The organism is Acinetobacter sp. YH12043, from assembly GCF_013419915.1.
In the GTDB taxonomy this organism is placed as follows: domain Bacteria; phylum Pseudomonadota; class Gammaproteobacteria; order Pseudomonadales; family Moraxellaceae; genus Acinetobacter.
In genome coordinates this window covers 57,672-115,342 of the sequence record NZ_VOZD01000004.1, presented here as the reverse complement: position 1 = coordinate 115,342, position 57,671 = coordinate 57,672, and the positions used below count along the sequence as shown (strand labels likewise).

At 43.8% G+C, this 57,671-nt stretch carries 56 protein-coding genes (2 of these 56 cut by a window edge); 16 read left to right on the top strand and 40 right to left on the bottom strand.

Annotated features, from left to right (window positions below; all coding sequences use genetic code 11):
- The 11 genes from glnE to mazG form a co-directional block, all read right to left on the bottom strand.
- Window positions 1-178 carry the beginning of a bifunctional [glutamate--ammonia ligase]-adenylyl-L-tyrosine phosphorylase/[glutamate--ammonia-ligase] adenylyltransferase gene (glnE, locus tag FTU01_RS03360; protein ID WP_180031545.1) on the bottom strand. It extends 2,573 nt beyond the left edge of the window, so only the first 178 of its 2,751 coding nucleotides appear in the window; the start codon lies at window positions 176-178; the stop codon falls past the left edge of the window.
- 86 nt (window positions 179-264) lie between these two features.
- On the bottom strand, window positions 265-1,533 hold the full coding sequence (locus FTU01_RS03355; RefSeq protein ID WP_180138128.1) for a HAMP domain-containing sensor histidine kinase: 1,269 nt from the start codon (window positions 1,531-1,533) through the stop codon (window positions 265-267).
- Window positions 1,534-2,186: 653 nt separating this feature from the next.
- Window positions 2,187-2,720: a ribosome biogenesis factor YjgA gene (yjgA, locus tag FTU01_RS03350; protein ID WP_005232100.1), complete on the bottom strand. Its 534-nt coding sequence runs from the start codon at window positions 2,718-2,720 to the stop codon at window positions 2,187-2,189.
- A gap of 2 nt (window positions 2,721-2,722) precedes the next feature.
- Window positions 2,723-2,992 (bottom strand): HPr family phosphocarrier protein, encoded by a 270-nt coding sequence (locus tag FTU01_RS03345; RefSeq protein WP_034169914.1) that lies wholly within the window; start codon window positions 2,990-2,992, stop codon window positions 2,723-2,725.
- Window positions 2,989-3,840 carry an RNase adapter RapZ gene (gene rapZ / locus FTU01_RS03340; protein WP_004782131.1) on the bottom strand — a complete coding sequence of 284 codons (852 nt, stop codon included), beginning with the start codon at window positions 3,838-3,840 and terminating at the stop codon, window positions 2,989-2,991. Before rapZ ends, FTU01_RS03345 begins: the two co-directional genes overlap by 4 nt.
- 18 nt (window positions 3,841-3,858) lie before the next feature.
- Entirely contained in the window at window positions 3,859-4,707 is an 849-nt protein-coding gene (panC, locus tag FTU01_RS03335) for a pantoate--beta-alanine ligase (RefSeq protein WP_005232104.1), read from the bottom strand.
- Window position 4,708: 1 nt separating this feature from the next.
- The gene (gene panB, locus FTU01_RS03330; RefSeq protein WP_004782128.1) at window positions 4,709-5,518 is read right to left on the bottom strand and encodes a 3-methyl-2-oxobutanoate hydroxymethyltransferase; all 810 of its coding nucleotides are present in this window, start codon (window positions 5,516-5,518) and stop codon (window positions 4,709-4,711) included.
- A gap of 52 nt (window positions 5,519-5,570) precedes the next feature.
- Window positions 5,571-6,056, bottom strand: a complete 486-nt coding sequence (gene folK, locus FTU01_RS03325) for a 2-amino-4-hydroxy-6-hydroxymethyldihydropteridine diphosphokinase (RefSeq protein WP_179992366.1) — start codon at window positions 6,054-6,056, stop codon at window positions 5,571-5,573.
- Entirely contained in the window at window positions 6,053-7,528 is a 1,476-nt protein-coding gene (gene pcnB, locus FTU01_RS03320) for a polynucleotide adenylyltransferase PcnB (protein WP_180138126.1), read from the bottom strand. The genes folK and pcnB overlap by 4 nt, the downstream gene beginning before the upstream one ends.
- 136 nt (window positions 7,529-7,664) lie before the next feature.
- On the bottom strand, window positions 7,665-8,093 hold the full coding sequence (locus FTU01_RS03315; RefSeq protein WP_180002355.1) for a ComEA family DNA-binding protein: 429 nt from the start codon (window positions 8,091-8,093) through the stop codon (window positions 7,665-7,667).
- Window positions 8,053-8,865 (bottom strand): nucleoside triphosphate pyrophosphohydrolase, encoded by an 813-nt coding sequence (gene mazG / locus FTU01_RS03310; protein ID WP_180002356.1) that lies wholly within the window; start codon window positions 8,863-8,865, stop codon window positions 8,053-8,055. The genes FTU01_RS03315 and mazG overlap by 41 nt, the downstream gene beginning before the upstream one ends.
- 89 nt (window positions 8,866-8,954) lie before the next feature.
- On the opposite strand from mazG, the gene FTU01_RS03305 reads away from it, so the two are divergent.
- Complete coding sequence (locus FTU01_RS03305) at window positions 8,955-9,725, top strand: SDR family oxidoreductase (protein WP_180033786.1); 771 nt, start codon at window positions 8,955-8,957, stop codon at window positions 9,723-9,725.
- A 25-nt stretch (window positions 9,726-9,750) separates the two neighbouring features.
- Here FTU01_RS03305 and FTU01_RS03300 read toward each other — a convergent pair whose 3' ends face one another.
- On the bottom strand, window positions 9,751-10,371 hold the full coding sequence (locus FTU01_RS03300) for a 4'-phosphopantetheinyl transferase superfamily protein (protein ID WP_180138169.1): 621 nt from the start codon (window positions 10,369-10,371) through the stop codon (window positions 9,751-9,753).
- A gap of 262 nt (window positions 10,372-10,633) precedes the next feature.
- Here FTU01_RS03300 and FTU01_RS03295 point away from each other — a divergent pair, with 262 nt between their 5' ends.
- Complete coding sequence (locus FTU01_RS03295) at window positions 10,634-11,203, top strand: hypothetical protein (RefSeq protein WP_180138125.1); 570 nt, start codon at window positions 10,634-10,636, stop codon at window positions 11,201-11,203.
- A gap of 56 nt (window positions 11,204-11,259) precedes the next feature.
- Here the strand turns inward: FTU01_RS03295 and der are convergent, their stop codons facing one another.
- The 15 genes from der to FTU01_RS03220 all read right to left on the bottom strand — a co-directional run bounded on the left by der (window position 11,260) and on the right by FTU01_RS03220 (window position 26,054).
- Entirely contained in the window at window positions 11,260-12,672 is a 1,413-nt protein-coding gene (gene der / locus FTU01_RS03290) for a ribosome biogenesis GTPase Der (RefSeq protein ID WP_166139054.1), read from the bottom strand.
- A gap of 176 nt (window positions 12,673-12,848) precedes the next feature.
- Complete coding sequence (bamB, locus tag FTU01_RS03285) at window positions 12,849-13,997, bottom strand: outer membrane protein assembly factor BamB (RefSeq protein WP_180138122.1); 1,149 nt, start codon at window positions 13,995-13,997, stop codon at window positions 12,849-12,851.
- Window positions 13,994-14,692, bottom strand: coding sequence for a tetratricopeptide repeat protein (locus tag FTU01_RS03280; protein ID WP_005232125.1), 699 nt, complete (start codon window positions 14,690-14,692; stop codon window positions 13,994-13,996). The genes bamB and FTU01_RS03280 overlap by 4 nt, the downstream gene beginning before the upstream one ends.
- Before the next feature lie 30 nt (window positions 14,693-14,722).
- Entirely contained in the window at window positions 14,723-16,018 is a 1,296-nt protein-coding gene (gene hisS / locus FTU01_RS03275) for a histidine--tRNA ligase (protein ID WP_180138120.1), read from the bottom strand.
- A gap of 3 nt (window positions 16,019-16,021) precedes the next feature.
- The gene (gene ispG / locus FTU01_RS03270; protein ID WP_004782104.1) at window positions 16,022-17,143 is read right to left on the bottom strand and encodes a flavodoxin-dependent (E)-4-hydroxy-3-methylbut-2-enyl-diphosphate synthase; all 1,122 of its coding nucleotides are present in this window, start codon (window positions 17,141-17,143) and stop codon (window positions 16,022-16,024) included.
- Window positions 17,144-17,166: 23 nt separating this feature from the next.
- Complete coding sequence (locus tag FTU01_RS03265) at window positions 17,167-17,952, bottom strand: helix-turn-helix domain-containing protein (protein ID WP_179992375.1); 786 nt, start codon at window positions 17,950-17,952, stop codon at window positions 17,167-17,169.
- On the bottom strand, window positions 17,943-18,716 hold the full coding sequence (pilW, locus tag FTU01_RS03260) for a type IV pilus biogenesis/stability protein PilW (RefSeq protein WP_373684723.1): 774 nt from the start codon (window positions 18,714-18,716) through the stop codon (window positions 17,943-17,945). The genes FTU01_RS03265 and pilW overlap by 10 nt, the downstream gene beginning before the upstream one ends.
- Window positions 18,717-18,757: 41 nt before the next feature.
- Window positions 18,758-19,993 (bottom strand): 23S rRNA (adenine(2503)-C(2))-methyltransferase RlmN, encoded by a 1,236-nt coding sequence (gene rlmN / locus FTU01_RS03255; RefSeq protein ID WP_180138116.1) that lies wholly within the window; start codon window positions 19,991-19,993, stop codon window positions 18,758-18,760.
- Window positions 19,994-20,114: 121 nt separating this feature from the next.
- The gene (gene ndk, locus FTU01_RS03250) at window positions 20,115-20,546 is read right to left on the bottom strand and encodes a nucleoside-diphosphate kinase (RefSeq protein ID WP_004782097.1); all 432 of its coding nucleotides are present in this window, start codon (window positions 20,544-20,546) and stop codon (window positions 20,115-20,117) included.
- Window positions 20,547-20,656: 110 nt separating this feature from the next.
- Window positions 20,657-20,857: a Fe-S cluster assembly protein IscX gene (iscX, locus tag FTU01_RS03245; protein WP_180031516.1), complete on the bottom strand. Its 201-nt coding sequence runs from the start codon at window positions 20,855-20,857 to the stop codon at window positions 20,657-20,659.
- An 88-nt stretch (window positions 20,858-20,945) separates the two neighbouring features.
- Window positions 20,946-21,497 (bottom strand): phosphatase PAP2 family protein, encoded by a 552-nt coding sequence (locus FTU01_RS03240; RefSeq protein WP_004782094.1) that lies wholly within the window; start codon window positions 21,495-21,497, stop codon window positions 20,946-20,948.
- 648 nt (window positions 21,498-22,145) lie between these two features.
- Window positions 22,146-22,436, bottom strand: a complete 291-nt coding sequence (locus tag FTU01_RS03235; RefSeq protein WP_180138114.1) for a hypothetical protein — start codon at window positions 22,434-22,436, stop codon at window positions 22,146-22,148.
- 279 nt (window positions 22,437-22,715) lie between these two features.
- Window positions 22,716-23,732 (bottom strand): ketol-acid reductoisomerase, encoded by a 1,017-nt coding sequence (gene ilvC / locus FTU01_RS03230; RefSeq protein WP_005232140.1) that lies wholly within the window; start codon window positions 23,730-23,732, stop codon window positions 22,716-22,718.
- Window positions 23,733-23,838: 106 nt separating this feature from the next.
- On the bottom strand, window positions 23,839-24,330 hold the full coding sequence (gene ilvN / locus FTU01_RS03225) for an acetolactate synthase small subunit (protein WP_004782091.1): 492 nt from the start codon (window positions 24,328-24,330) through the stop codon (window positions 23,839-23,841).
- Window positions 24,327-26,054 (bottom strand): acetolactate synthase 3 large subunit, encoded by a 1,728-nt coding sequence (locus FTU01_RS03220; protein ID WP_004782089.1) that lies wholly within the window; start codon window positions 26,052-26,054, stop codon window positions 24,327-24,329. Before FTU01_RS03220 ends, ilvN begins: the two co-directional genes overlap by 4 nt.
- A 681-nt stretch (window positions 26,055-26,735) precedes the next feature.
- Here FTU01_RS03220 and FTU01_RS03215 point away from each other — a divergent pair.
- The 4 genes from FTU01_RS03215 (at window position 26,736) to holA (ending at window position 31,664) form a co-directional block, all read left to right on the top strand.
- On the top strand, window positions 26,736-27,086 hold the full coding sequence (locus FTU01_RS03215) for a DUF4124 domain-containing protein (protein ID WP_034703208.1): 351 nt from the start codon (window positions 26,736-26,738) through the stop codon (window positions 27,084-27,086).
- A gap of 122 nt (window positions 27,087-27,208) precedes the next feature.
- Window positions 27,209-29,845: a leucine--tRNA ligase gene (gene leuS / locus FTU01_RS03210; protein WP_180138112.1), complete on the top strand. Its 2,637-nt coding sequence runs from the start codon at window positions 27,209-27,211 to the stop codon at window positions 29,843-29,845.
- Between the two features lie 277 nt (window positions 29,846-30,122).
- Window positions 30,123-30,656 (top strand): LPS assembly lipoprotein LptE, encoded by a 534-nt coding sequence (gene lptE, locus FTU01_RS03205; RefSeq protein WP_166136360.1) that lies wholly within the window; start codon window positions 30,123-30,125, stop codon window positions 30,654-30,656.
- A 9-nt stretch (window positions 30,657-30,665) separates the two neighbouring features.
- Window positions 30,666-31,664, top strand: a complete 999-nt coding sequence (gene holA / locus FTU01_RS03200) for a DNA polymerase III subunit delta (RefSeq protein WP_180138110.1) — start codon at window positions 30,666-30,668, stop codon at window positions 31,662-31,664.
- Here the strand turns inward: holA and FTU01_RS03195 are convergent.
- Entirely contained in the window at window positions 31,661-32,110 is a 450-nt protein-coding gene (locus tag FTU01_RS03195) for a bacteriohemerythrin (RefSeq protein WP_166136355.1), read from the bottom strand. The genes holA and FTU01_RS03195 overlap by 4 nt on opposite strands.
- Before the next feature lie 599 nt (window positions 32,111-32,709).
- On the opposite strand from FTU01_RS03195, the gene FTU01_RS03190 reads away from it, so the two are divergent.
- The 3 genes from FTU01_RS03190 to FTU01_RS03180 are packed head-to-tail and all read left to right on the top strand — an operon-like array spanning window position 32,710 to window position 37,485.
- Complete coding sequence (locus FTU01_RS03190; RefSeq protein ID WP_180031508.1) at window positions 32,710-34,083, top strand: MacA family efflux pump subunit; 1,374 nt, start codon at window positions 32,710-32,712, stop codon at window positions 34,081-34,083.
- Window positions 34,084-34,085: 2 nt separating this feature from the next.
- Window positions 34,086-36,062 carry a MacB family efflux pump subunit gene (locus tag FTU01_RS03185; protein ID WP_180138108.1) on the top strand — a complete coding sequence of 659 codons (1,977 nt, stop codon included), beginning with the start codon at window positions 34,086-34,088 and terminating at the stop codon, window positions 36,060-36,062.
- 10 nt (window positions 36,063-36,072) lie between these two features.
- On the top strand, window positions 36,073-37,485 hold the full coding sequence (locus tag FTU01_RS03180; RefSeq protein ID WP_180010868.1) for an efflux transporter outer membrane subunit: 1,413 nt from the start codon (window positions 36,073-36,075) through the stop codon (window positions 37,483-37,485).
- Between the two features lie 56 nt (window positions 37,486-37,541).
- Here FTU01_RS03180 and FTU01_RS03175 read toward each other — a convergent pair whose 3' ends face one another.
- Window positions 37,542-39,356, bottom strand: a complete 1,815-nt coding sequence (locus FTU01_RS03175; RefSeq protein ID WP_180010870.1) for a tetratricopeptide repeat protein — start codon at window positions 39,354-39,356, stop codon at window positions 37,542-37,544.
- Between the two features lie 102 nt (window positions 39,357-39,458).
- Window positions 39,459-40,229 (bottom strand): ThiF family adenylyltransferase, encoded by a 771-nt coding sequence (locus tag FTU01_RS03170; protein WP_180010872.1) that lies wholly within the window; start codon window positions 40,227-40,229, stop codon window positions 39,459-39,461.
- 198 nt (window positions 40,230-40,427) lie between these two features.
- Between FTU01_RS03170 and FTU01_RS03165 the strand changes: the two genes are divergently transcribed.
- Window positions 40,428-40,676, top strand: a complete 249-nt coding sequence (locus FTU01_RS03165; RefSeq protein WP_159124233.1) for a hypothetical protein — start codon at window positions 40,428-40,430, stop codon at window positions 40,674-40,676.
- 35 nt (window positions 40,677-40,711) lie between these two features.
- Here the strand turns inward: FTU01_RS03165 and orn are convergent, their stop codons facing one another.
- The gene (gene orn / locus FTU01_RS03160) at window positions 40,712-41,266 is read right to left on the bottom strand and encodes an oligoribonuclease (protein WP_004782074.1); all 555 of its coding nucleotides are present in this window, start codon (window positions 41,264-41,266) and stop codon (window positions 40,712-40,714) included.
- Window positions 41,267-41,390: 124 nt separating this feature from the next.
- Between orn and rsgA the strand changes: the two genes are divergently transcribed.
- The 4 genes from rsgA (at window position 41,391) to secB (ending at window position 43,720) form a co-directional block, all read left to right on the top strand.
- A complete protein-coding gene (rsgA, locus tag FTU01_RS03155) occupies window positions 41,391-42,449 on the top strand; it encodes a small ribosomal subunit biogenesis GTPase RsgA (protein ID WP_180057723.1) in 1,059 nt (352 codons plus the stop codon).
- 93 nt (window positions 42,450-42,542) lie between these two features.
- On the top strand, window positions 42,543-42,950 hold the full coding sequence (locus tag FTU01_RS03150) for a rhodanese-like domain-containing protein (RefSeq protein WP_005232169.1): 408 nt from the start codon (window positions 42,543-42,545) through the stop codon (window positions 42,948-42,950).
- A 21-nt stretch (window positions 42,951-42,971) separates the two neighbouring features.
- Window positions 42,972-43,226 carry a glutaredoxin 3 gene (gene grxC, locus FTU01_RS03145; RefSeq protein WP_004782071.1) on the top strand — a complete coding sequence of 85 codons (255 nt, stop codon included), beginning with the start codon at window positions 42,972-42,974 and terminating at the stop codon, window positions 43,224-43,226.
- A 35-nt stretch (window positions 43,227-43,261) separates the two neighbouring features.
- The gene (gene secB, locus FTU01_RS03140) at window positions 43,262-43,720 is read left to right on the top strand and encodes a protein-export chaperone SecB (protein WP_004782070.1); all 459 of its coding nucleotides are present in this window, start codon (window positions 43,262-43,264) and stop codon (window positions 43,718-43,720) included.
- A gap of 51 nt (window positions 43,721-43,771) precedes the next feature.
- Here secB and FTU01_RS03135 read toward each other — a convergent pair whose 3' ends face one another.
- The 8 genes from FTU01_RS03135 to FTU01_RS03100 form a co-directional block, all read right to left on the bottom strand.
- The gene (locus tag FTU01_RS03135; protein WP_180138106.1) at window positions 43,772-44,170 is read right to left on the bottom strand and encodes a cytochrome b562; all 399 of its coding nucleotides are present in this window, start codon (window positions 44,168-44,170) and stop codon (window positions 43,772-43,774) included.
- A gap of 186 nt (window positions 44,171-44,356) precedes the next feature.
- Window positions 44,357-45,163, bottom strand: coding sequence for an enoyl-ACP reductase (locus FTU01_RS03130; protein WP_180138104.1), 807 nt, complete (start codon window positions 45,161-45,163; stop codon window positions 44,357-44,359).
- A gap of 128 nt (window positions 45,164-45,291) precedes the next feature.
- On the bottom strand, window positions 45,292-46,113 hold the full coding sequence (locus FTU01_RS03125; RefSeq protein WP_180017238.1) for a TatD family hydrolase: 822 nt from the start codon (window positions 46,111-46,113) through the stop codon (window positions 45,292-45,294).
- The gene (locus tag FTU01_RS03120; RefSeq protein WP_180138102.1) at window positions 46,110-47,072 is read right to left on the bottom strand and encodes an RsiV family protein; all 963 of its coding nucleotides are present in this window, start codon (window positions 47,070-47,072) and stop codon (window positions 46,110-46,112) included. The genes FTU01_RS03125 and FTU01_RS03120 overlap by 4 nt, the downstream gene beginning before the upstream one ends.
- A gap of 49 nt (window positions 47,073-47,121) precedes the next feature.
- Window positions 47,122-47,949 carry a hypothetical protein gene (locus FTU01_RS03115; protein ID WP_180031500.1) on the bottom strand — a complete coding sequence of 276 codons (828 nt, stop codon included), beginning with the start codon at window positions 47,947-47,949 and terminating at the stop codon, window positions 47,122-47,124.
- A 95-nt stretch (window positions 47,950-48,044) separates the two neighbouring features.
- Window positions 48,045-49,637 carry a peptide chain release factor 3 gene (locus tag FTU01_RS03110; RefSeq protein WP_180010879.1) on the bottom strand — a complete coding sequence of 531 codons (1,593 nt, stop codon included), beginning with the start codon at window positions 49,635-49,637 and terminating at the stop codon, window positions 48,045-48,047.
- Between the two features lie 287 nt (window positions 49,638-49,924).
- On the bottom strand, window positions 49,925-51,982 hold the full coding sequence (locus FTU01_RS03105; RefSeq protein ID WP_004782008.1) for an EAL domain-containing protein: 2,058 nt from the start codon (window positions 51,980-51,982) through the stop codon (window positions 49,925-49,927).
- Between the two features lie 426 nt (window positions 51,983-52,408).
- Window positions 52,409-54,598 carry a carboxy terminal-processing peptidase gene (locus FTU01_RS03100; RefSeq protein WP_166136328.1) on the bottom strand — a complete coding sequence of 730 codons (2,190 nt, stop codon included), beginning with the start codon at window positions 54,596-54,598 and terminating at the stop codon, window positions 52,409-52,411.
- Window positions 54,599-54,797: 199 nt separating this feature from the next.
- On the opposite strand from FTU01_RS03100, the gene nagZ reads away from it, so the two are divergent.
- Complete coding sequence (nagZ, locus tag FTU01_RS03095) at window positions 54,798-55,820, top strand: beta-N-acetylhexosaminidase (protein WP_180032094.1); 1,023 nt, start codon at window positions 54,798-54,800, stop codon at window positions 55,818-55,820.
- 123 nt (window positions 55,821-55,943) lie between these two features.
- The gene (locus FTU01_RS03090) at window positions 55,944-56,807 is read left to right on the top strand and encodes a class I SAM-dependent methyltransferase (protein ID WP_180138100.1); all 864 of its coding nucleotides are present in this window, start codon (window positions 55,944-55,946) and stop codon (window positions 56,805-56,807) included.
- 30 nt (window positions 56,808-56,837) lie between these two features.
- Here the strand turns inward: FTU01_RS03090 and FTU01_RS03085 are convergent, their stop codons facing one another.
- Window positions 56,838-57,671, bottom strand: the 3' portion of a protein-coding gene (locus tag FTU01_RS03085) for an alpha/beta fold hydrolase (RefSeq protein ID WP_166136318.1). It continues 504 nt past the right edge of the window; 834 of the gene's 1,338 nt are visible here — the last part of the coding sequence; its start codon lies off the right edge, out of view; it ends in the stop codon at window positions 56,838-56,840.

Below are 57,671 nucleotides of genomic sequence, written 5' to 3'. Positions count from 1 at the left end.
TTTCATCGCTGATATTTAATAGATTGGAATAGATTAAGTCTTGAATCTGTTCAGTGCCGAGTGATCCCTGAAACTGATCAATTGCATAATCCTGATTCAATAGATCTTGATGATTGGCCAATACCTGTTCTGCATACTGACTGGCTCTTAAGGTTTTCTGCAATTGTACCGCATCCATCACTCGGTGATTCCCTCAAAACTTTTATTTAGTTATAGCAGGAGTTCAGGCCGAGTGGGAACGGTTTTAATAGAAATTTATGATTTTCAGGACTTTTCAGTATGCAGGTCTTCAAGTACCAATGCCTGATGATCATTGGTCACTTTAGGTAAATGCACAGTAAAGGTGGTTCCAGCGCCTTCTTTAGAATCTACGACAATCTGTCCATGGTTCAGGTCTACAAAACGCTTACACAGTACCAGACCCAGACCTGCGCCTTTCTCATTGTCTGTGCCTTTTAAGCTCACTGTGAGATTAGGTCTAAACAGATTTTCCATTTGCTCTTCAGTCATACCGAGACCAGTATCCTGAACAGTAATCTTGACTTGCTCACCTTCCATTTCAGCAGCCAGAATCACCTGGCCACCCTGATCAACTGGAGTAAATTTCAGCGCATTCGATACCAGGTTCTGCAAGACCGAAGTAATCATATTGATATCAGCATGCACCTTAATATCTTCAGGAACCTGGTCAATCAGCTCAATATTCTTTTTCAACGCCAGACTTTTCAGTACATCACAGACAATTTTAGTAGACTGTTTTAATTCATAGTTAATCGGATGATAAACGAAACGTCCACCCTCGGCCATCGCCCAGGTCAACAGACTTTCTAACAAGTTATACGTCGATTGAGCCGTATCATATAAATAATCAGAAATACTCTGGATACTGGATTCATCCAGAGTGTCACGTTCCTGTGCCAGCACTTCCGAGAAGCCTAACAGACCATGGAAAGGTGCACGCAGGTCATGAGCAATAATTTGGAAGAATTTGATTTTACTGAAGTTTTGTGCACATTGCTGTTCGTATAACTCTTTCAGCTGTGTATGTTCCTCATTCAGTTTAACTCGTTTTACTAAAGATTCAGCAAATTGCTGGACGATAATAATAGCTTCCTGATCAAATACTTCAGTCTGATCGTCAAAGAAAACCACCTGCCCCAAAGACTGTCCTTGGGCTGATTTCAAATTGAATGCTACGAGCCGCTGATGGACTACGCCAAGGCTGTTCACATGATCTGATAGTTCTACATATGCAGGATGATTTTGATCGATCACATCCATTTCTTGTAGATATTTAGGGATGTCCACATTCTGTGGTACGTGCAAACCGCGAAAACCGAGCGGACAGCTGTACCAGATATAGGGTTCCATATGGAATCCGATGATACAGGTCTTAACGCCGAGTACTTTACGGGCGACCTTACAGAAGGTGTCTAATAAATTGTCAGAGGTATAGACACCTAAAATGAGAGATATACGGCACGAGCTTAACTGCTCCGTATTCTGACCGATCTCTAGCAGTTTTAGTTCCATGTCTGCCTCTCTGGATGTTATGGAATATAGAATAAAAATTACAACCGACTAAATTAATACAATCAATAACAAAGATTCTATATTTAATCAACGTTAAAATCTCATTTATCGACCAAAGGATTTGTTAACTTATTTCTCTAAAGATACATTGATAGCTTCAATACCTTGATATTTAAATATTAAGAATTACTTGAGAAAATATTCCTCTTATAAAAAATTACATATAATTATTTGAAATTCCTGAATTCATTTCAAATTGTTTCAATATCATCTGAGTTCTGAAATCTGAGGAAGATAAAAACAGCTCATTTTTCTTCTGATCTTTAGGTAAATAAAAGCTTTTGAATTTTCAAATATATAGAAAATACTTATTGTCACCTTCTGAAAAAATAGATCGCCAATAATATTAATTTGCCCTAAATTTATTTCTATTTTTTAAATATTCTTAATAATCATAAAATATTGAGTGATTTAAATAGTTTATTTATGCACTAAAACCAATTTTTTACGTAATCAAAAATATTAAAAGTTTACATTTTTTTACAGTTAACAATGACTTATAGGAACATTCTTGAATTTCCATGGAAAATAAAAATTAATTAGAGTGAATAAAAAAGCGACAAAATGTCGCTTTTCTTTAATTCAGTTTACAATCAGTTATCTGAAATCAGGGCAACTTGCTGCACATAGTTAAACAGCTTTTGCTTTGAGGCTGCCACTTCTTCTTCCGGTGCCTGATTTTTTAGATCACGATGCACACGTAAATAATGCTGACGTAAGGTATGACGCTCTGTCGCATTATAGGTTTTGGTAAATTCATTAATTGCAGGATCACCATCTTTCACGATACGGTCAACCCAACGCTGCAATTGTGCTGTCTTTTTCAAACCCTGTTTCGGAGTCAGATAAGACAGAATCACGGTTTCATTTTCATTACGAAGTAATTTACCAATACGTGAAAATTGACGACGGCGTGCTTCATGTGAACTGATTTGCTGGACATCCAGCAAAGCTTCAATCAGACGTTCTTCAACGGGTAAATTTTTAATTTGTTTCGCACTCAGTTCTGCTAACTGTGCGCCTAAAGCAGCCATACGCTGAACTGCTTTTTTCTGTTCGGTTTTACTTGCGCGTCCCTCTAAAGATTCAAAGTCTTCTTCAGTTAAACTGCTCGGTCGACGTGCCACGATTAATCTGCCTCATAAAATTTTGCCGCAAACAGTGCCTGAATTTCAGATAAGGCCTTTTCCTCATCTGCACCTTCAATCACTAAGCGTAAAGTTGTTCCTTTGCCCGCACCAAGCATCAGCAAGGACATAATATTTTTGGCATCAACCAATTTGTCCGACTTGCCAATCTGGATACTGGAACGAAATTTGGTGGTAACTTCAATGAGTTTACCTGATGCACGCGCATGTAAACCTAGTTTATTAATTACGTCAACAGTCGTATCAATCATGACCAGTGCTTCATTTCTCGGTGGAGGACTTGAATAGACCATTTTGCCTCAAGCGCTTTTTTTAGTCTATCCACAATATAAACAGAACGATGCTGGCCGCCAGTACAACCAATCGAGATGGTCATATAATGACGATGACCCTCAGCAAAGGTCGGCAGCCATTTGTCTAAAAAATGATAAATATCCTGGAACATGTCTTCGACCTGATCACTTTTTTCCAGGAATTCCTGTACCGGCTGATCCAGGCCTGAATATTTACGCAGTTCCAGTTCCCAATGCGGATTCGGCAAATGACGGACGTCGAAAACATAGTCAGCATCTAAAGGAATGCCATGCTTATAGCCAAAAGATTGCAGAATCACAATCAGGTTATCAGTCTGCCCTAGCTTGTACAATAAGGTATGTTTCAGATCATGTACGCTTTTATCAGTGGTATCGATATGCACTGTAGAACGCAGCTGGATCGGCATCAGCAGGACTTTTTCTTCCTGAATACACTGATGCAGACTCTTGAAACGGGCAGCCAAAGGATGCGGACGGCGTGACGCACTAAAACGGGCAATCAGCTCCTGATCCTGCGTAGTCAGATAGATGACATCTACCGTACCATGCTGTTGCAACTGTTCAAACACATGGTCGAATTCCTGCAAATCTGCACGGGTACTACGAACATCCACCCCAAGCGCTAACTGTTCCAGATTATTTTCACAATCCAGCTTTGCCACAATTTCAGGAAGTAAGGCCAAAGGCAGATTATCAATACAGTAATAACCCAAGTCTTCAAGTACCTGCAATGCAGAAGATTTACCTGAGCCAGATTGTCCTGTCACAATTAAAATGCGCTTCATGCCTTACGATCCTTTTACTTATCCAGCTGCGTATTTGATCTGCAGATTATCAATCAGACGAGTTTTTCCTAATTTTGCCGCGATTAAAATCACGACATCCTGATTAAACTCATCAATTTTTTGCAATTCCGGTGTACGGGCTTCTACATAGTCCACTACCAGACCTGCATCTGTCAAAGTTTGACGGATACCTGCCAGTGCTTCCTCCAAAGTTTTACCTGCATGTAACTGCTGCTCAGCAGTTTTCAGACTCTGGAAAATGACTGGTGCTGTTGCACGTTCCTGCTCGCTTAGATAGCCATTACGCGAACTAAGTGCCAGACCATCTTCAGCACGAGCAATCGGCACACCAATCACTTCCAGTGGAATATTCAGGTCTTGAACAAACTGACGAATCACAGCCAGTTGCTGATAATCTTTCTGACCAAAGAAAGCATAGTTAGGCTGAACAATATTAAATAATTTGGTCACCACGACCGCTACACCATCAAAATGACCTGGACGCTGTAAGCCACATAGATCATTGGTGATACCAGATACACTGATATTGGTCAGACGTGGCTTGTTACCATACATCTGCTCTACAGTTGGGGCAAAGACAATGTCACAACCCACATCTGCCAGTAACTGCTGATCCTGCTCTAAAGTACGTGGATAATTATCAAAATCCTCATTAGGTCCGAACTGGATCGGATTAACGAAAATACTCACAACAACGACATCACACAGTTTACGCGCCTCACGCACCAGATTCAGATGCCCCTGATGCAGGTTGCCCATGGTCGGGACAAAACCAATAATTTTACGCGCAGAACGTGCAGGATTGAGCGAAGCAGATAATCCTTGGATGGTTGTTTCTGTTTTCATGTTACAACTCGACTTGGAATGTTTGTTCAGGTGCTGGGAATGAACCATCTAAAACAGCCGCATGATAGGCTTTAAATGCATCCAGAATTGCAGTCGCACCAGACTGTTCTTTCATAAAGTTACGTACAAATTTCGCGGTATGGCCAAAGGTTAGACCAAGCATGTCTTGAACGACCAATACCTGGCCATCAGTGGCTGCCCCTGCTCCAATACCAATCACTGGAATATGTGGGAAAAGTTCAGTAATTTCCTGACCCAATTGTGCAGGCACGCATTCCAGCAACAGCACTGCTGCACCGGCTTCAACCACTGCCTTACAGTCAGCAATCAGTTGATCGGCCGCTTCACGGGTACGGGCCTGTAGCTTATAGCCACCAAAGACATGCACCGACTGCGGTGTGAGACCCAAGTGAACACAGACTGGGATCCCGTTACGGGTTAGAACCTGAACGGTTTCCGCCAACCAGGCACCACCTTCCATCTTGACCATTTGTGCACCGGCCTGCATCACCGTTTTTGAGCTTTGTAATGCATCATTCAGAGTGGCATAACTCATAAATGGCAGATCAGTCATAATCAGTGCATGCTGATTGCCACGGCGTACCGCTGCGGTATGGTAAGCCATATCTTCTACAGTCACAGGCAAGGTTGAATCACGACCTTGAATCGACATACCCAAAGAGTCGCCTATCAGAATACTGTCAACTTCAGCAATTTCCATGGCTTTGGCCATACTGGCGTCATAGCAAGTCAGGCAAGAAAATTTGCGTCCTTCCGCTTTATATCGTCTTAAATCACTGAGACTGATCATGAAGATGTTCCTCTATTATTGAAGTTCTCTCGAACATGCCAATAATTAAAAATTAAATATTTGCCCAATTCGTGCGGTCAAAAACCGTTAAGGTTGATTGCTTGACGATGTCCAGGTCTTTTAATGTGTTTCCATTCAGCTGCAAGTTGGCATCAATATCCAGTAATGGCACCAATACAAAGTCACGTTCCAGCACGCCCACATGCGGTACGGTTAACCGTTCATTTTGAATCTGTTCATCACCATAAATAAGCAGATCCAGATCCAAGGTACGTTCACCCCAATGACGTAGACGCACACGCCCAGCCTCCTGTTCAAAGGCTTGCAGACGATCCAGCAGATCCAGCGGTGCCAGATCCGTAATTAACTGTACGACAGCATTAAAATAATTCGGCTGATCTTGTGGCCCCATGGGTGGGCTTTGGTACAAGTGTGAGGTTTTTACCTGCCCCAAACTTGCCAGCTTTTGCACGGCTTCAGCCAGAATCTGGCGTGAATCGCCCAGGTTACTTCCTAAACCGATATAGGTCACTGTCATTGTGTAGGCCCAAAAATAACCTGGCTTAAATCACGCTGCACCCGTTTACGCTTGGTAATTGGATGGTCTGCACCAATGTCACCGCTGGCACTGGCCGCCACATGAGAAATCGGTTTGCTACGCTCATTCTCAAATTTGGCTTTACGCGCACGACGGCTACGTGGTTCCGGCTCATTCACCAGAGGTTCAATCTCGGTTGCTACATCTTGTGCAGCCAGGCGCTGTTCCAGATGTTCTTCCTGAGAAGCCTTACGACGGCTCTTGGCACGCTGACGATTATATTGAGCAATGGCACGCTCTTTTTCATCGCTGCCCATTTGCTGATAGGCTTCCCACCAGCTTCCCATACCTTGTGCAGTTTCATCGCCTGATTTTTCACGCAGCAACAAAAAGTCAAAGCCGGCACGGAAACGTGCATGACCTGATAATGCTTCAATCTGTTGCGGTTTTGGATTGAGCAAGCGGGTTTGCATTTCCCAGACTTCACGAATGAAAGTTTCCGCAAAGCGTGGAATCACAGTACGGGTAGCCTGACGTTTCAGTACATCCAGTCCTGCTTGCGCACGTGCTTCCGCAGGCACTACCCCTTTAGACAGATAAAAATCACAGCGCTCCAGGAACGGTTGCCACAACAATACCGCATAGAAGAAAGCCGGGTTGATGGTCTTACCAATTGAAATACGCTGATCGGTATTTTTTGCTGCCAGTTCAATAAATGCAGTAATGTTTGGCTTGATATCGGCAAACAGCTGACGCCAGATGCCAAAATCGATCAGCATTGGCAACACACGATTCAAATGTCCTATAGTAAACAGCTTTTGCGATTCATCATAGAGACGGTGTGGAGACACATCACGTAGAAGCTGGGTCATTTCCGGAGTGAAAATATCCAGAATGGCTTTATCAATACTGAAATTGAGTTTGGCTGCAAAACGTAAAGTTCGCAGCATCCGGACCGGATCTTCCTCAAATCTTAGAGTCGGATCACCCAGTAAACGCAGCGTTTTGTGTTTAATATCATCTACTGCATTGCAAAAATCCAGCACGATACCTTTGCGTGGCTGGTAATACATGGCATTGATCGAAAAATCTCGACGAGCAAAATCCTGCTCAATGGTGCCCCAGTTATTATCGCGCAGGATCATCCCTGCTGCAGAGGTCACCGCTTTTTTAGGAGGCGCACGGAAAGTTGCCACTTCAACCAGTTCACGGCCCGAATAGACATGCGCCAGCTCGAAACGTCGTCCGATAATCCGACAACGCCGTCCGAACACTTCTTTAACCTGAGCTGGTGTAGCATTGGTCACTGCATCGAAATCTTTGGGATTTAAACCCAGCATCAGATCCCGGACACCACCACCTACGATATAAGCTTCATAGCCTGCCTTGGTTAAGGCATCAATCACATCGAGAATATAAGAAGGTAATTGAGCGGTTGATAAACCACATTTTGACGCGCGCAAAGTTTGCAAAAGACGCTGTCTCCTACGTCTGAACGTAAAATTCTAAGATGACGCTAATCATATCGCTTACACCGCTAAAGGGCAATTTGATTATGTCATTCTCATGGTTCAGATGGATGGCTTATTTACAATAAATTCAGCAGGGTTACAAAGCCAGTTTATCCTTGTTTTTGGCAAATAAGGCCGGCCCGATGCCTTTGATCTGTTGAATATCTTCAATTGTTTTAAATTTACCGTTTTTCTGCCGGTATTCAATGATCGCTTCCGCTTTCTTCTGCCCGATGCCATTTAACTGCTGTAACTGCTCAATACTGGCCTGATTCAGACTGATTTTATCAGCAGCTGAAGAGGCGGATAATGCAGGTTTAGCCAGATAATGATTGTTTTCAGAAACGGGGGTAGCAGCAGCAATTTTCTTCTTCAGGCGTGCATCATGCTGCTGCTGACGTACTTTCCATTCTGCATAATCGGTTGCAGTTGCATGTACTGTTCCAATTGAAGTATAGGCCAGCCAAATGCCTAGCAGGACAGTATTAATCCATGCTGGACCTATGCGATGTTGTACTTTGTTCATGAGCGGCTCTTTGTTTTAATTCTAATTTGGCCTGTTCCCAGAGCTGATCCAATTCAGCCAATGACAGGCTTTCCAGATTGAGTTGCTGTTGTTCTGCCCGATCTTCCATCAGGGCAAAGCGAGTCCGGAATTTATGGATCGTGCCCAATAATGCCATCTCGCTTGAGACACCAAGTTTACGACCAACATTCACCAGTGAAAATAAGCAGTCTCCAAATTCTTCGAGTATTTCATCGGAATTTTGTCCAGCAACGGCTTCTTTGAGTTCAGCCAGTTCTTCTTCCAGCTTGCCATAGGCACCCGCGACATCTGGAAAGTCAAAGCCGATTTTGGCGACATTTTTCTGGATCTCATCCGCCTGTTGCAGTGCAGGTGCATGCTTGGTCTCATCCAAACGTGAACGTGGCTTACCCTGTTTTTCTTTCTGCTTGATTTCTTTCCAGAGTACCGAGACATCTTCAGGACTCAGCTGTGCAAACTGTTCAGCCTGAAATACATGCGGATGACGACGAATCAGCTTATCCGTAATCGCCTGAACTACATCGTGAAAATCAAAAGCGCCCTGCTCGCTATACATTTGTGACTGAAATACGACCTGTAACAGCAAATCACCCAGTTCATCCCGCACCTCATCAGCTTGGCCAGAGCGCACTGCTGCTTCAACTTCATAGGCTTCCTCAATCGCATATTTGGTTAAAGATTCGGGAGTCTGTTGCTGATCCCATGGACATTTTTCACGTAACTCACGCATGACTTGGAGTAATTGTTCCACCGTAAAACCTCTTCTTTACCAAATAGCCGCATTATTTTGCCTGTCTCTTGCTATGCTCAAGAAAAAAAGACAATAAGGAGATCAAGCACATGCACAGTATATTGATTAGTGGTGCAGCACAAGGAATTGGTGCCGCGACAGCCAGGCTATTTTACCAGCAAGGTTATAAAGTCGGAATTTATGATATTAATCTTGAACAGGCAGAACAATTGGCCCAGCAACTCGGTGAACATGCCAAAGCTGGCTTTCTGGATGTAACCGATTATGCATCATGGGAAACTACTCTATCTGAATTCGCATCTTGGGCCGGTGAAATCAATATTCTGGTAAATAATGCCGGGATTTTATATTCCGGTCCTTTTGAAGAAACGAATATTACTAATCACCATCGCACCCTTGACGTGAATATTAAAGGCGTCCTGAATGGCTGTCATGCTGCTTTACCCTACTTAAAGCAGGCTTCCTTTGCCCGGGTCATTAACCTGTCTTCAGCATCGGCGATTTATGGCCAAGCGGATCTGGCTTCCTATGCAACCAGCAAATTTGCGGTTCGTGGTTTGACTGAAGGACTAGATATCGAATGGCAAAAATATGGCATTCGGGTATTTGATGTGATGCCGCTTTTTGTTAGCACTGCAATGGTGAAAGATATGCAGGCCGAAAGTATCAAAAAAATGGGCGTGCATCTAAAAGCTGAGGATGTAGCGCAGGATATTTTCAAACTGGCACAGCTAAAAGATTCAATTTGGCAAGTGACCCATCATCCAGTCGGATTCAAGAGTAAGTTTTTATTTCACTTATCTCGAATGAGTCCACAGTTCGTTAACCGGCTGAGTAATTTAATGATTGCCAAACAATAAGAAATATTTTGGGCTTACTCTACTTTTAAACAGCTTGATGAATCTGAATCGTTGGAAATCTTAGGCCTTTACAGGAATGCTCGCTTTGCCAGGCCACAGTGAGCATGCAACCCGCTAAGATATAGTTTTGATAGGCATAAATTCCAATTTCTGGATGTTCACAACGTCCTCCATCCTGATGTGGATGAATCTGGGTATTCAGCTCATTCAGGTTTATCCGGATTCCAAGGCCTGACGCTTTTAGGACCGCCTCTTTGGTGGTCCAGACTTTAAACCAGTATTCAGGATCGTAATCTAATGCCTGCCACTGTTTCAGCTCTTCAGGATGAAAAGCGTGTTGGGCTAGGGCTTCAAAACGTACATTTCGATTAAGTTCTTCGATATCGATCCCCAAATTCTGAATACTTTTGCTTGTTGCTAATGCATAGAAGTTTTGGCTATGGGTATGATTAAAACCAAAGTCTGGATGGGCTGGAAAATAAGGCTTGCCGTATTCGGTTGTAGTAAAGTCCTGCTGGTCAATAACACAACCTAAATGTGCAGCTAGCAACTGATTACGATAGTTATAAATTAATTGTTTACGCTGCTGAATATAGGTTTTCCGATCTAAGTCTTGTAAATGTCTAAGTCGTGGTGCCAGCGCGATCCAATCAATATGAATAATAGACTTCAAAAATAGTCGCCCTTATAAAAAATGTTACTTTTAAGGCCTTCAGTATAAATCAACCTGATTGCCTCTCTGACAAACTATAGGTAATATCTTAAAATATATTTTAATAAAACTTAAATAAAACAATAAAATATACTGTAAATCAAAATAAATAATTGAGCTTTCAAGCTATTTTTAATCGAATAAAAAATAGTTACAATCCAACTACAATTTTATACATAGAAAAACAGAGGGTCATATGTTTAAGCGAATCATACTCAGTACGACAATTGCTGCACTATCATTTTCAACACAAGCTGGCTCTTGGCTAGAAGCTGCTACTGCAGTTATGGGAGCTAGAAACGGCGCAATCATGGATCAGGCTGAAGCAAATATGGAGCGTAGCCGCGCACAGGCGAATGCTGCTGTTGCACGTGCAGACCGTGCTTATGCTTCTAATTATAATAATGCTTCAAATCAAAATAACGGTGTCTACTCAACAACATACTTAAAAGGATTAGATTGTACGGATTTGGCAGTAGAAGCGCGCAGTTTTGAACGTACCTTAGAAGCAAGTCAAAATGCACTCAACCAGGCGAATGCTCAAGCCAATAATCCTGTTTCTAAATTAGCAGGTATTGCAAGTGGTGCGCTATCTGCTTTTGCAGGTCAATCACAAACAGTTGCGCGCGCAACTGAAATTACCAATGCTTTTACTGGCAATAATAATCAAAATAATATTGCCGCGTCTCAAGCCGATGCTGACGTAGCTTTAGCTAATCTTGAAAATATCCGTATTTATCAAAAAGCAAAAAAATGCTCAATCTAAAAAATGAATAAATAAAAAAGCCTGCTTTCGCAGGCTTTTTTATTTAACTATGGCAATTAACCACGTTTAAATTTTTTCTCGGCTTTCTTGAATTTCTGTACATAACGACGGCGACGCGCAGCAGTACGTTCATCCAGCTGTGACTTGCGACCTTCAAATGGGTTTTCTGAGGTTTTAAATTCAATTTTTACTGGTGTACCTTCAAGCTTGTACACTTTACGGAATACATTTTCCAAGTAACGGCGATAATCTGCAGGTGTCTTATCTACCTTATTACCATGAACCACGATAGTCGGTGGATTCTGTCCGCCCATATGCGCATAACGCATCTTGATGCGACGACCTTGTACAGTAGGTGGTTGGTGCGCTTCAGTGGCATCATTTAGAATCTGGGTTAGCTTCGCTGGTGATACTTTCAGATGTGAAGAATCATAAGCACGGTGAATCGATGGATACATCTCACCGACCCCTGTACCATGTAGCGCAGAAATCAGGTGGATTTTCGCCCAAGGAATAAAGTCAAAACGACGCTCTACATCGAGCTTACATTGTTTACGATCATATTCGGACATGTTGTCCCATTTATTGATCGCAATCACCATGGCACGGCCAGCTTCCAGTGCATAACCGATCAGGTGTAAGTCCTGCTCTACAATCCCTTCACGCGCATCAACAACAACAACTACTACGTGCGCATCTTTCATCGCCTGTAAGGTTTTCACAATTGAGAATTTCTCAATCATTTCATCAACCTTACCTTTACGGCGTACCCCAGCGGTATCAATCAGGGTGTATTGACGACCATCACGCTCAAAAGGAATATAGATTGAGTCACGCGTCGTTCCTGGCTGGTCAAACGCTACAACACGCTCTTCACCCAATAGACGGTTTACTAGTGTCGATTTACCTACGTTTGGACGACCAATAATTGCAAGACGTAGACCAGTATTCTTGTCATGTTCTTCTGGACTTTCATCTTCAGGCACATCTTCAAGTACTTCTTCCAGCATTTGCTGTACGCCACGGCCGTGGCTAGCAGCCACTTGCATAGGCTCGCCCATACCGAGTTTATAAAACTCGACCAGAGCAGCTTCAGCATGTACGCCATCAACTTTGTTAGCTACAAGGAAAACTTTCTTGCCCAAAGTACGCAGTTCACGAGCGATCTGTTCATCAGATGCCAGTAGTCCGGCACGTGCATCGACCACAAAAATGATCATGTCGGCTTCATGGATCGCAGTTTTAGACTGCTCAGCCATGTAGGAGTCAATACCGCCTTCATTTTCACCGATACCACCAGTATCCACGACAATGAAAGATTTGTTTTGATAGATCGCATCACCATATTTACGGTCGCGTGTCAGACCAGCAAAGTCTGCCACCAATGCGTCACGGCTCTTGGTTATCTGGTTAAACAGAGTTGATTTTCCGACGTTCGGACGACCAATGAGCGCAATTACGGGTTTCATAGATTAACCTTTATTCAATATCAGGCTGTCTAAAAATGGCCTGAACATCAGAAAGTTTTGGAAGAAAAAGGGAATAGGATTAAAGCCTAAAATAAATAAAAACACGGGGCATTGAACATTCAATCACCCCGCGTAAAAAATACGGTTGGCTTATTTTAGCATAAGCCAAACAAAAATTAACGATTCTGCCAGATGCTTAATGCACCCTTGCGTGTAGAAACATAGAGCTGGTTGTCAATTACACGTAAATGACGCACTTCACCAGAAGTTTTAGCACGGCCAATAATCTGCCCTGTTGATGGATTCAGCAGGTGCAATACTCCGTCCAGATCACCTACGACAAGCTCAGTTCCGAGCATTACCGGATTGCTCAGCTGACGATTCAACAACTGATCATTTTCCCATAAAGGCTGACCAGTGGTAATTTCATAAGCACTGATTTTACCATCAGTTTGGGCAACGAAGACGCCATTGCCCACCACTTCCGGACGCTGGATACTGCTGGCATCTTCGCTCCAGATCACCTGTTGTGAAGCCAGATCAAATACAGTCACCTGACCTTGATAGCTGGTGGTCACAATAAACTGACCTGCTACGACAGGATCACCGTCAATATCGATCAAACGCTGAATGTCCGAACGACCATCCGAGATTGCAACACGGCGCTGCAATTTAGGCACACCACTTAAGGCATCGATTGCATAAATATAAGCATTTGAAGTCGCAATCAATACATTACGCACATCTAAAGGCACCGGAGCCGCCATGCCACGCAGGCTAAACTGGACATTCGGTAAATCATAGGTCCAGACCTGAGCGCCTGAAGCTACTTCGTGGGCATATACAGTACCGTCATTGGTAACAGTAATTACGCGACCTGCATGAATCAGTGAAGGCGCCAAGATGGCACCAGTCAATTGTGCAGTCCAGCGTTGTTCGCCAGTCTGCTGATCCAGTGCAATCAATTGGCCTTTGTTACTGCCAACCACCACGATCCCATCAGCGGCTTCAACGCCAGAGCTTAAAGTATCTTTGCTGACTTTTTTCTGCCACAGGCGCTGCTTGCCACTAAAAGCAGTGACTTCACCCTTAGGGTCGATCGCAAATACGACTCCGTTATCCGCATCCAGACGTAAACGTAGCGGATCAGCCTTCTCTGTTGAAGAAACACTGGTCGAAAATACAGGAACAAGTGTTTTAGTCTGACTGATTTTTGGAAGTGGATTCGGTTTTACTTCTGGTACTTTATTGGTCTTACCCGCACAGCCAGCGAGTGCAAGAGTTAAAACAGTTAAAGCACAGGTGATTTTATATGTTCTGTTCATTCAGCTTCTTCCACTTGTGTTTCTATAATTGGGCGTTCGATTTCCGGGTCATCGACCAACACGCCTACGCTTTCGAGCTTAATTTGTAAAATTTGACGTTCTTCTTTACGTTCAATCAAAGCATCCCATGCACTTTGATATACTTTTTTGGCATTTTCAATATCATTTTTGGCAACATAGATATCGCCACGTGCTTCATCGGCGGTTGCTTTAAATGCAGGTTCAGTCACTGCATCCAAAGTTTTCAGGGCTGCATCATATTTTTTCTGTGCTAATTGTGCATAAGCCAGACGCAATTTAACGACCTGAACCAGGCCTTTATCATCAACTTTAGAGTTTTCAACTTTTTGTAATGCTTTCTCAGCAGCAGCGTAATCCTGCTTGTCATAAGCCAGTTTCGCCATGACCAACTGGGTTTGAATCGCTTGAGCTGAATCTGGCGCTTCTTTGACAATCTTGTCTGCAGTTTCAGATAGCTTGGCAAAAGCATCACCATCTGCAGCCTGTGCTTCATCCATCAGTTGCTGAACCTTGGCAGTCTGCATTTGCGATTCCGCCAGGTTTTTCTTCTGCCAATATTCCCATCCGAAAAAGGCAATCAGCGCAACCAGAATCCCGATAATGATCGAAGAACCATACTTCTTCGTGAAGGATTTTAAACTTTCAAGTTGTTCATCATCAGTCATTGCGCTCATGCGATTACCTTTTTCCTAATGTTTTATCGATTATTTTGAAGAAATTTTAGTACTGAAAAATGCGACAAAGTCTGCAAATGGCACAGTAGATTGCTCTGCAGTCGCCAGCTCTTTCACCGTAAAGCTTTGTGCTTCAAGTTCACGCTCACCGATAATGGCCGCATATAAAGCACCGGCTTGATCGGCTTTTTTCATTTGCGACTTCATTGAACCTTGTGAGCCGACTTTCAGACGAATATTACTGCCTGCAGCTTCCAATTGATCACGAATCTGTTCGGCCAATACCAGTGCTTTACCTTGAGAAGCAGGATCGGCAACCAGGAATACTTCGCAATCACGTACTGGCGTATTATCTTCAACCTGTTCCAGTAGAAGCAATAAACGCTCCATCCCCATCGCGAAACCAACCGCAGGCACAGATTGATCTGCCCTGCCTTTCAATTGACCGACCAAGCCGTCATAACGACCACCGGCACACACAGTACCTTGCGAACCTAAATGAGTCGTAGTCCATTCAAATACGGTTTTGTTGTAGTAGTCCAGACCACGTACCAGTTTCTGATTGATGACAAAGCTGATACCGGCATCTGACAAATACTGTTGTAACTGGTTAAAGTGCGCCAGTGTTTCTTCACCCATAAAGTCGTGAAGTTTTGGTGCATTTTCTAGGATACTTTGAGTTTTGGCATCTTTGGAATCCAGAATACGCAGCGGATTAGTCGTCAGACGGCGCTGAGAATCTTCATCCAGATCCGCTTTATGCGCTTGCAGGAACTCTACCAGTGCCGCACGATACGCCGCACGTTCATCAGACTCGCCCAATGTATTCAGTTCGAGTTGAACTTTGTCAGCCACGCCCATACGTTTCCAAAGACGTGCTGTCATCAGAATCAATTCTGCATCTTGATCAGGCGTTGCCACACCAAATGTTTCCACGCCAAACTGGTGGAACTGACGATAACGGCCTTTTTGCGGTTTTTCATAACGGAACATCGGTCCGATATACCAGACTTTCGGGGTCGCACCACGAAGCAGGTTATGTTCCAGCATCGCACGTACACAGCCCGCTGTTCCTTCAGGACGTAAAGTCAGAGACTCAGGCGGATTACCTTTGTCTAGGAAGGTGTACATTTCTTTTTCAACGATATCTGTGGCATCACCAATCGAACGTTTAAACAGATTAGTCTGTTCAACTATCGGCAAACGGATCTGTTGATAGCCATAGGCATCCATCAGACCTGACAGATGCTGTTCAAGACGTCTCCAAGCTGGGGTTTGCGTTGGGAGAATGTCATTAAAACCTTTGATTGCGACGATTGAACTCATGATCTACTCAGAAAAACTTGTGCGAATAATTTCTTTTGATTTGGCTTCTTCAAGCTCGGAAACACGTTGACGAACCATTGATTCGATTTCATCAACCAGTTGATTGGTATCGATTAAATGGCTCTTTTCACCATTACGATACACCAGTGAGCGCGGACTTGCACCTACTACACCAATATCGGCTTCTTTGGCTTCACCCGGACCATTCACTTTACAGCCAATCACAGACACATCCATCGGAACACGGACATCTTCCAGACGTTCTTCCAGGGTCTGCATCACTTTAATCACGTTAAATTCCTGACGTGAACAGCTTGGGCAGGCAATAAAGTTAATTCCGTTAGAACGAAGACCCAGCGATTTCAGGATATCAAAACCAATCTTGATTTCTTCTTCAGGCTCGGCTGCCAGAGAAATACGCATGGTATCGCCAATGCCTTCCATCAGCAGACCGCCCAAAGCAATCGCTGATTTTACTGAACCGGTACGATACACACCCGCTTCCGTCACACCCAAGTGCAATGGATTATCAATCTGTTTAGACAGCAGACGATAGGCATCCATCGTCAAAAACACGTTTGATGCTTTGACCGATACTTTAAATTCATGGAAATTCAGACGATCCAGAATGTCGATATGACGCATCGCAGATTCCAGCAATGCTTCACCTGTTGGCTCGCCATATTTCTTTTGAATATCTTTTTCCAGTGAACCGGCATTCACGCCAATACGCATGGAAATGTCGTTATGACGTGCAGCCGCCACGACTTCACGAATCTTGGCTTCTGAACCGATATTACCCGGGTTAATACGCAAACAGTCTGCACCCAGATCAGCAACAGCCAGCGCAATCTTATAGTCGAAGTGAATATCTGCAACCAGTGGTACGTCGACTTGCTTACGGATTTCACCAAATGCAGCCGCTGCCTCCATACTTGGGACAGAGACACGCATGATATCCGCACCTGCATCTACACAACGCTGAATTTGTGCAACAGTTGCTGCGACATCGCAGGTTTCAGTATTGGTCATTGACTGAACAGTGATCGGTGCATCACCACCGACATAGACAGAACCGACACGGATTTTACGTGTTGGACGGCGCTGAATTGGATTTACGATCATGATTTCGCCCTATCTGCTCACCATTAACGTGATAAACGGAAATCTGCTTTTCCGTTAACCGTATAAGGTGACAATGCAATACTTTCATTATTTAAACTGAGTGATACTGCTGTCGCATCATCCAGTCGGATCTGGAATGGCGCTTCACCGCTCAGCTCTATAGTAGACGCTTGACGGCCAGTGGCCAGCACGTTACCGCCTGCATCTACAATATGCACAGAGGTTGGACGGCTAAAATCAAGCTTAAGCTGATCACCGGACATGGCAGCACCGGCATCCAGATTCAAAATCTCAACATCAGAAGAAGTGTCAGCAACTTCAGCATTATTTGAACTGCTTTCTGACCAGTTCTGGATCATGGCGACCAGTGCACCCAAGATCAGTACTACAACCAGTGCAATCAGGCCACGCTTTAACCATTTGCGGTTACGATCACGCTTTGAACCTGGCAATTTACCCATGATCTTGATTGGAGAATCTTTCAGAGCATGCGTTGCAACCATACCGGTATCATTGGCATAAATTTCATCAAAACGCTGAATCAGGCTAGAAGCATCGACACCGAGATATTTGGCATAGGTGCGGTAATAACCCTTAATAAAAGTCGCTTCAGGCAAGGATTTATAATCATCCTTTTCCAAGGCATTCAGGGTTTTTACCGGAATATTGAGTTCTTTGGCAACGTCTTCAAGCTCACGTTGCTGATTAATACGAATCTTGCGTAAGTACTCGCCTGGACGCTGAACATTTCCTAACGCGTTTGGAGCTACGCTCGAATTATTCGAATCTGAATTAGGATTTACTTCCATACGGCCTCAGTACTGTACTGTAATTGCAAATAACGTTGGTATTCCGAGCTTTCAGGGAACAATGCACGTAATTGATTCACCAATACCTGCATGCCTAACTGATCGCCACTGGCACGCGCAGTGCGAATGCCAATCCAGAGCGCACGGGCACTCTGGTTTTTCTGCCCCACACCACGTACAAACTGTTCATACATTTGAGTCGCGGCCGGGAACTGCTGGTTCAGATAAAAAATTTCTGCCAACTCTAACATTGATATATACGAAGCGCGATTAGCCTGTAGTGCCTGTTTGAATGATTTTTCAGCATTCACCAGATCACCCTGTTTCAGGTAAATCCGTCCCATATTCTCAAGGGCACGAAAACGCTGGTCATAACCTAAGGTTGCGCCGGCAATTTCGAACTGCTCGATCGCATCTTTATAGCGCTCAAGCTGATATAAATAGGTGCCGTAGTTATTTCGTGCCTGGGCATTTTTTGGATCTGCCGAAATTGCACGCTTGAAATAACCTTCAGCTTTTTCAAGATTGGGTTTGCTGCCTTCCTGCTGAAGCAGCACCCCCATCATCATATTGGCTTGCGAATCACGCGGATTAGTTTCCAGTGCCTGATCCAGCGCACGTTTGGCTGAATCCAGATCACCGTTTTTAAGATATTCAACCGCCAACTGAGTACGAACCTTGGTGGCTTTTTCCGGATCCTTCTGACCCAGATCTGGCGTTTGACACGCAGTTAAAACCAAAGACCCACATACTACTGAAACCAAAGCAAGTTTAGATGTCAGACTACTCAATTGGCGACCTCTTGTTATCCTTGTGAGCGCATAATCTCATTGGACTGCGCAATTTTCTTTTTCCACTGTTCCGCACGACGGGTACGGTCAGCAACTTGTCCTACCAGTTGTCCACACGCAGCGTCGATATCATCACCACGTGTCTGACGAATCGTACACACAAAACCGGCATCAGACAAAGTTTTTTGGAAAGAAATAATCCGGTTACGGCTTGAACGGCCATATGGCGCATGCGGGAACGGGTTAAATGGAATCAGGTTAATCTTGCTTGGCAGATCTTTAAGCAGCTTGATCATCTGCTGGGCATGTTCAGGTTTGTCATTTACGCCATCCAGCATTACATATTCGATAGTCACATGCTTACGCGCACTTTCATTACCATCTTTAGTGATGTAGCGCTGACAAGCGGCAATAAGCTGCTCTAGCGGATATTTTTTGTTGATTGGCACCAGTTCATTACGCAGCTCGTCATTGGTTGCGTGTAATGAAATCGCCAAAGCCACATCAATATCTTGCGCCAACTGGTCAATTTTCGGCACGACACCTGAAGTTGAAAGCGTTACGCGGCGTTTAGACATGCCATAAGCAAAATCATCCAGCATGATACGCATTGAGTTCAATACGGCATCATAGTTCAGCAATGGCTCGCCCATGCCCATCATCACCACGTTAGTCACTGAACGCTCGCGCTCAGCCACAGGCACTTCTTCCATATAGGAATAGTTGGCCATCCACAACTGACCAATAATTTCAGCTTGAGTCAGGTCACGCTGGAAACCTTGCTTACCGGTGGAACAGAATGAACAGTCCAGGGCACAGCCCACTTGTGAAGAAATACACAGGGTCTTACGTGAGCCGGTTTTGTCTTCTGCCGGAATCAGGACAGTTTCAACCAGAGAGCCATCACCATCACCGACACGGAACACCCATTTACGGGTACCGTCTTTGGAATAGTTTTTATGCACTACTTCTGGCGCTTTAATTTCACAAATCTTTTCCAGTTTTTCACGCAGCCTGCCCGAGATATTGGTCATCTCGGCAAAATCAGTCACGAAATACTGATGAATCCATTTCATCACCTGACCGGCACGGAACTTCTTCTCGCCCATATCTTCGAAGAATTTTTCCATTTGCGGACGTGACATGCCTAGTAAGTTCACTTTTTCCACAGAATTTTGCTGTGCAGGAGTGGACGGAGATTGTTGCTGTGCATCAGAAACTGCTGATGTAGCGACCACTTCAGTACTCATGTGTATACCTAAACCATGTCTAAAGATGAAAGGAGAAGCTCAATATCTGAGCAAAGAATTATTCAGAGAATAAAAAAACCAGATAAGTATAATAACACTTATCTGGTTTGAATACTGCGTATTAACGAGTACGTGGAGCAATCTCAGTTTGCGCGAAGAAGTAGTTAATTTCGCGGTCAGCAGATGCTACAGAGTCAGAACCGTGAGCAGCGTTTTCGTCGATGCTTACAGCGAAGTCTGCACGGATTGTACCAGGAGCAGCTTCTTTAGGGTTAGTCGCGCCAAGGATGTCACGGTGAGCAAGAACAGCGTTTTCGCCTTCAAGAACTGAAACAACAACTGGACCAGAAGTCATGAATGCAACTAGGTCACCGAAGAAACCACGTTCTTTGTGCTCAGCGTAGAAACCTTCAGCTTCAGCTTGAGTCAGGTGTTTCATTTTAGTCGCAACGATTTTAAGACCTGCTTTTTCGAAACGAGCAAAGATGTCACCGATGTGGTTTTTAGCAACTGCGTCTGGTTTTACGATAGATAATGTACGTTCAATAGCCATGATTGGCTCCTTAAGTCAATTGTTGAAATGAAAATTTGCCGCATTATACCGAATAATGGACTTTTTTCTGCCTTTAAACTGTAAAAAAATTGCTTTTTTCAAACTGGCAATTAACGTGCTTCGTCAATCCATGCCATTTGAATGGCTTCCAGAAGCCCTTCGGTTGATTTGGTTGGATCGTCTTCAAAATCAGGAAGTGCACATACCCAGGCATGCAGGTCGGTAAAGCGAACCCATTGCGGATCCACATCTGGATACGCTTCATATAATTCAATCGCGATATCGAGGGTATCTGTCCAACGTAAACCCATGTCTATTCCTAAGCCTATTTACTGTGATGTAGTACTTTAGCAAATCTGCAAAATTCTGCGAGTCTTTGCCGGATCATCTCGTGATTTTTTACAACATGATATTAAAAAAAGGTGCCGTAAATACAATCATGGTGGCCACCAGCGCACCCAATATGGCTCCTACCGCCACATCACTCGGATAATGCAAGCCTAAAACCATTCGAGAGATCGCCACTAAAATGGCAAACGGCAGCATCAAAAACAATAAGAAAGGTACGATATAACCCAGTACAATGGTCACCATCACTGCATGCAAGGTATGTCCCGAAGGAAAACTAAAATGATCCAGCGGATGCTCACAGAGCCGAATCACCTGATGCACCTGATAAGGACGTGGCCGTACTGTTTTGGTTTTTAATAGTTTATAAATCAGGGTTCCGACCATACTGCCAAACACCAGATAAACAATCTGTAAGGTATACATCAGGCCCTGAATCAGCCAGACGGCAATGAGCATCAAATACCAGAATACGCCATTGCCCAACCGGCTAATGATTTTGAAAAAAGCTGCAATGCGTTCTGAATGTGAAAAATGATTAAGATAAATACAGCCTTTTAAATCAATTTCTAAAAATTTTAGTTTTGCATTCTGAAATTTCATTGTAGAGCTCTTATTGTTTTATGCCCTGTATTTCAGGTTTGGTACGACTGAAAAATAGAGCTTGTTCAAATTGACGCATAAGATAATCGCCATTCACCTTTTTAGTTTGTTAATGTCCGCATCCTTCTGTAATCGTTATAAACCGCCTAATTCAGACACCTAACAGATGAATTCTTGCCACTATCCCACCCTACTCAGCCAACCTATCCGATCATGTTGCACCTGTAAATAGTACATCCATGATCATTAGCGATCACTGCTCTACCGCTGGCCATCGCCTCCTGCACTATATTTTTAACCTTTCAATCCGACCTATCCCTGAACTGTTAATAGATGATTTATGTGTACTGATATTTATTGAAATAAGTTTGGATCACCACATTCAATTCATTCTTTAGGAATAATTATCTAGCCTTTAACAAAACCTGAGAAGGATCGATTGTGCTTCGAGTATAATGCAGTTATAACACCCAAGACTTTGGTGAAAATGTATCTGTGAGCCGCTTCTTGCCTTGCTCTTACTCAAAATTTAGCTATTCCCAAGCATTCAAAAGTTAATGAGATATAACTATCTATACTTTTAAGTATGGGGCTCGGGTGTGACTGTTTTATGAATTGATTTATGGGAGCTTAGCATTTCTTACATTATCAAACTTGCTGATGCTTTATGTCTGCTCCATCTACCTTTTCAATTTCTTTACTATACTTATGCTCAACTAATAACCGATTAAATACCTGATCCATGCCAATGAATTCAACTTGTAAAATAGTTGCCATTTTTGAATATGATTTATTTTTTTGAGATAACATTTTATCTTCAAACCCCCAGTCAACCAACAAAGCTGCTCTAAGCAATAAAATTAAAATTAAAATTAAAATTAAAATTAAAATTAAAATTAAAATTAAAATTAAAATTAAAATTAAGACAGCTAACCACAAACTTAATGAAAGCCAACTACCCCACAATACATCACGATAAATAATTGTTTGGATTTGCTGCCATGAAGTTTTGGTATTTTTTAATTCGAATGCATATTGCTCAAACTCTTGATCACCTGCTCCTACTTCAGTCCAAACATAGATATGATTTTCTATATTAAAAATTCAGTTCGATCTTTCATCTTATCTTTTCATATTTATTTAAATTATTATTCGACTATATAAAAAAACCCACTCTAGTGAGTGGGTTTTCGCATTCAAATCAAATGATCCAAGAAATTAGTTTTTCTCTTTATCAACGATTTTGTTTGCTTGGATCCAAGGCATCATTGCACGCAATTTAGCACCAGTTTGTTCGATACCGTGTGCAGCGTTTTGACGACGACGAGCAGTCATAGATGGATAGTTCAATGCACCTTCTTGGATGAACATCTTCGCATATTCACCAGATTGGATACGTTTAAGCGCATTACGCATTGCTTCACGAGACTGTTCGTTAATTACTTCAACGCCAGTTACGTATTCGCCGTATTCAGCATTATTAGATACTGAGTAGTTCATGTCAGCGATACCGCCTTCGAACATCAAGTCAACGATCAGTTTAAGTTCGTGTAAACATTCGAAGTAAGCCATTTCAGGCGCATAACCAGCTTCAACCAGAGTTTCGAAGCCCATTTTAACCAGTTCAACAGCACCACCACAAAGAACCGCTTGCTCACCGAATAAGTCAGTTTCAGTTTCTTCACGGAAAGAAGTTTCGATGATACCTGTACGGCCGCCACCTACACCTGAAGCGTAAGAAAGAGCTACGTTACGTGCATTACCAGAAGCATCTTGGTGGATCGCGATTAAGTCAGGAACACCTGAACCACGTTGGTATTCAGAACGTACAGTGTGACCAGGAGCTTTAGGCGCAACCATGATTACGTCTAGGTCTTTACGTGGAACAACTTGGTTGTAAAGAACAGAGAAACCGTGAGCAAATGCTAGAGTCGCGCCTTCTTTGATGTTTGGCTCGATCACGTCGCGGTAAAGTTGAGCTTGGAACTCATCTGGAGTCAAGATCATGACTACGTCAGCTTGAGCTACAGCAGCAGGAACTTCAGCAACTTTAAGACCAGCGTTTTCAGCTTTTTTCCAAGAAGTAGAATTCGCGCGTAGACCAACAGTTACGTCAACGCCAGAATCTTTAAGGTTAAGCGCGTGTGCGTGACCTTGTGAACCATAACCAATGATTGCTACTTTCTTAGATTGGATAATAGATAAGTCGCAGTCTTTATCGTAAAAAATTTGCATTGCTGTCTCCGCTTAAATGCTTGTGTGTCCGTTTCATCAGGCAATGATCCTTGATCACATTGCCTGAAGCCCCCTTCTTATTAGAATGAGGAAATAATTAAAAAATTTAGATGGTTAGTACTTTTTCGCCGCGTGCAATACCCGACACGCCTGAACGCACCACTTCCAAAATCGTGTTTTCTGCTAATGCGTCAATAAAACCGTCGATTTTTTCAGTCGTACCTGCGATTTGAATCGTGTAAGTTGTTGGCGTTACGTCAACCACCTGGCCACGGAAAATATCGGTCGTACGTTTGATTTCATCACGGGTTGCGCCTAAAGCTTTCACTTTGATCAGCATCAATTCACGTTCAATGTGTGCACCTTCAGACAGATCCACCACTTTAACCACTTCTACCAGCTTGTTCAGCTGTTTGGTGATCTGTTCGATCTTGTGATCATCACCATACGTGGTCAAAGTCAGACGTGAAAGTGTTGGGTCTTCAGTTGGCGCAACGTTCAATGTTTCAATGTTGTAGCCGCGTTGTGAGAACAAACCTACCAAGCGAGAAAGCGCGCCTGCTTCGTTTTCTACGAGTACAGAGATAATATGTCTCATTTCGTGCGCTCCCCTTTTGCTAACCACATATCCTGCATCGATTGACCCGCAACTAGCATTGGATATACGTGTTCTGTACGGTCAACCATTACGTTAATAAATACGCACTTATCATTGATTGCCATCGCTTCTTCAAGCTTAGATTCAAGCTCGTCTGCGTGGTCAATCTGAATACCTACATGACCATAAGCTTCCATCAATTTTGCAAAGTCAGGTAAAGACTCTACATAAGAGCTAGAGTGACGGCCTTCGTAGTTCATGTCCTGCCACTGTTTCACCATACCCAAGGCACGGTTGTTCAGGCACAAAATTTTTACGTTCAAGCCATACTGCTTACAGGTAGAAAGTTCCTGGATACACATCTGAATTGATGCTTCACCGGTGATACACACTACTTGCTGATCCGGGAATGCAAGTTTCGCCGCCATTGCATATGGCAGACCTACACCCATCGTACCTAGACCACCAGAGTTAATCCATTGACGAGGACGTTTGTAGCGATAGTGCAACGCGCCGAACATCTGGTGCTGACCAACGTCAGAGGTGATGATCGCTTCACCATTGGTGACTTTGTCTAGAGCACGAACCACTTGCTGTGGCTTCATAGAACCATCAGTCGGTACATCAAACTTCAAGCCATGAACCTGACGCCATTCATCAATCTGTTTCCACCATGCCGCAATCGCTTCAGGATTTGGCTTGGACACATTCATTTGCTTCAACTGGTTCAGCATTTCGTTCAGTACAGGTTCTACTGCACCCACGATTGGAATGTGCGCCATGATGGTTTTAGAAATGGTCGCCGGATCGATGTCAATGTGAATGACTTTGGCATTCGGACAGAATTTCGCCGGGTTATTGGTTACACGGTCATCGAAACGTGCGCCTACACACAGAATCACGTCTGCATTGTGCATGGTCATGTTGGCTTCGTAAGTTCCGTGCATACCCAACATGCCGATGAATTGTGGATCATCGCCTGGGAATGCGCCAAGGCCCATCAGGGTATTGGTAACCGGGTAACCCAATAGATGTGCAAGCTCAGTTAATTGTGCTGAAGCATTGCCCTGAACCACGCCGCCGCCTGAGTAAATGACTGGGCGTTTCGCATGAATCAGTTCATCAATCGCTTTACGGATTTGACCTGAGTGACCACGATATGGTGGTTGATACGAACGCATCTTCACTTTTTCAGGATATTCGTAAGCAAATTTCTCTGCCGGGTTGGTTGCATCTTTAGGAATATCAACTACGACTGGACCTGGACGGCCAGATGACGCGATATAGAATGCTTTTTTGATAATTGAAGGAATTTCGCTGGCATGGCGAACCTGGAAGCTGTGCTTCACGATTGGGCGAGAAATACCGACCATATCAGTTTCTTGGAACGCATCCTCACCGATCAAATGGCTTGCAACCTGACCAGACAGGATCACCATTGGAATGGAATCCATATAAGCCGTTGCAATTGGAGTAACGGTATTGGTCGCGCCTGGGCCAGAAGTGACCAGCACAACACCAGTTTTACCTGTTACGCGTGAGTAAGCATCCGCCATGTGGCCGGCAGCTTGTTCGTGACGTACGAGGTAATGATTAATTTTGTCTTGTTGAAATAGCGCATCATAAATATGCAGTACTGCGCCGCCTGGATATCCAAAAACATGTTCAACGCCTTCATCCGCTAATGCGCGAACGAGCATTTCACCACCAGATAAAAGTTCCAACGTGATTCACCCTATATTATTCACTGCACAAATGGGAGGCATTTGCAGTGTTCATTCATTAACTGTCTGCACTGTTATAGCACACAAATTTCATAGTTTTCAAAGCAATAGGAATAAAAATCCGATCTACCTGCTGTTCGAGCAATACAAGATCTAAAACATGTTGGGGTAAACATATTTTGTTCGCTTTGTTCAATTTTTCGGCTAGAAAAATTGCCCATTGCATGACATGACACTTATTCGAAGGGTGATCGATCTAAGGCATATAAAACTATTGCTGCATTCTTGTGTTTTCAGCCTTTAAAGTCAAGTTTAAAAAACAGGCTATTATTGTTTATACGTCTAAAATTTGCTGCTTTTACAGGCAATTTCGACTTTAACTCTGGTTTTTAGCTTTAAAATTCTAATTTAAATTAATAAATTTCATATACTTAAAACTTTAATTTTATAAATTTTTAATATGTCTTATATAAAAAAATTGAATGAATTTTTAAGAAATTCAATGCAACTATTTATAAATAAATTTCTTTTTATATAAAATTACTCTTTTTAGGTATCAGCTCAAAACATTAAGATCACTACTGATCACAAAATTAATTGAATTAAAAATCATCTTATGGCAAAAAATTCTCTACAATAACAACCCTATTTAACCGCTTGAAATTTTCAGGACTTTTACTCATGAAAAGATCTTTCCTGACCGCATTAAGTTTTGCCACTACGTTTGTTTTAGGTGTAGCAAGCAGCTCTGCTTTAGCGATTGAATATTATAAATGGGTCGATGCCAAAGGCGTGACTCACTACACTAAAACCCCGCCTCCTAAAAATGCCAAGCACAAAAGCAAAGTAGAAACCTATGGCTGGACCAATTCCGCGCCTACTCCAGCAAGAACAACCGAAAATGAGAACCGGACCGAAACGGGTAACTCAAACTCATCTGCACCTGTGCCTGTCGTTTCTGAAAATGAGCAGCAACAGCGTGAAGCCAATGAAGCTTTACAACGTGGTCAGTCTGAGCGTGTAGCCTTCTAATCATACTCGTCTGCCAATTTAGATTTTTCCTGCAGAATACCATCCGCAAAATTCACTTTTAGGTGCATTTTGCGCTATGCTGTGCCTTATATTTTTTTTAACCGTTCTCTTGTATTACGTATATGACTACTCACATTGACTCAGAATATCAAGCCAGTGCGATTGAACCTCAAGTCCAGCAGGACTGGGAATCTCGCAAAGCCTTTAAAGTTGCCGACACTGTAGAAGGTCCACGTCGTTATATCCTCTCGATGTTCCCTTACCCAAGTGGCAAACTGCATATGGGTCATGTGCGTAACTATACCATTGGTGACGTGATCAGCCGCTTTCACCGTTTAAAAGGTGAAACTGTATTACAACCCATGGGTTGGGATGCTTTCGGTCTTCCTGCGGAAAACGCTGCAATTGCACACCAGGTCGCTCCTGCAAAATGGACTTTCGAAAATATTGATTACATGCGTAATCAGTTGAAGAAACTTGGCCTGTCTGTAGATTGGGATCGTGAATTCGCAACCTGCACACCAGAATACTATCGCTGGGAACAATGGCTATTCGTTCAGCTTTATAAAAAAGGCCTGATCTACCGTAAACTTTCTACAGTCAACTGGGACCCAGTAGACCAAACAGTTCTTGCCAATGAACAGGTTGAAAATGGTCGCGGCTGGCGTTCAGGTGCATTGGTTGAGAAACGTGATATTCCAATGTACTACTTCCGCATCACTGATTATGCGCAAGAATTACTGGACGATCTTGAAACATTAAAAGACGGCTGGCCACAACAAGTCCTGACCATGCAACGCAACTGGATTGGTCGCTCACAAGGTATGGAAATCACCTTCCCTTCAGCGAATCCAGACGTGTATGCAGACGGTTTAACTGTATTTACCACGCGTGCCGACACATTGATGGGTGTGACCTATGTTGCTGTGGCAGCAGAACATCCAATGGCGCTAAAAGCAGCTGCCCTCCAATCAGAAGCAGGCAATCCTGAACTTCAAGCATTCATCGAAGAATGCCGTATGGGTTCTGTGGCAGAAGCGGATCTTGCGACTGCCGAGAAGAAAGGCATGGCAACAGGCCTTTCTGTAAAACACCCTGTCACAGGTGAAGAAGTTCCAGTCTGGATCGCAAACTACGTACTGATGTCTTACGGTTCAGGTGCGGTGATGGCAGTGCCTTCACACGATGAACGTGACTTCGAATTTGCCAACAAATATGGCTTAACCATCAAGCAAGTCATTGATGCCAAAGGTGCAGAAGATACAGACTTTGACGCAACTCAATGGCAAGAATGGTACGGCTCTAAAGACGGTAAACTGGTTAATTCAGGCGAATTTGACGGTTTAGACTTTCAAGGCGCATTTGATGCATTCTTGGCGAAACTTGAACCACAAGGTCTTGCGAATGTAAAAGTTCAATTCCGTCTACGTGACTGGGGTGTATCTCGTCAGCGTTATTGGGGTTGTCCAATTCCAATGATCAACTGTGACAAATGTGGTCAAGTGCCGGTACCTGAAGATCAACTTCCTGTGGTACTTCCGACTGACGTTGTTCCAGACGGTTCAGGTAACCCACTGAACAAGATGCCTGAATTCTACGAAACCACTTGTCCTTGCTGTGGTGGCGATGCACGTCGTGAAACAGATACGCTCGACACCTTCGTAGAATCATCTTGGTACTATGCACGTTATGCATCTCCAGACTTTACTGATGGCATGGTAAAACCTGAAGCAGGTCAAACTTGGCTTCCTGTAAACCAATACATCGGTGGTGTTGAACACGCGATTCTGCACTTGCTCTATGCACGTTTCTTCCACAAATTGATGCGTGACGAAGGCGTGGTACAAGGTAACGAGCCGTTCACTAACTTGCTCACTCAAGGTATGGTGCTTGCGGATACTTATTACCGCGAATCTGAATCAGGCAAGAAAACCTGGTTCAACCCTGCCGACATCGAACTTGAGCGTGATGAGAAAGGTCGCATCACTTCTGCGAAATACAAAGGTGATGGTCAAGATGTCATCGTTGGCGGTCAGGAAAAAATGTCGAAATCGAAAAACAACGGTATCGACCCGCAAGCGATTATTGACCAATACGGCGCAGATACTGCACGTGTGTTCATGATGTTTGCTGCACCACCTGATCAATCACTTGAATGGTCTGATGCCGGTGTTGAAGGCGCAAACCGCTTCCTGAAACGTGTATGGCGTTTGGCAACCGGTTTCCTTGAAAAAGGTAATACCGCGACTGAGTTTAATAAAGCGAAACTCTCTACAGCTGCGCAAGATTTACGCCGTAAGACTCACGAAACCATCCAGAAAGTGGGTGATGATATCGAACGTCGTCATGCATTCAACACTGCCATTGCAGCGATGATGGAACTGTTAAATGCGAACAACAAATTTGAAGCGAAAGATGATAATGACGTTGCTGTAGCTCGTGAATCGACCACTACGCTTCTTACATTGCTTGCTCCATTTGCACCGCACTTAAGCCAGACTTTATTGGCTCAGTTTGGAATCGAGTTAACTCAAGCACAGTTCCCACAAGTGGATGAATCTGCATTGACTCGTAATACCCAAACGATTGTGGTTCAAGTGAACGGTAAGCTTCGTGGCAAACTTGAAGTGTCTGTGGATGCATCGAAAGATGACATTCTTGCTCAAGCCAAAGCATTGCCAGAAGTTCAGCAATTCTTGACTGGTCCAACCAAGAAAGAAATTGTGGTGCCGAATAAGTTAGTGAACTTGGTGGTTTAATTTCCTTGAAGCCTCCTTGAGCAAGATATAAAGCACTGCTTTATATTGAAGCGCAAGAAAGGGAGGTTTGGAGGGATTTAATCTCCCCTAACCCCTCTTTAATAAAGAGGGGAATTCCCGTCCATATATAAAAAATGGGTTCTCCTCCCTTTTTTAAAGGGAGGTAGGGAGGGATTAAAAAACAATTCCAAACAAAGCCCGTTGCCAGCCAACGGGCTTTGACTTTACAATCCGGTTCAGGATTTCAAATATTTCCCCAAGGGAAAAGAGGATACTCATGCATTTAGGCAAACGTTTAGCAGCAATTGTTTTAACTTGTGGTCTAAGTGCAGGCCTCGTCGGCTGTGGCTTTCATTTAAAAGGAACCAATCCGAGTTCCGCACCTGTAGCTTACTCAGTCATGAGTCTGGCCCTCCCTGACAATACTGAAGATCTTCAGGAAAAACTGGCTGTTTACCTGGGTGCTGCTGGAGTACAGCTGAGTAATGCACCTGATGCTTATGTCTTACGTGTCCTAGATTACACCCCTCGCCGTTTAGAATTGAATGGCAAACTGGTGGAAACCTTATTGCGTCTGAATGTGACTTTCCGAATCGAAGATGCACAAGGCAATCCGGTGACTGAACCACGTACTGTGGTAGCAACTCGTACCTATCAATATGATATTGAAACCGTCAACACTGATGACCAGGAACAAAAATATTTAAACCAAGTCATTATTGATGACATTGCACAGCAAATTGCGCGTCAAATTTCATCGAATCGTTTGCCATTGGCAAAACCAGAAACTTCGACTCAACCAGCCCAATAAGACGACCCAATGAAACTTGACTACCTCCAGGCATTAAAACGTGTCAATGAAGCTCGCGGTGCCTGGGTGTTACATGGTCAGGAGCCTTTGCTGGAACAGAATCTGGTAGATGCCTTTCGTAGCAGCTGGCAAAGCCGTGAAGTTGAACGCCAGCGTTATGATATTAGCTCTGCCTCTGACTGGAAAAATGTCTTCAATGCTTTAAACAGCCTGTCATTATTTTCTAGCCAACTGGCAATTGAAGTGCATGGCAATATCAAACCGGATGCCAGCGGTCTCAAACTGTTAAAAAGCTATCTGCAGCAGGACAGTGATAACCTGCTGTTGGTGGTCATGCCGAAACAGGATGCCAGCAGCCTGAAATCCAGCTTTTTCCAGACCATTGATGCCAATGGCGTAAATGTATCGCTAGTGGCCAACTACCCAAAAGATCGTCAACAGATCCTCGGAATTGAAGCGGAAAAACTGGGAATTAAGCTGGCCAATGACGCCTGGCAATGGCTAGAGCAGCATCATGAGCACAATTTGCTGGCAGCCAAAAATAGCCTGATGCGCGTAGCAGATACCTTTGCTGAAGTAGATATTATCCAGATTGACCATCTATATGCCTGCTTGCAGGATCAGTCCCGTTACAGCACCTATGATCTGAGTGATGCCTTGCTCAATGGGAATTTGGCACAATCAATTAAGATCTTTCAGTATCTGATTGCCTCAGGTGAACCGATCAGCCTGATTTTGTGGAGTATCAGCAAAGAAATGCGTCTATTGATGCAATTATTTGAACAGCCACAAAATGCCTTACAAATCGGTATCTGGAAGACTAAAGTGAGCTTATATCAGCAAGCCTTGCGTCGTTTAAGTCCACAGCGCTTTTTAAGCTGGCCTCAGCTTTTGATCCGGATCGATGCTGCAATCAAAGGGATGTCCAGAGAGAACCCTGAACATCTGATCTTGCAGGCCATTGCTGAAATGTGCGGTCAAAGCTTGTTTGCATCTCCGAGTGCCTAACTAAAGAAACGCGCAAACCAGCCTTTGCCTTTTTTCTTCTCCTGCGTTCGCAGGTAGCTCAGCATATTGTCCCGTACTGCTTCTACATAATCCTGATCATCGTGCTGAATATGGTTGATGAGCCATTTGGACAGAAGACGATATAAATCTTTTTCAATGGACTGACCTTGCTCAAACTTCAGACGATAATCATTTAATTTTTTGACAAATAATTCATGTATGCCGCGATGTGAAGGCAAATATTGATAACTCACCTGTTCCAGCAGGTTTTCTTCAAAGCTGAAATGTGACTGGGTATAGTCAATTAAATCGTCTAAAACCTCCCGGATTTTATCGCGATCTCCGGTACTTTTGACCTGCTCTAAGGCATTTATATAGTCCAGAATCTGGCGATGTTGATGATCAATCACCTCAATCCCAATATTGTAACTTTCATTCCATTCCATCTATGAACCTCATTAATTTTCTTAGTAAAGTCGTATTATTTTCCGCTCATTAAATGATCATATTCTCTTAATGAATAAACCCATATTTTTTTTATGGAATTAGATGTTACAAACTTTATTTGCTTAAATCTATATGTAAAACATAGATTTTTTAAATTTTAGTAGAACACATCGTTCGAAAAATTAGATTAAAAATGAAAGAGGTTGGCTTTAGCGCAGAATTATTTTTACAACAAATATCATTAAAAACTTCCATGATATTGAGCAGCATTATGGCGTATTTTTACCAGCAGTTTAGTGGCCAGGTTTTTGCATGCAGTATGTCTGAGAAGTACTTTATACTCCCATGAAGTTTTAATTAATTCATCATATGATCAATATTTTTTGGATAGCTAAATCGTATAAAATTTCACCTAAAAAAGATGATTCCAATAGGAGTAGGTCAATGAATCCTTTATATAAAATCAGGTTTTATCTTATATGCTTTTTTAAACCAGGCAGTGGAAAATAGTTCTCATTTTAAATAAAAAAAATTCACGTTTTATCCTAATTTCGCTTTTATAATCAACTGTTATCCTACGACCCGAATCTGAATCCATATGCCAAAAATAAAACCTACGAAACTCATTATGGCGATTGTAATTGCCATCCTGATGGCAGTCACTGCCTGGTATTTTCTGAAACCAAAAGAGCAGCAGCCACAATACATTACAGCTGAAGTGACCCAAGGGGATATTGAAAATTCGGTACTAGCAACTGGTGTACTTGAAGCCACCAAAATGGTCAGTGTCGGTGCTCAGGTTTCGGGTCAGGTTAAAAAAATGTATGTGCAACTCGGTGATCAGGTCAAACAAGGCCAGCTAATTGCCCGAATTGACTCTGTTCGTCAGGAAAATGATTTAAAGACTGCTGAAGCCAGCATTAAAAACCAGATGGCACAGCTTGCCGTGAAACAGGCCAACCTTGCCAAGGTGGAAGCCGAGTATAAGCGTCAGCAAGCCATGTATGCCCAAGATGCAACCTCGCGTTCAGAACTGGAATCTGCATTAGCCAGCTACAAAACCGCTCAGGCAGATATCACTGCGATTAATGCACAGATTGAGCAGTCACGTTTAACCTTGGCAACCGCGAAAGAAGATCTCGGTTATACCCAAATCGTGGCACCCATGGATGGAACTATCGTAGCGATCGTGACTGAAGAAGGTCAGACTGTAAACGCCAATCAAAGCGCACCAACGATTGTGAAACTGGCACAACTGGATACCATGACGATTAAGGCTGAGATTTCCGAAGCCGATGTCATGAAAGTTCAGGAAGGCCAAACAGTGTACTTCACTACTTTGGGTAATACTGATAAGAAAATTTACGCCAAACTTCGTCAGGTTGAACCTGCACCAAATTCAATTAATACCGAAACCAATACTTCAAGCTCAACTTCAGGCTCTGCAGTGTATTACAACGCCCTGTTTGATGTACCGAATGAAGATGGCAAGCTGCGTATTGATATGACGGCGCAAGTCTATATCGTTCTTGATGAAGCACGAAATGTACTGACTGTTCCGGCGGCTGCCATTCAAGGTTCAAACCGTCCACAACGTCCGAATCGTGGTGAAGGCTCTCGCGGTGCCGTTGACCCATCTGCACGTGGTGAAGGTCAGGATCAAGCCCGTGGCGATAGTAAACGTCCGGCAGGTGACCGCCCTCCTCGCTTAGAACTTTCTGATGCTGAACGTGCCCTGGTTGAACAAGGTAAAGCTCAGCGTGCCATGGTTCGTGTATTGCAGGCAGACGGAACAGCAAAACCAACCCCTGTCCTGATTGGTCTGAATAACCGTGTAACCGCACAAGTGATCAAAGGCTTGAAACGTGGTGATCAGGTTGTGATTGCAGATGGCTCTGATACTTCTAATGACGGTGCTAAACGTGGCGGCAGTGGCCGTGGTCCTGGTGGCGCCGGCCCAATGAGAATGTAAGCATGAATCAACAACAGCAACCTCTACTCGAGGTCAAGAATCTGGTTCGTGAATTCCCTGCGGGTGAAAGCACGGTCCAGATTTTAAAAGGGGTCAATCTGGAGATTTATCCGGGCGAACTGGTCGCCATTGTCGGTCAGTCCGGTTCGGGTAAATCCACCCTGATGAATATTCTGGGCTGTCTGGATAAGCCGACCAAGGGCAGCTATAAAGTTAAAGGCCGTGAAACCCGCGAACTTGAAGCTGATGAACTAGCGCAGTTACGTCGTGAATATTTCGGCTTTATTTTCCAGCGTTATCATCTGCTCAGTGATTTAAGTGCGGCAGGTAACGTCGAAGTTCCTGCAATTTATGCCGGTGCAGATTCAGATACCCGTCACGAACGTGCTGTCAAATTACTGACTGATTTGGGCTTGGGTGAAAAAACTCAGAACCGTCCGAGTCAATTGTCTGGTGGTCAGCAGCAGCGTGTTTCGATTGCCCGTGCCCTGATGAATGGCGGTGACGTGATTCTTGCTGATGAACCGACTGGTGCACTGGATAAGAATAGCGGTATTGAAGTGATGCGGATTCTGCGTGAGCTGAATGCCAAAGGTCATACCATTATTCTGGTCACGCACGATCATAATGTGGCAAAAAATGCGACGCGCATTATCGAGATTTCAGACGGGAATATTATTTCAGATAAACCAAATGTCCCTGAAGTTGATGATGGTTTCGAGAAAGAAAATCTGGTTCGAAATGAACAGAAGAAAATCTCGAGCTGGCGTTCCGCGGTAGACCGTCTCGGTGAAGCTTTCCGTATGGCTTTATTGGCCATGAATGCACACCGGATGCGAACCTTCCTGACCATGCTCGGGATTATTATCGGGATCGCGTCGGTTGTTTCAGTCGTTGCGCTGGGTAATGGTTCACAAAAGCAGATTCTGGAAAATATCAGCAGTCTCGGGACCAATACCATTACCGTATTCCAAGGCCGGGGCTTCGGGGATAATTCACGATCCTCCCAATCTAAGACGCTAATTCCCGCTGATGCCGATGCACTGGCAGAACAGCCTTATGTGGATGGGGTCAGCCCATCGGTCAACAGCAGTGTGACTGGACGCTTCAAAGAGATCGAAGCATCGACCACTGTCAACGGCGTTAGTGAAGACTTCTTCTATGTCAAAGGTATGACCTTTAAATCAGGTCAGCCATTTGATAAAGAAAGTATCATTGAACAGGCGCAGGATGTGGTGATTGATACCAACACCCAAAATACTTTCTTTGCAGATGGCACCAATCCTGTCGGTCAGGTACTGCTCTTAGGCAGTGTACCGAGCCGGGTGATTGGCGTCATTGATGCGCAAAAAGGCATGATGGGGAATAATGATAGCCTGAATGTCTATCTACCCTACTCTACCGTCATGAGCCGTATGCTGGGTCAACCGAATGTGCGTCAGATCATTGTGCGTATTAAGGATGAATATCCAAGTGCAGCCGCGGAAAATGCCATTTTAAATCTACTGGTCCAACGCCACGGTGCGCAGGATGTGTTTACGCAAAACGCAGACAGTATCCGTGAAACGATTCAGCAAACGACCCAGACCATGACCTTGCTGATCTCGGCAATTGCAGTGATTTCACTGGTTGTCGGTGGGATCGGGGTAATGAATATTATGCTGGTTTCCGTGACTGAACGTACTCAGGAAATCGGAGTACGGATGGCGGTCGGTGCGCGCCAAAGTGACATTCTGCAGCAGTTCCTGATTGAAGCTGTTCTGGTTTGTATTCTGGGCGGTATCTTAGGCGTATTGCTGTCACTCGGTATCGGTCAGCTGATTACGCATTTTGCTGGAGGAACCTTCCAGATGGCATACTCGACCACATCGATTGTCGCGGCCTTTGTCTGCTCAAGCCTGATCGGTATTGTGTTTGGCTTTATCCCGGCACGTAATGCAGCCCGTTTGAATCCGGTCGATGCACTTTCTCGAGAATAAGGAATCTGATATGCATACTCTTACCAAACTTGCCAGTGCCCTGATTCTAGGGAGTTCATTGGTCGGCTGTGCGGCCGTGGTGAAAACGCCGTATGAACAACCTGCTGTACAGGTGCCTAACAACTTTCAAAACAGTAAAGCTGTAAGCCAGCAAATCCATGCTGATATTCTGGCAGATCAATGGTGGACTCTATTTAAAGATCCGCAATTGAATAGTCTGGTGAATGACGTACTGGCAGCCAATAGTGATCTGGCCGTAGCCGGGATTAATTTGCAGCAAGCCCGTATTCAGGCCAGACAGACACAAAGTCAGCAAGGTGTACGCATCAGTGATGCAGGACTAACCACGCGTAGAAGCTTTGATCTGGAAGATGGCAGTAGTTCATCCGGTTTTGGGGTTAATTTCCCTGGCTTAAGCTATGAACTGGATCTGTTCGGTAAATTGGCCAATCAGACTGAAGCAGCACGCTGGGAAGCCCTGGCATCTGAAGAGGACTTGCAGGCGACTGCACAAAGTCTGATTGGTACGACTGCTCAACTGTACTGGCAACTGGGTTATCTAAATGAACGTTATAGCGTGGTTCAGCAAAACCTAGCGACTGCACAGCGTACCTATGATCTGGTCAATGTCCAGTATCGCGCCGGTGCTGTATCTGGTCTCGATCTGACCCAGGCTGAACAGGCGATCCAAAGCCAGCAAGCGACCTTAAGTCAGATTGAACAGCAACGTGTGGAAACGCGTACGGCGCTGGCAGTACTCATGAATATGCCTGTGCAACAGCTTTCGATTCAGGAACCTAAACGTTTACCGAATATTACTTTACCGTCGATTGAAGCCGGCTTACCTGCTAGCCTTCTCTCCCGTCGTCCTGACTTGAGAGCCACTGAACTGCGTTTGCGTAAAGCCTTGGCCAACAAGGATGCCAATAAAGCCAGTTATTATCCTTCGATCAGTCTGACTGGCAGCCTAAGTACCGGCGTGGGCACCAGTTCATCATTGTCAGATGCACTTAAAAATCCGGTGGCGACCTTAGGTGCTGGACTCAGCCTGCCATTCCTGCAATGGAATGACATGAAGCGTGATTTGCAGGTGAATGAACTGGAATATGAAAAAGCGATTATCCAGTATCGTCAGACCATGTATGAAGCTTTTGCCGATGTAGAGAATGCCTTGTCTAATCGTACTGAACTCACCAAACAGGTTGCGTTACAACAGCGTAACGTTGAACTGGCTGAACGTACTGAACGTTTGACCGAAGTGCGTTATCGTAATGGTGCAGTAGCATTGAAAAATCTGCTGGATGCACAGGAAACTACGCGGAATGCCCGTCTATCTTTGGTGCAAACCCGACAAAGCCAATACAATGCTTATGTGACCCTGATGCAAGCTTTGGGTGGTAGCCCGATCAAACAACTACCTTAAGCAATATATTTGACTCAAAAAAGACCGCTGTTAGTCAGCGGTTTTTTTATTGAAGTTTACATATGCAGATAAGCATTTACATTGTTGAGCTGTTCAATAGAAGGCTCATGTCCTAACAGACTGCCTTTTTCTAGCCATTGACGGGCAATTGCAATATCACGTTCTACACCAATGCCTTTGGTATATAAGCGCCCCAGATGACTATAAGCATCAGCATTCACCTGCGCAGCCGCTTTACGATAGCACTGGATTGCCTGATCCAAATTGGCTTCAATGCCAATTCCTTGTTCCAAAGCCTCACCTAAAGCATTTAGTGCGAGACCATTATGCTGGCTCGCAGCCTGTTCCAGATATTTCAGTCCTAAAGCCGTATCCTGCTCCACCTTTTTGCCCTTTAAATACATTAAGCCTAATTCGGTCTGGGCTTGTGCATTGCCCAATTGAGCTGCCTGATGCAGATAACGTTTGGCCTGTTCCTCATTCAATTCAAAGACTGGATAAAAACCAGAATATGCTTGATACAGATACCAGGCAGCCTTACTTGATCCTTTCGCCACCGCCTGATTCAAATATTGAATTGCCTTTTCTCGGGTCGGCAGCGGATATTCAGGCAAGCCATAAAAACGTCCCACTATATAAATCAGATCAGCTTCAGACTGTGCTACAAGTTGCTCTTGCTGTGCAATTGCCTGAATCATTTGGGTAGCTTTAGCCGTATCTTTGGCTATACCTACTCCGTTTAAATAACAGAGTGCCAGGCCCATCTGACTGAAGCCATGATCAGGATCATTTTGCAAAGCATGTTGATAGAGTTCAAATGCTTTCTCCGGTTCATGTTCGACCAGATAGGATTCAAAATATAGTGCAGCAATCAGACTCAAGGCCTGAGAATGCTGGGTTTGTGCTGCTTCAGACCAGTAACGAAATGCCATGGTTTCATTTTTTTGCACATACCAGCCATGAAAATAAGCCAGACCGATCAGGGTTTTGGCCTGTGCATCTTTATGTTCTTTGGACTGCTGTAATAGATGCTTAAACACCCGTTGACGTTGATCAGGATCAATAGTACCGAGTAACACGCCGGCATAGTAATCATATAAACCACTCTGATCACCGAGATGAATACAGCGTTTAATGAAACTCAAAGCCTGCTGTTGATCTTTGGGCAAGATTTTGCCATTTGCATAGGCTTCGGCAATATCCTGATTGGCCGCCAAGTGGTCCTGCTGTGCTGCCAGAAACAGATAGTGAATACCCAGACTTAAATCTTGCGCTGCACCATCCGCCAAATAATATTGGGCTAACTGATACTGTGAATTGGCATGTCCCTGCTCGGCATTTTGAATTAACAGTTGCAGACGTTGCTGTTCTGCAGTGTCATGGTCAGATTCAGCCAGCTCAGTGATGCGATACTGCGCATCCAGATGACCACGCACGACCGCATGCCGATACCAGTACAAGGCTTTTTCAGGATCATTTAATTGGTATTGATGACCATCATAGATCTGGCCTAAATGATAGGCCGCATCCTCACCACCTAAACTATAAGCTTTTTCAAGAAAACTAATCGCTTTTTCTGTGCTCTGCTCACAGCCCTGTCCGTTTAAGTGCATTAGGGCCATGCCCACATAAGCCTGCGGCAATTCCTGCTGCTGGGCCAGCCCCTGATAAATTTGATAGGCACGTCCATAGTCCGGGTGATGCGGATCCGTACTTAGACGGGTTGCATACTTCAATTGAGCATCAATCTGTTCAATCCATAGATCATGATGCACGGCTTTGGCCTGATCACGTTTCACCGGATCAGGACGTTTCCACATCCAGATTGCTAAAGCCCCAATCCCCAAAACCAGCACTAGCAAAAACCACATAGCTGCTCCAAAACCAAAAGATTGTTTTTGTTATATGTATAAAAATTCATTTTAAACTTAGCATAAAAAAAAGCACAGATCGTGTGCTTTTTTTTGACTCAATCAGGCTTTAAGTCTTTTACTATCGAGCTTTTTCAATACTTCCGATACCGCAACCATGGCGAAGCTAGATGTCACTACCACTGCAGACCCATAACCACCACAGCGTAAGCCTGCGCTTGCACAAACATCTGCACTCGAGAATGGGTTATCGATAGAGTAGACACAAGTGATGCCAAATTTTTCTTTTGGCTTTTTACAGATGCCTTTAGCACGTAATTGCGCACGTAATTTTGCCAGCATTGGATCCTGTTCGGTTCTGGATAAATCGGCAACACGGATTTTTAAGGGATCCAGTTTACCGCCTGCTCCACCGGATACAATCAATGGAACCTTGTTAAAACGGCAATGCAGCATCAAGGCAAATTTCGCTTTGACGTCATCGATACAGTCCAGAATGATGTCAGGATTTCCTGACAGAATTTCTTTCACATTTTCTGGCGTCAGATAATCGTCAATCAGATTGATCTTGATGCGTGGATTAATCGAACGGCAGCGTTCTGCCATGATTTCGATTTTTTCACATCCTAGTGTCGCCGTCATAGCTGGTAACTGACGGTTAATATTCGATGCTGCGACCACATCCATATCGACCAGTGTGAGCTCACCAATCCCGGTACGTGCCAATGCTTCGACTGCCCATGAACCAACACCGCCAATTCCGATCACCATCACGTGACTGTTTTCATAATGATGAAAGCTATCGTTACCATAAATTTTGGCTACACCCGCAAAACGGCGGTCATACTCATCATCTTGAAGCAGATCAGTCATAGGTCATCAATAGCAAGAAAAACACCAGAGCATTTTAGCAAAATCATGGACACTTTACTGCCACTAAAATTCAGATACAAAATCAGTCAAAAAAGCTTTCTTGTGCCATCGTTAACACACGTAAAATCGATCAAATTACAACCATCATAAACTTCACAATATTTCAATTATTATTGTCCTAAAGGGAGCCAGATCAGCATGCTATTTAACGCCCTTTTTGCCCTGATGGTTTTCCTGTTCCTGCTCTATCTTTACGGTTTAACCTTTAAAAAGCAGAAAAATTATTATCTCAGTATCATGATCCGTATCCTGACTTTGGGATTATTTGCTTTGATTATCTTGGATCAATATGAAACCCAAACCCATCTTGCTCTGGTGCTTCTGACCTGGGTACTGTTTGAAAGCAGTGAAAACTTTTATCACAAGAAACTTTCTGCCAAGCAATAAAAAAGAAGCTTTCGCCTCTTTTTTATTTGCTCGGATTATTTATTCATAATGAAGAAATATTCACGATAATATTTCAGTTCAGCAATCGAATCACGGATATCATCCATCGCTAGATGCGAAGCATTTTTCTTCAGACCACTCATGATTTCAGGGCGCCAGCGTTTTGCCAGCTCTTTTACTGAAGATACGTCTAGATTACGGTAATGGAAATACTGTTCCAGTTCAGGCATTAAACGGTGCAGAAAGCGACGGTCCTGACAGATCGAGTTACCACACATCGGCGATACTTTTGGATTGACCCATTTTTTCAGGAATTCAATCGTTTCACGTTCTGCATCCTGAGCAGTCAATTTACTGCGGCGTACACGCTCAATCAGGCCAGACTGACCATGCTGGCGAGTATTCCACTCGTCCATCGCATTCAGGATACGGTCAGATTGATGCACAGCTAGCACGGGCCCTTCGGCAAGAATATTTAGGTTATCGTCCGTTACAATCGTGGCAACTTCAATAATCTGGTCATTATCTGTATCCAGACCTGTCATTTCCAGGTCAATCCAAATCAGGCGGCTATCCGGGGTGCTGCTCATAAATGTGCAATCTTATTAGGCTATAAAACATTTATAGTAGCAAATTTATTACGTCGATGCTGTAACTGACACCCCGCTTCATGCTATTTTTGCCATCTCGCTCCCATGGTTTTTTAGGATTTGAATGGCTTTAATACGTAAACGTCGTTTAACTGAACAACAACAACGTCGTATTCAAAAACAGCACAAAACGCGTCAGGAAGAGATCGATACCTCTCAAGACCTGGAAGGACTGGTCGTGCAGCATTATGGCCGCCAGCTTGAAGTCCAGGCCTTGTCTGTACCTGAACAGCATCCTGAAAAACCGGTCGTGGCTGAAGGTGAACCTGAGCCATTCTGGAAGCCGATTGAACTAGGGAGTGTCTGGCGCTGCCATACCCGAACTAACCTGGAATTGCTGGTAACAGGTGACCGGGTCAAATGGCAGGCTGATCCCAATACCGGACTCGGCATTATTACAGCGATTCATCCGCGCACTTCTTTGCTGACCCGTCCTGACCGTTACCACAAGGTTAAACCGGTTGCCGCCAATATTTCCCTGATTGTGATTGTGTTCGCGCCATTGCCTGAACCAGCACCGGGTTTGATTGACCGTTATCTGGTGGCTTGTGCAGATGCAGAGATTCCAGCACTTTTAGTTCTGAATAAATCCGATTTGCTCAAGGAAAATGATCCGATTCTGGATTTGCTTAAAGAATATAAAGATTTGGGTTATGAAGTGATGCAAACCCAGTCCGATGGCGATCTGACAGAACTATCCGCTCGTCTGAATGAGGAAACTGTAGCGTTTGTCGGTCAGTCTGGTGTAGGTAAAAGTACGCTGATCAATGCCATCGTCCCGGATGCTGCACAGAAAACTAATGTCATTTCTGAAAACTCGGCACTGGGTCAGCATACGACGACCTCCACACGTCTGATTTCCTTTGGCGATGGCGCTGCTCTCATCGACTCACCGGGGATTCGTGAATTTGGTCTCTGGCATCTGACCTTGGATAAAGTCCAAAGTGGTTTTCCGGAAATTGAAAACTTGCTCGGTCACTGCCAGTTCCGTAACTGCACACATAAGCATGAAAAGCAGTGTGCCTTACGTCAGGCAGCATCAACAGGGGAAATTTTGCCGCGCCGGCTGGACAGCTATTTACGTTTAATCGACGAAATTAACGAAGCGCAGCAAAAAAATTAATTTTCTTAAGGCTTAGCCCTTGAAGCGGTGATTTTGATCACCATATTTATGAGCTATACTCTTGGCAATTTTAAAATTGTAATTAGGTGAATTGTGGAACGTTGGTTCGAGTTTATGGGGAATCACCCCTTCTTGTTTGGAACACTCGCGGTACTCGTGGTTGTCTTCTTCATCATCGAAGGTCAACGTAATGGTCGCAAAATCTCTCCGCAATCGCTGGGAATTTTAGTTAAAGCAAAAAATGCCATGCTGATTGATTTACGTGATGCCAAAGACTTCCGTGAAGGTCACATCAGTGGTAGCCGTAACATTCCATATAGCCAAATTACAAAACACGTTGATGAGTTAAAAGCATCTGATCGCCCGTTGGTGTTCATTTGTAATCTTGGGCAAGTTGCAGGTTCTGCGCTTCAACAGGTAGGTCATGCAGATGCCTACCGTCTGGATGGCGGCATTACAAACTGGAAAGCTCAAGGTTTACCTTTGGTGAAAAGCAAATAATCTGCGAACAGGAGATTGATCATGGCTGAAGTTACTATCTATTCGACGACAGTATGTCCGTATTGTATCCGTGCAAAACAGCTCCTTGAGCGCAAAGGTGTTGCATTCAAAGAAATTAATTTATCGAATGAAGCCCCTGAAGTGCGTCTTGAATTGATGCAACGCACCAATCATCGTACCGTGCCACAGATTTTTATTAATGAACAATTTATCGGCGGTTTTGATCAACTTTATGCCCTAGAGCGTGAAGGCAAACTAGACGAATTATTGGCTTAATTTACTAAAACCTACCTCATATCAAGGATTAAAGAATGAGTGAAGAACAACAAGCTCAACCACAATTGGCATTAGAGCGTATTTACACTAAAGATATTTCTTTTGAAGTTCCTGGGGCACAAGTTTTTACCAAGCAATGGCAACCTGAGTTAAACATCAACCTTTCTTCTTCTGCAGAAAAAATTGATCCGACTCATTTTGAAGTGGCTTTAAAAGTTGTGGTTCAAGCAACCAATGAAGGTGATACAGCGTTTATCGTTGACGTGACTCAAGCAGGGATTTTCCTGATTGATGGCGTGGAAGAAGAGCGTCTGCCATACATTCTTGGTGCTTACTGCCCGAATATTCTGTTCCCATTCCTTCGTGAAGCGGTGAATGATATGGTCACTAAAGGTAGCTTCCCGCAATTGCTGCTTACACCAATCAACTTCGATGCTGAATTCGAAGCGAACATGCAACGTGCGCAAGCTGCTGCTGTTGAAGGTCAAGCTTAATCACTTGATCTTGAAATTAAAAAAGACCGCAATTGCGGTCTTTTTTATGGCTTATTTAAAGGCTTGATGCCCCTGCTTTTTAATCTGATCCATTTTCTCTGTCAATGTTTGTGCTTTGGCTAGCTGATTGGCTGCAACAAGTTGCTCAGCTTGTTTAATCTCTTTCAATAAGTCAGTTAACAATCCCTGATAAGCCGTAATTTTTGCATCTTTGGATTTTAGCTTTTGTAGACCTGAGGGTAAATTTTTCTGGCAGACTTCCACAGATTTTTGCATGCCTTGCAATGCTGCCCGCGCCTCTTTGCTATCCTTGGCAGATTTGAAATTTTTTAAATGATGGTCAAGTTCATGCATATTGTCATGATAGTGATTGTCTGCTGCCATGCCCGACGTGGTGATCCCCACAGTTCCCATCACAAAAATCATGCTGATTAGAAGTGTCTTAAGCATCGTTATTATCCTGTATTGTTTTTATATTAAGCATCTTAGTGGGAAAGTCCTGAAAGATAAATTATTTTGATCCAAATTCTTGTATCCCTTGTCATTAGACTTACATCATTGACGATTAGAATTAAAAATAAAAACCCCTCAATAATGAGGGGTTTTCTTTGCTGAGAATTAATCTTTTAAAGAGATTTATTCTGCATCCAGCATCAGTTCAGCACTCATACCTACTGTGTTATAACCCGCATCGACATACATGATTTCACCAGTGATCCCGTTTGCCCATGGTGAGCACAGGAACAATGCTGCATTACCGACATCTTCAATGGTCACATTGCGTTTTAGTGGTGCTACTTTTTCATTTAGGTCCAGCATTTTACGGAATGATTTAATGCCAGACGCCGCCAATGTACGAATTGGACCGGCTGAGATCGCATTCACACGGATACCTTCTGCGCCCAGGCTAGATGCCAGGTAACGTACACCTGCTTCCAAAGATGCTTTCGCCAGACCCATCACATTGTAGTTTGGCATCACACGCTCAGAACCTTGATAAGTCAGGGTTAACAGGCAGCCTTGACGTGCAGCCAGTAATGGCTTCGCAGCGCGTGCCATCGCGATAAAGCTGTACGCACTGATGTCATGGGCAATCTTGAAACCTTCACGGTCAGTCACGTCAGTGAAATCACCATCTAGGGTATGTGCTGGCGCAAAACCGATTGAATGTACGACACCATCCAGACCATCCCAGTGTTTTGCCAGTTCTACAAATGCATTGTCAATTTCTGCATCTACGGCCACATCACAAGGAAAAACCAATTCAGAACCGAATTGTGCAGCAAAATCATCTACACGTTTTTTCAGCTTTTCATTTGGATAAGTAAAAGCGAGTTCTGCACCTTCACGATGTAATGCCTGAGCAATACCAAAAGCAATTGATAATTTACTTGCAATACCTGCGATCAAGAAGCGCTTACCCGCCAATAGTCCTTGTGCCATGTGAATCTCACTCAAAATAATTTATATGCATGATGCCAAGTCTCAAGCATTTTAGAAATTGCATAATGCACCTTTTTTCACTGGATCATACATTGAAATACGCTTTCCGACCGATGTAGGGTTTTATCTTAGATCGCCAGATGTAAAGCCTGATGGGTGTTTTTCCAGAGCTGCTGTGCCAGTTCATCCTGATCCATATGCAGACTCTTGGCCAAGCCTTGCAGGACATAAGGCAGATTGGCAGGCGTATTGCGAGTCCGCTGTTCTGTCGAATGCTGGCAACATAAGGGCGTCATGTCCGGACAATCGGTTTCAAGTACCAGATGTTCCGGTCCTACCTGCTGTACCACCTGATGCAGTTTTTTGGCATTCGGATTGGTAATTTGCCCTGTTATTCCAAGCTTAAAGCCCAGTTTAATAAAGGCTTTCGCCTCTTCAATCCCGCCACCAAAGGCATGGGCAATACCACCTTGCTTAAACCGATGCTGTTTTAGAATCTGTAAAACATCGGCATGGGATTTACGGATATGCAGTAACACAGGTTTATCAAACTGCTGCGCCAGTTCCAGCTGTGCAGCAAAAAAATCCTTCTGTTTCTGAAAAAGTTCCGGCTGTTTATGCCGCTTATCAAAAGTATCCAAGCCAATTTCACCAATCGCAATACAAGGCTCTGTGTTTAATAACTGCTCCAGATCCTGTAAATGCTCTAGTTGATGCTGCTCAATATAGAATGGATGCAGGCCGGGTGCCAGATGGCTTTGTGGTGCATTGGCCAACTCATTAATAAAATGATGCGTCTGCAATAAATCCTTAAACCGGCTCTGTAAAAAACCAATTAAGACCAGATGCTCCACCCCTGCTGCTTTGGATGCATAAGCCAGCTGTTCCCGATCATGATCAAAATCGGGAACATCAAAATGGGTATGGGTATCAAATAACGAAACCATCAGCGTGCTTTGGCAGGAGTTGCAGGCTCGGCTTCTGAAGCAGCGTTCTCTGTTTGAGGCAGATATTCAGGTTTCAAAATGCCATTCAACTGTTCATAAAGAATGACCAGACGTGGCAAACCGACCACATAAGGACCAATCTCATATTCAGCATATTGCAGCGCCAGTCCCTGTTTAGACAGATAGAAATTATCCGTCAGTTTGAATTTCCAGGCCTGTTCATATTCGGCTACATCATTGGCCAGTTTAGATTCCATCACCCAGGTTTTAAAAGCCTCATAAGCTTTGGCTTCGAGCTGAGCCTTTTGTTTAGGCAGAATGATATCGTCCAGCTTAATCAGCTTTTTCTGCTCAAGATCAAAATTGTAGTAGGTTTGAGCAGAAGCGCCATGCGCACCACCCAGATAATGGGTACTGTTTAAGACCACAGTCGCGAGTGGATCACCAGACTGCAGAATTCTCGGTTTGATCATCAGGCTGATACTATGGCTGGCACTGAGTGCTTTCAACTCCTTATCCAGATTCAGGAAAGTCTGCATATGCGGCTGAATCTGCTGTTCAAGCTGCTGTTTCGGAGTTTGGACATTGGCTAATGCAGTTTGCGGTTCGGAAGCAGCGGCTTCAGCTTCACTGGCAGCCGATGCTTTCGCCGGTTCGATCGCATCAATAGACAAAATACCCTGTAGCTGCTGCAGAATCTGCTGATCTATCCATTCATCAATAAATGGCTGATTACTTTTCAATCTCTCGATAGAAATCTCAGGACAGTTTTTTCCTTCACATTCAGGCAAGGCCAGTTTCAGCTTCTCAGTATCACCGCTCAGCTTCAGCACTTCAGGCTGAGCCTGTACCACTTCAGGTGCAGCAGGTTCTTTCGGCTCTCTTTCCTTAGGCTGGCAGGCACTCAGCAAAACTGCTGATGCCAATACTGACAGACATAAAACATTCTTATAATTTGACATGCATTAACCTTTATTCAACATCATCATTTATCCTTGCAGGACCTACCTGTTAGAACATATTCTGATAAATATCCACTTTCAAGACTTGTTGTGTTTGTTCTTTGGTTAAATAGATGTCCAGTTGTTTGGCATCTTTGCTAATTTCCTGACTCCGATAATGTAGACCAATTCCTTCCTGATCAAAGAACCAGTCCGCCTGCCCCCAATACAGTTTTTTTGGAGCTTTCTGCTGGACTTCCGCATTATTGTCCTTTAACCATTTTTGGTAAGCCTGCTGCACAATTTGGTCCATCTGCAACTGCTGTTCAGGATTGATAATATCCAGAGGACTGAGTATTTTTTGCTGCAGCCGGTCAGCCACAAAAAAATAATAGCGTTCATTAACGCGGATATTTTCCTGAGTGCTGTCTACCCCAATTTGCATTAACACAAATTGATTACGCTGATAAGGAATGCGGGTATACAGCGATAACTCATAGGCCTTGTTCAGTTTGAGCTGGGCTTGCCAGGCATCTGATTTTTTTACATAGGCATTAACCGCCTGCTGCAGGCTCATATCCTGCTTTAGGCCAATTTGATCCTGAATCACTTTCGCCTGCTGCTTTTCAATAGACTGGTTTAGCCAGGAATCGGCTGTCTTTAAGGTCTGAATATCCAGATTAATACAGTTTTTGGTCTCACAAAATGGCAAGGCAATATCGGCCGATTTCTCCTGAATATTCAGGTAAGGCAAAAATTTGGCTTTTTCTTCAGGGGTGACTGCTGCAGATTTTTTTTGTTCTGTCGCTGGCTGTTTTTTTTCATTTTTATCACATGCTCCAAGTAACAAACTACAGCCAATGACTGAACCGAGCAGGATTTCCTTACTAAACTTCATGATTTTTTAGAGATATAAGTAATGAGTGGTTTAAATGTAGCACAAAATAAAACAGCTTCCGGAGAAGCTGTTTAACATTTTCCAAGCCTGAAGGCTTAGTGTTCGCGTGTATTACGGAATACGATATCTGGATAACGTTCTTGCATCAGCTGTAAATTCACCCGGCTTGGTGCAAGATAAGTCAAGTGACCACCACCATCTACAGATAACTGGTCATGGGCTTTTTTCTTGAATTCGTTGAATTTCTTCTCATCTGCACAAGACACCCAACGTACTGTATTGATGCTCACTGGCTCATAAATACAGTCCACCTTGTACTCTTCTTTCAGACGATACGCTACCACCTCGAACTGCAACACACCCACAGCACCAACAATCAGGTCATTGCTGTTTTGTGGCATGAATACCTGAGTCGCACCTTCTTCAGAAAGCTCTTTCAGACCTTTTTGCAGCTGTTTTGACTTCAATGGATCTTTGAGACGGACACGGCGGAACATTTCCGGCGCAAAGTGCGGAATACCGGTAAATTGCAGTTTTTCACCTGAAGTGAAGGTATCACCGATCTGGATGGTACCGTGGTTATGCAGACCAATAATATCGCCCGGCCATGCTTCTTCCAGATGCTGACGGTCACCGGCCAGGAAGGTCAAGGCATCACTAATGCGGATATCTTTATCGATACGCACATGCTTCATTTTCATGCCTTTTTCATACTTACCTGAACAGATTCGCATGAAAGCAATACGGTCACGGTGTTTCGGGTCCATATTGGCCTGAATCTTGAAGATAAAGCCTGTGAAACCTTCTTCATCTGCCTCTACTTTACGGTCTTGAGTCGGATGCGCTTTGGGAGGCGGTGCATATTCGCTAAATGTATCCAGAACATGGTCGACACCGAAGTTACCTAAAGCTGTACCGAACAGCACTGGAGTTTGACGGCCTGCCAGGAATTCTTCACGATCTAATGGCTCATTCGCCATTTGTACCAGTTCCAACGATTCTTCAAACGCAGCCCAAGCCAGCTCTCCGACTTTTTCACGTAAGTCTGCATGATCATAGCCATCACGAACTTCGATATCAGTAATCACTGAACCAAAACCGGCTTTATAGACATAGAACTTTTCTTCGAGCAGGTTATAGACACCTGCAAAGTCACGTCCTGTACCGAGTGGCCAGGTAATCGGCACACATTTAATTTTCAGGACATTTTCAATTTCATCCAGCAGCTCTAAAGGCTCACGGATTTCACGGTCCATTTTGTTGACGAAAGAAATGATGGGGGTGTCACGCATACGACACACTTCCATCAATTTAATGGTACGTTCCTCGACACCTTTTGCACCGTCAATCACCATCAGCGCTGAGTCTACCGCAGTGAGGGTACGGTAAGTATCTTCCGAGAAATCTTCATGTCCCGGGGTATCGAGCAGGTTAATCATCTTGTCCTTGAACGGGAACTGCATGACGGACGTGGTGATCGAAATCCCACGCTCTTTTTCCATTTCCATCCAGTCAGAAGTGGCTGCACGATCCGATTTACGGCTTTTCACCATACCTGCAACCTGAATGGCCTGACCCCATAACAGCAGTTTTTCTGTCATGGTGGTTTTACCGGCATCGGGGTGGGAAATAATGGCGAATGTACGTCGCTGAGCGACCTGTGCCGCTAACTCATCTTTAAAACTCATGGAAAATACCTACTGCAGAACCGCAGTGCTCAAGATCAAATACGATCAATATGAAAAATTGACGATATTGTAGCAGATTTCTAGAGCCAATAAGCAGCCCTATAAACTGGAGAAATCGCAGTTTCCCATTCTCTTTTCTGGTTGAACTGATATTTTTTTGGCTCGTCGATTTAACGGATTTAATTCACTACCCAATCTAGAAATTATAAATCGATAACCACATAAATTTTATAATTTACAATTGATTAGTTTAATAATAAAAAATTCTAAATAGTGATTTACCGGGTTCAAGAAACAAAGACCCTAGCTTCAAGTTGCTCGACATCCATCGGTTTACCCAGCAGATAGCCCTGCATCTGCTGACAGCCCAAACGGGTTAAAATTTCTGCCTGCTGCACAGTTTCAATTCCTTCAGCTGTCACTTTTAAACCGAGTTTAATGGCCAGCTGAATAATACTTTCAAGAATCATTTCTTCCTTGGAACCTGCACTCAGACCCTGAATAAATTCCTTGTCAATTTTCAGCTCATCGACAGGCAGGTTTTTTAAATACAGGAAGCTAGAATGCCCGGTACCAAAATCATCAATCGCCAACTGGATGCCCATTTGACGCAACTGCTGCAAAGTCCGGATACTCGAATCAATATGATGCATGGCAGTCGATTCGGTAATCTCGATCATCAAATGTTGAGGATCAATTTTATATTGATTCAGAAGTTGTTCCAGTGTGCTGATCAGATGCTTATGCTCAAACTGAACCGCAGATAAATTGACGCCGATTGGGAAAAAATCAGCATGATCAGCTTCCCAGAGCTGAATCTGTTTGCAGGCCTGCTCTAGAGCCCAGTAGCCCATCGGAATAATCAAACCGGTTTTTTCTGCTCCGGGAATAAACATATTCGGACCCAGCAAACCATGCAATGGGTGCTTCCAGCGGATTAGCGCTTCTACACCACAGATCTGCTCATCATGGGTAAATTTTGGCTGATAAACCAAGATAAATTGCTGTTCTTCTACTGCCTTATACAGATCATTGATCAGTTTACTCTGGCTTTTGCTTTCATGCTGATCGGTCGAGAAATTAAAAACAGAATAGGTATTCCGTCCCTGATACTTGGAAGTCAACATGGCGGCATCTGCATTGATCAGCAGATCCTGCAGATTCTGGCCATGCTTCGGATACATGGCGATCCCGATACTGCCCGAGATATTGATGGTCTTGCCACTGATCTGGAAACTTTCCTGAATCAGTTCCAGAATCTTTTCTGATATTTTCGAGGCCTGCTCTACTGTAGTATTTTCCAGCACCAGCAGAAATTCATCGCCACCGATACGCAGCAGTTTGGAATCATCTCCCAGAATTTGATGAATACGATAAGCCAGCTGAATCAGTAGCTGATCCCCAACGTGATGGCCAAACACATCATTCACGGCTTTAAAGCGATCCAAATCAATATATAAAAAAGCGATTTCATGCTGAGCATCTTGCTGCCGGCCAGAAAACAGCAATTGTGCATATTTGACCAGATATAAACGGTTTGGCAGTTTGGTGAGATTATCCTGAATCGCCTGATTCGCCAGCTCTTTATTGGCCAGCATCAGCTGACGGTTACGTGATTCAAAGCGTAACTCCAGCATGGCTACGCCAAATGCAGTCACCAGTACCAGACAACTAATCAGGATGACTGAAAATAGCAAGTCATAGTGGGAATGACTGATCTGGCTCAATGGATGGGCATTTTCATAAAAACTGAGTGCCGCCATTCCCGTATAATGCATCCCGACAATGGTCAACGTGAGCATACTTGCGACCACGAGCTTCATCCGGATCGTACTTTGCACTGCCTGTCGATATTTGAATGCCACCCAGAAACTGAGTCCAGCCCCACTTGTCGCAATCAGAATCGAACAGATCATTAATAAAGGGTGATAGGCAGTCACATGATTTTTAACATTCAGGCCCAGCATGCCCACATAGTGCATTCCTGACATACCCAGCCCCATCAGGACAGCCCCTAGAATCAGACGGGCACAAGGCAAAGTTTTACGGGTGGTGAGCCAGATGGCAAAGGTTGCTCCCACAAAGCCAATCACATAAGAACTTAAGGTGAGTGCAGTATCGATATCATAAGCATCAGGAAAATGAGCTGCCGTCATGCCGACATAATGCATTCCCCAGATTGCTAGCCCCAGCAAGCCACCGCTGAACAGTAAAATAAGGGTTTTCAACCTTAGCGATACATTACGAAATAGCATCTGCTCAAGCGTAAGCGTCAAATAGCAGGCAATAAATGCCACAGCCATCGATCCAATGAGCAGACTGACATCATGATGAGCATGAATCATATAAAATGTTCCATCTGGGCGATCATTTTTATTTTATTGCGCAGCTGTATTCGCACGATTCCCCGCTAAATTTACGCCCTATAAAAAATAAAATACTCTTTTCAGAGTTCATCCCGACTGCTTCAAACTTGAAGCTATATACAAAATTTATTGCAATATTTTTATCTCTTCAGTAGCTGGAGTGAAGTTTAAAATTGCCCTGAATCGATAAAATAAAAATTCAGCTTATATATTAGAAGTCTTTGAGATTTTATCAATTGATTAAATTTAATATTCCAGCTTTTTTATTCGACATAAATCACAAATTTTTCTTTTTTATTTAGTTACATAGCACTTTATATTTAATTGATATTGCATTTTATTTGCACAAAAAAACAGCCTATCGAAATAGGCTGTTTTTAGAACTTATATTACTTTATGTTAAAGTTACTGTTTTGACTGTACTTGAGCATAGTCAGCCAAGACATGTGCGGCTTCCAGCACAAAAGCTTCTTCTTCCGGTAATGCCGGACGCTCTTTGGCTTTCATTTTCGCCCGGGCTTCAACCATGGCATCCAGAGATGCCTGATAACTTTCCCAGTTTGGATAAGGTTTCAGGCCGGTTGCAGCACGGCGGGCATTTTCAGCTTCTAAAGCTTTACGCTCGATATCCAGCAACTCAGCTTTACGCTGTTCCAGATCCAGAACTACACGTTTTTGGTCTTCGACTTTTTTCATAGCCGCTGTACGCTGTTCCAGATACTTGAATTGAGGATTCTGAGCGACACGCTGTTGAGATAACTTGGCCAGTTCCGGTACATATTTTTGTACCACACCTTCACGTTTAAATGGTGCAGTTGGAATCGTATCCCACTCTAGGGCATTTTTAGCCTTACGTTCACCAAACTCTTCGTTATAGATATCGACCAGCTTGATATCCGGAATCACGCCCTTGTTTTGGGTACTACCCCCCGTCACACGGTAGAACTTACGCTGAGTCAGTGTTGCCTGACCATGTGCCAAGCTATCCAGCTGAACCTGCGCAGTTCCTTTACCTGTTGTGGTACTACCAATCACGATGCCACGTTCATAATCCTGAATTGCTGCTGAATAAATTTCACTTGCAGATGCAGAAGCCAGGTTCACCATTACTGCCAATGGACCGGCATAAGTTTGTGCACCACCATCATCATCTTCAAAGACGCTGACATTACCGTTACCATCACGAATCTGAACCACAGGACCTGACTTGATCACCTGTCCCAGCATACGTGCCACTTCTTCAAGTGAACCACCCGGGTTATTGCGCAAGTCGACAATAATACCGGCAACATTCTTCGCAGCCAGCTCTTTCAGGGCCTTATTGGTATCTTCTGATACGGAACGGTAGTCGGTACCCGCACGACGGGCACGATAGTTCAGATAGAAAGATGGAATTTCAATCACACCATATTGATATTTTTTACCATCACGCTGGATTTCAACGGTACGGGTTCTAACCCCGGCATCTTCTTCCTGAATCACATCACGTACAAGACTAACATTACGCGCCTGTCCCATGGTCGCACCCGGGCCTAATAACTTCAGCGTTACTTTGGTGCCGCGCTTACCACGAATCAGGCCAACAATTTCATTGCTCGGCCAGCCGATTACATCAACCATCTGTTCGCCGTCTTGAGCAACGCCAACAATACGGTCACCTGATTTTACCTGTCCTGATTTGCTGGCAGGCCCACCTTCTACAATGGTTTCAATCTTGGTGTAATCTTCATTACCACGTTCCGGACGAATCGACACCCCAATCCCTTCCAGCTGCAATGTAGTCTGACGGTTCAGCTCCATCGCATCTACAGGCGGGAAATAATTACTGTGCGGATCATAAGTCAGCATCATCGCATTCAGGGTTTTGTCCAGCACATCATCACTCTTGATCCGGCTGAGACGCTCTAACTGACGGGTATAACGCTTAGTCAGAGTTTGAGCAGGCGTTAAATCTTCCGGCCCAGTCAGATCCTGGCCATTTGCCAGTTCTGGATTGGCTTTGAGTGCATTCTGCTTAGCTTGCTCTTCTTCCTTACTGATCGTCAGGTTAATCAGCTGAGAAACCAGCATTTTTGACCAGTGAGCACGTTGTTCAGCCTGAGTTTTAAAGAATGGCGCTTTTTCGCGATCCGTTTCAATATATACATTCTTCTGATTCAGGTTTTGCGGTTTTTTCAGTTCTTCCAGCATAAAGGTATAGAACTGGGCTAAACGCTCACGATACTGCGCATGAATTTCATAAGGGCCAGACAAATTGCCGGCTTTCAGATTGGCACCGAAAGTAGCGCCATAGCGTTTTTTATAATCTTCTATTTCAGATGCCAGAAAAAGACTGTGATCTGCATCCAGACTATCAATATAAAAATCAAAGATACGCTGTGAAGTCTGAGCATCCAGACGCATATTCAAATAATGTTGGCGATCAACGAGAGTTGCCAGTTGTCGGGATACCAATGCCTGTTCTTGAGAAGGTTGAAGCACTGCTTTGCTGACTACTTCTTTACCATCAGCTGCAATTGCATCATTCACCACATGGGTAAAAAATAATCCGCCTGTCGCAATCGCAACTGCACAAGCTATTGTTTGAAATTTCATAAATAATTCGTACTTCCTTGGCCTCAAGACCAATTTGACCGTGTTGCTTTTCGAGCAGAACTTAAAGTATTCAGCATCTTAAACAACTTAATATGTTTATGTCGTGTAGTTTTATCATATTCTGTGCTGACAAAGTGTAGCAAATCATTGCAGAATTCAGGTATTGTTTTCCCCGAAAATTCTAAAATGGATTCCGCATATGATTGGCGCATTGATGCTCGACATCGCAGGCACTACCCTTACTCAAGAAGATATTGAACTCTTGGGTGCACCACAAGTCGGTGGTGTGATTTTATTCGGTCGCAATATTGAATCTCCTGCCCAAGTCCGCGCTTTGACTGATCATATGCGTCAGGTCCGTCCAGATATTCTGATTGCGGTGGATCAGGAAGGTGGCCGGGTACAGCGCCTGAAACAGGGCTTTACCCTGCTGCCTGCCATGGGCAAATTTGGTGAGCTTTATCAGACGGATCGTGAAAAAGCGCTGGAACTGGCCGAGAAATGTGGCTGGTTGATGGCGACTGAAGTACTGGCTGTCGGAATTGACTTCAGTTTTGCGCCTATACTGGATCTGAATGATATTAGTGATGTGATTGGCGACCGTAGCTTTGCCAGAAATATTCAGGATATTATTCCACTAGCTAGTGCTTTTCTGAAAGGTATGAAGCGTGCTGGCATGGCTTCGACCGGTAAGCATTTCCCGGGACATGGTTCGGTTAAGGCCGATTCGCATGTGGCCGCTGCCATTGATATGCGCAGCTATGAAGAAATCCAGCAAAAGGATATGCAGACTTTTATCCAGTTACAATCCCAACTGGATGCGCTTATGCCTGCCCATGTTATCTATAGTCAGGTTGATCCAAATCCAGCCGGTTTTTCAGAATTCTGGATTCAGAAAGTGTTACGTCAAGAACTTGGATTCGACGGCGTACTGTTCTCGGATGATTTAAGCATGCAGGCTGCCTGTGTGGCTGGTGGTGCCGATGCCCGTATTCAGGCGGCATTGAAAGCAGGTTGTGATATGGGGTTAGTCTGCAATGATCGCGCAGCACAGTGTATCGCACTTGAAGGCATTCAGGAGCTACCGCTGCCAAATCAGCAGCGTCTGGAACGCATGCGCGGAAAAATTGCAGAGATTCAGATCGGCACTGAACTGAATCTTGGAGATGAGTGGTGCCAGATCCGTGATGAAATCAGCCAGTTTAGAGATCAGGTTCTGTAATTTTTAAATGATCTGAATACGACAAAGGAACACGACAAGGTGTTCCTTTTTTATTATCATGTTGAAAAGACTGCTATATTGATGAGCAGCATTGAATTAAAACAACAATAAGGTCAGGACGACATGACAGAATCTCTTTCACAACACCGCCATATTTCTTTTACTGCACATTATACTGGCTATATCTGGTACAAAATGGGGATTTCACATCCGGTATTTGCCACCTCTAAAGGTAAATTCCTTGCCAAACTGGTTCATCCATTGGAGTCATGGGCTGAGCGTCATGTAGGTGGCAGTATGCGCACCACCCTGAAACAGCGTCATCAAATGATTGACGAACACTTAGGTCAGTTAATTAGTGAATATCCTCAATTACAGGTACTGGAAATTGCCAGTGGCTTATCCCCACGCAGCTGGAATTTTAGACAGAAATTTCCCGGGATTAATTATCGGGAATTGGATCTGCCCGATATGGCCAGGATCAAAACCAATGCTTTGCAGCAGATTGATCAGGATGCCCCGGAAGTATTGAGTGCCGATATTTTTAGTGCAGAACTGGCGAATATTTTTAAAGTCTTTGACCCGCAGCAACCTCTCGTTATTATTAGTGAAGGCCTGATCAATTACTTTGATCAAAAAATGCTGTTTACCTTACTCAAAGGTATTAACGAATATGGTCAAGGTTTCAGTGAAGTGCATTATCTCAGTGATATTTACCCTGAACCGGTCAAAAACAGACTGGCAAGCTTTATCTGGGCCTGTAGTCGTCTGCTAAAATTTATCTCACGCAGTGCATTCACCTTTCATTTTAAATCGCCCCAAGAACTACAGCAGTTTTTTCAGCAAGCTGGGTTTATGCGGGTGGAGGTCGAACAGCCACAACGTTATTTTGCAGAACCTCGACAGCAGAGTCCTCATTATGAACAGGATGAACATTTGGGCGATTTAGTCTGGATGATTCATGCGGTGAAAAAAAACAGCGTTTAATTACGCTGTTTTTTTATGAATTCTATTGTTTTAGATGACTGCATCGAATACTTCAGCCTGTTGAATTGCTTTCTCTTTCTGGACAAAACGTAATAAACGCTCTGCTACATCAAAACTGCCATGCTTGAACAAAGCACGTAACTGAGTGCCATCATGCTCGAAGATTAAACATTCGATCTTAAACTCCCCTTCTTCATCTTCCAAATGTAAAGCCAGATCACGTGGATATGCGGCTGCCTGATCGGTTAATCCAGGTTCCAATTCCAGCAACACCCCAAAGAAATTCATATCGATAATTTCTGCCTTGAATACCAGATCAGAATGACGATGACTTAAATAACGCTGTGGATCCTGAACCGTAATCCGCTCTTCCCCACGTCGTTCGATCTGCTGCATCTGTTCACGGGTGAACGGGATAATACCTTCGAGTTGATCAACCGGCTCATCACGCAGGAAAGTTGCAAATAGATGCATGGTTTCTTTACGGCGCTGTAACTGAGGCACATGATCTGCAGAAGCAATCTGCACATACTGCATATTTGGACATTGCAGGGCAAAATTGGCATTTTCATGCGGCAAGGTAAAGCTGTCATACTGCCCGCAAGCCACCAAAACTTTGCATTGAGGAATCGGTACATTGGTCAGTCTTAAAAGACGGTTACAGTTGATGTCATAGCGGTCCTGTTCTGTCGCTGTAAACTCGGACATCTGCTTAAAGAACAGCCGTTTTGCTGTTGGTGACATGCGGGTTTCCTTTAAACGTGCATGATTGACCAGATACAGAATCACCGCTTGGCCAAATTCGTCCATGCGCTGTTCTTTCATTAAATGTAGAGATTCTTCCAGCAGCATGCGCCAGCTTTT

Excerpts from the sequence above, each read along its gene's own strand:
- FTU01_RS03355 (WP_180138128.1), bottom strand. The coding sequence starts at position 1,533 with ATGGAACTAAAACTGCTAGAGATCGGTCAGAATACGGAGCAGTTAAGC.
- FTU01_RS03345 (WP_034169914.1), bottom strand. The coding sequence starts at position 2,992 with ATGATTGATACGACTGTTGACGTAATTAATAAACTAGGTTTACATGCG.
- rapZ (WP_004782131.1), bottom strand. The coding sequence starts at position 3,840 with ATGAAGCGCATTTTAATTGTGACAGGACAATCTGGCTCAGGTAAATCT.
- panC (WP_005232104.1), bottom strand. The coding sequence starts at position 4,707 with ATGAAAACAGAAACAACCATCCAAGGATTATCTGCTTCGCTCAATCCT.
- panB (WP_004782128.1), bottom strand. The coding sequence starts at position 5,518 with ATGATCAGTCTCAGTGATTTAAGACGATATAAAGCGGAAGGACGCAAA.
- folK (WP_179992366.1), bottom strand. The coding sequence starts at position 6,056 with ATGACAGTGACCTATATCGGTTTAGGAAGTAACCTGGGCGATTCACGC.
- FTU01_RS03315 (WP_180002355.1), bottom strand. The coding sequence starts at position 8,093 with ATGAACAAAGTACAACATCGCATAGGTCCAGCATGGATTAATACTGTC.
- FTU01_RS03305 (WP_180033786.1), top strand. The coding sequence starts at position 8,955 with ATGCACAGTATATTGATTAGTGGTGCAGCACAAGGAATTGGTGCCGCG.
- FTU01_RS03295 (WP_180138125.1), top strand. The coding sequence starts at position 10,634 with ATGTTTAAGCGAATCATACTCAGTACGACAATTGCTGCACTATCATTT.
- der (WP_166139054.1), bottom strand. The coding sequence starts at position 12,672 with ATGAAACCCGTAATTGCGCTCATTGGTCGTCCGAACGTCGGAAAATCA.
- bamB (WP_180138122.1), bottom strand. The coding sequence starts at position 13,997 with ATGAACAGAACATATAAAATCACCTGTGCTTTAACTGTTTTAACTCTT.
- FTU01_RS03280 (WP_005232125.1), bottom strand. The coding sequence starts at position 14,692 with ATGAGCGCAATGACTGATGATGAACAACTTGAAAGTTTAAAATCCTTC.
- hisS (WP_180138120.1), bottom strand. The coding sequence starts at position 16,018 with ATGAGTTCAATCGTCGCAATCAAAGGTTTTAATGACATTCTCCCAACG.
- ispG (WP_004782104.1), bottom strand. The coding sequence starts at position 17,143 with ATGATCGTAAATCCAATTCAGCGCCGTCCAACACGTAAAATCCGTGTC.
- FTU01_RS03265 (WP_179992375.1), bottom strand. The coding sequence starts at position 17,952 with ATGGAAGTAAATCCTAATTCAGATTCGAATAATTCGAGCGTAGCTCCA.
- rlmN (WP_180138116.1), bottom strand. The coding sequence starts at position 19,993 with ATGAGTACTGAAGTGGTCGCTACATCAGCAGTTTCTGATGCACAGCAA.
- ndk (WP_004782097.1), bottom strand. The coding sequence starts at position 20,546 with ATGGCTATTGAACGTACATTATCTATCGTAAAACCAGACGCAGTTGCT.
- iscX (WP_180031516.1), bottom strand. The coding sequence starts at position 20,857 with ATGGGTTTACGTTGGACAGATACCCTCGATATCGCGATTGAATTATAT.
- FTU01_RS03240 (WP_004782094.1), bottom strand. The coding sequence starts at position 21,497 with ATGAAATTTCAGAATGCAAAACTAAAATTTTTAGAAATTGATTTAAAA.
- ilvC (WP_005232140.1), bottom strand. The coding sequence starts at position 23,732 with ATGCAAATTTTTTACGATAAAGACTGCGACTTATCTATTATCCAATCT.
- ilvN (WP_004782091.1), bottom strand. The coding sequence starts at position 24,330 with ATGAGACATATTATCTCTGTACTCGTAGAAAACGAAGCAGGCGCGCTT.
- FTU01_RS03215 (WP_034703208.1), top strand. The coding sequence starts at position 26,736 with ATGAAAAGATCTTTCCTGACCGCATTAAGTTTTGCCACTACGTTTGTT.
- leuS (WP_180138112.1), top strand. The coding sequence starts at position 27,209 with ATGACTACTCACATTGACTCAGAATATCAAGCCAGTGCGATTGAACCT.
- lptE (WP_166136360.1), top strand. The coding sequence starts at position 30,123 with ATGCATTTAGGCAAACGTTTAGCAGCAATTGTTTTAACTTGTGGTCTA.
- holA (WP_180138110.1), top strand. The coding sequence starts at position 30,666 with ATGAAACTTGACTACCTCCAGGCATTAAAACGTGTCAATGAAGCTCGC.
- FTU01_RS03195 (WP_166136355.1), bottom strand. The coding sequence starts at position 32,110 with ATGGAATGGAATGAAAGTTACAATATTGGGATTGAGGTGATTGATCAT.
- FTU01_RS03190 (WP_180031508.1), top strand. The coding sequence starts at position 32,710 with ATGCCAAAAATAAAACCTACGAAACTCATTATGGCGATTGTAATTGCC.
- FTU01_RS03185 (WP_180138108.1), top strand. The coding sequence starts at position 34,086 with ATGAATCAACAACAGCAACCTCTACTCGAGGTCAAGAATCTGGTTCGT.
- FTU01_RS03180 (WP_180010868.1), top strand. The coding sequence starts at position 36,073 with ATGCATACTCTTACCAAACTTGCCAGTGCCCTGATTCTAGGGAGTTCA.
- FTU01_RS03175 (WP_180010870.1), bottom strand. The coding sequence starts at position 39,356 with ATGTGGTTTTTGCTAGTGCTGGTTTTGGGGATTGGGGCTTTAGCAATC.
- FTU01_RS03170 (WP_180010872.1), bottom strand. The coding sequence starts at position 40,229 with ATGACTGATCTGCTTCAAGATGATGAGTATGACCGCCGTTTTGCGGGT.
- FTU01_RS03165 (WP_159124233.1), top strand. The coding sequence starts at position 40,428 with ATGCTATTTAACGCCCTTTTTGCCCTGATGGTTTTCCTGTTCCTGCTC.
- orn (WP_004782074.1), bottom strand. The coding sequence starts at position 41,266 with ATGAGCAGCACCCCGGATAGCCGCCTGATTTGGATTGACCTGGAAATG.
- rsgA (WP_180057723.1), top strand. The coding sequence starts at position 41,391 with ATGGCTTTAATACGTAAACGTCGTTTAACTGAACAACAACAACGTCGT.
- grxC (WP_004782071.1), top strand. The coding sequence starts at position 42,972 with ATGGCTGAAGTTACTATCTATTCGACGACAGTATGTCCGTATTGTATC.
- secB (WP_004782070.1), top strand. The coding sequence starts at position 43,262 with ATGAGTGAAGAACAACAAGCTCAACCACAATTGGCATTAGAGCGTATT.
- FTU01_RS03135 (WP_180138106.1), bottom strand. The coding sequence starts at position 44,170 with ATGCTTAAGACACTTCTAATCAGCATGATTTTTGTGATGGGAACTGTG.
- FTU01_RS03130 (WP_180138104.1), bottom strand. The coding sequence starts at position 45,163 with ATGGCACAAGGACTATTGGCGGGTAAGCGCTTCTTGATCGCAGGTATT.
- FTU01_RS03120 (WP_180138102.1), bottom strand. The coding sequence starts at position 47,072 with ATGTCAAATTATAAGAATGTTTTATGTCTGTCAGTATTGGCATCAGCA.
- FTU01_RS03115 (WP_180031500.1), bottom strand. The coding sequence starts at position 47,949 with ATGAAGTTTAGTAAGGAAATCCTGCTCGGTTCAGTCATTGGCTGTAGT.
- FTU01_RS03110 (WP_180010879.1), bottom strand. The coding sequence starts at position 49,637 with ATGAGTTTTAAAGATGAGTTAGCGGCACAGGTCGCTCAGCGACGTACA.
- FTU01_RS03105 (WP_004782008.1), bottom strand. The coding sequence starts at position 51,982 with ATGATTCATGCTCATCATGATGTCAGTCTGCTCATTGGATCGATGGCT.
- FTU01_RS03100 (WP_166136328.1), bottom strand. The coding sequence starts at position 54,598 with ATGAAATTTCAAACAATAGCTTGTGCAGTTGCGATTGCGACAGGCGGA.
- nagZ (WP_180032094.1), top strand. The coding sequence starts at position 54,798 with ATGATTGGCGCATTGATGCTCGACATCGCAGGCACTACCCTTACTCAA.
- FTU01_RS03090 (WP_180138100.1), top strand. The coding sequence starts at position 55,944 with ATGACAGAATCTCTTTCACAACACCGCCATATTTCTTTTACTGCACAT.